This is a genomic window from Aquisalinus flavus, assembly GCF_014640095.1.
Lineage (GTDB): Bacteria > Pseudomonadota > Alphaproteobacteria > Caulobacterales > Parvularculaceae > Aquisalinus > Aquisalinus flavus.
The window spans coordinates 450,923-508,024 of record NZ_BMGH01000001.1 but is presented as its reverse complement, the minus strand read 5'-3'; the positions used below and the strand labels follow the sequence as shown (position 1 = coordinate 508,024).

Sequence of the window (57,102 nt, the reverse complement as noted above, 5' to 3'; positions counted from 1 at the left end):
AGCTTTCCGTTGGGGTGAACACGCCCGCCAAGATGCCGACGACGATAATGACCGCTGTCATCAGGCCGGGGATCGCGACGATCAGCCCGATGATGAGACTGCGCCAGCCCGGGAACGTGCCGCGCGGATAGCCGCGCTTTTTCGCGACCAGCCAGGCGGCAACCATCAGCATGGCACCGGCGATGATGCCGGGCACGATACCGGCGAGGAACAGATCGCCGATGGAGATGCCGGAGCCGGCGGCCGCGGCATAGATGATCATATTGTGCGACGGCGGAATGAGGATGCCAAGCACCGCGGCGCAGACAGTGACATTGACCGCATAGTCGCCATCATAGCCGCGCTCGCGCATCATCGGCATCAGCGCCGAGCCGATGGCGGAGACGCTGGCGACCGACGAGCCTGAGACCGCGCCGAACATCATCGACGCGCCGATGGTAACCTGGCCGAGACCGCCCTGGGCGCGGCCGAACATGGCTTCGGCGACTTTCACCAGCCGCTGGGCGATCCCGGCCCGGTACATCAATTCCCCGGCAAAGACGAAGAAGGGGATCGCCATGAGGGCGAAGGTGTTGATGCCCGCCGCCATGCGCTGCAGGCCGACGATGGGGGGGATGTCCATGAAGATGAAGGTCAGCAGGCTCGCTCCGGCAAGGGCGAACGCGACCGGCACGCCCATCAGCAACAGGATGAGGAGCGCCCCGAGCAGGAGTGTCAGTTCCATATCGGTTCAACCTCCTGCCCCCTGGCAGCCGCCAGGATATGTTCGAGCGCGAAGAACGCGATCATCGCGCCGCTGACGATCACCGGCATATAGGCAAAGCCGCGCGACATGCCCAGCGTCGGGATATTGTGCGGCCAGGTATAGCCGGTGAGCTGGATACCCCACAGGATCATGCCGATACCGATCAGTCCGACGATGATATGGGTGATGATTTCCATCGCCCTGCGCGCCGCGCTGCCGAGCGGATCGACCATGGCGGTGATGCGGATATGGAAATTCTCGCGGATGCCGACGGCGGTCGCGAGGAAGATGAACCAGATCATCAGGAGGAGCGACGCCTGCTCGGTCCAGGACGGGCTGGCATTCAGCACATAGCGGGCAAAGACCTGCCACGAGATGATCAGGGTCATGGCGCACAGCCCGGCAGCCGCAAGGGTGAGCGAGACCCTGCTGAGCAGTTTGGAGAATTGTGTGAGGAAATCAGGCACCGGCTTCCTCCATCGACAGGATGTCATCGACAATGCTCTGCATTTTCGGCGTGCTGATGAAGCGGTCCCAGACCGGCGCCATCCGCGCGGCAAAGAGCGATTTGTCAACATCCTCGACAACCTCGACGCCGCTGGCGACGACGGTCTCTCGCGCCTCATCGACCAGCGCATCCCAGAGGGAGCGCATAAAGGGCACGGATTCGCGGGCGGCCTGGCGCACGGCCTGCTTGTCGTCATCGTTCAGCCGGTTCCAGCGATGGGCCGACATGACCAGCACTTCCGGCGCGAGGACATGCTGGTTGAGCGTGTAATAGCGCGCGACCTCGAAATGGCGCGAGGTGAAATAGGACGGCCAGTTGTTCTCAGCCCCGTCGATGACGCCCTGCGTGATGCCGGTATAGATCTCGCCATACGGCATCGGGGTGGCGTTCGCCCCCAGCGCCTCGACCAGCGAGACATAGAGGTCGGAGTTCTGGACCCTTATCTTCAGCCCCTTCATATCGTCAGGCTCATGGATCGGGCGGCGGGCGTTGTAGAAGCTGCGCGCGCCGGAATCGTAATAGCACAGCCCGATCAGGCCGTGCGGCTCCAGCGCATCGAGGATCGCCTGCCCCGGCGCGCCATCCATGGCGGCGCGGGCATGGGGAATAGACTTGAACAGGAACGGCAGCGCGGGGATGAACGTCTCGCGCGCGATGGAATTGAGCGGCGCGATATTGACCCGGTTGAGATCGAGCCCGCCGAAGATGGTGATCTCCAGCGTGTCTTTCTCGGCACCGAGCTGGGCACCCGGATAGATGTTCATCTTCAGCCGCCCGCCGGTCAGCTCTTCGAGGCGCGCGGCCATGAAGCGGACGGCCTCGACGGTCGGATAGCCATCGATCTGGGCATCGGCGGCATAGAGAATCTCCCGCCCCTGCCCGCACCCGGTGATGCCAAGAGCGCCCGCCCCGGCGCAGGCGGCCAGCGCCCCGCGCCGCGTGAGACTGGATTTCTGGTTCAGCAAAAGCTGTTTCCTTCCCTGATATCAGCGCCGTTGCAGCGTCTTTTTATCCTGTTTTGCCACCGGTAACATTTTTGGCCGGGCACGACAATAGCGACGTCTGCCCGGCCTGCGCCGGCTACCCGTTGCCCGGTGCCGACGGGAAATACAGCGATTTGTAATGGTCCACATCATGGGGCGGGGCTTCGTAGCCGTCCGGCAGGTCGCGGCCCGAGACCTCCATGAAATAGGCAAGACAGGCGTTACGCCACCAGCGGGCTTCCTTCTCCTGGATGGCGAGGAAATCGGCGATCTGGGCGTGGCGTTCGGCGTCGACATAGGGGGCCATCCCGTCCCACGTCTCCCGCATGGCCTCGACCTCGTCGACGCCGCGCTGATAGTGGTGGACGATCTCTTCCCACAGGGTGCGGCCCGAGCGCATTTCGTAGTCCCAGCTGAGATGGTGGAACCAGAGCAGCAGTTCGTCGGGCGTCGTTTCCGGATCGTCCCATTCTTCGCGCAGGAAACCGGCATATTGCGAGACCGCGTCGGAGCCGCTGGACGAGCGGTCGAAGCCGATGCCGTCCTCGTCGGCCTTGTGGTAATAGGCCGGGTTCCAGTCCGGACGGTCGAGATCATCGACCCACGGGCCGGGGCCATAGTGATGACCGGTGTCCATCAGATGATGCAGGCCAAGCGGCGTCATGTAATCGACAACCGCCTCGCGCGAGCCCATCATCATGGCGACGACCGGATCGAGGAAGGCCCGATCCGGCGTGAAGGTCATGGCCGCCCATTCGCGGGCGACCGTTTCGGCATCCAGCGCAGGGTCCCAGGCAAGGCGTCCGAAAGCATACCAGTTGGCCTGGTCGAAGATGGAGCCGGACCAGTTGCGGTCGGTGCCTATGTTAGCGACGCCGGCCATGCCGCTGACAGTGTAGGCGTCATTGCCGGACACCATCATGTCGGTGACGGTCAGGGTCTCACCCTCCTCCGTCCTTTGTGCCGGCGCATCCAGCGTCTCCTCCCACATCGTGCCGAGATAGGCGAGATGGGTGGCAAAGCCGAGATATTCCTTGGTGATCTGGAATTCCATCATCAGCTTCGTGTCCTCGACCCCGGCAAAGAGCGGGCTGAACGGCTCGCGCGGCTGGAAGTCGATGGGGCCGTTCTTGACCTGGATCAGAACGTTGTCGCGGAACTGGCCATCGAAGGGCACGAACTCCTCCCAGGCCTGCTTCGCCCGGTCCTGGGTCTCGTCGGCGGCGTAGACGAAGGCGCGCCACATGACGATGCCGCCATGGGGCGCGACGGCATCGGCGAGCATGTTGGCGCCGTCGGCATGGTTGCGGTCATAATCCTGCGGGCCCGGCTGGCCTTCGGAATTGGCCTTGACCAGGAAGCCGCCGAAATCGGGGATGTAATTGTAGATTTCCTCGGCTTTGGCTTCCCACCAGGCTTGCACCTCTTCGTTCGACGGATCGGCGGTGTCGAGCCCGCCGATCTCGATCGGGGCCGAGAAACGCGCGGTGAGGTACACCTTGATACCGTAGGGCCGGAAGACATCGGCGAGCGGCGCAGCCTTTTCCAGATATTGCGGCGTCAGCACCTCTGCATTGGCGTTGACGTTTGTCAGCGACGTGCCGTTGACGCCGATCGCGGCATTGGCGCGGGCATAATCCGTGTAGCGAGGATCGCGATAATCCGGCAGCTTGTGCCAGTCCCACAGGGATTGCCCGGCATAGCCGCGCTCGACATAGCGGTCGAGATTGTCCCAGTGATTGAGCAGGCGGTGCTGCGTTGCCGGACGCGAGACCAGGTCGATGCCAGCGATGGGTTCACCCTGCAGCATGTGCTGGAGCAAGCCGAACGTGCCATAGAGCACGCCGATATCGCTGTCGGCGGCGATAATTGTCAGGATACGGCCATCGCGGCGCATCTGGGTGATGGCATAGCCTTCCGGCCCGACATCCGCGCGGTCGAGATCGAGATCGGACAGCGCGTCATAGGTGCCAGCGACCAGCGTATTGCCGCGCGGGACCGATGTGCCGACGGTGACGGTCTTGTCGAGGATCCCGGCAAGGCCCGTCGCCATTTCCTGGCGCGCGGCGGCGATGGTCGGACTGTCGCCCAGAATGGCGATGGCGGAAATCTGCTTGCGGTAGTCCGGCCGAAGATCTTCGGATGCCTGCTCGTAACGCAGCCAGAGATCGTAGCCGTCCTCTGCCTGCGCATTCGGACCGGCAAGCGCGAGCGAGATAAGAGCTGTCAGGGCAGCCAGAAGCGCCTTGGGGTGTTTCATCGTTTCCTCCGCGGCCCTGTCGGCCTGTCATGATTTCCGGGCCAGCGCCTTTTTGGTTTCTTATCGGCTGGCAGTCAGAATGTTAGCAGTAACAGGGCGCATGGCAACAGCCAAGACGTGGGGGAGGAGCAGGGTATGTCCCGCCGGGCTGGGCAGGCTGCGTCGGTATGGATGCAGGCTAGAGCAGCCTGCGTCCGCATGGACGCAGAGGAGCTGCTCTAACACTTTGGAAGCGATCAACTTTTCTGCCTTCAAATGATTCCATTTGAAGGCAGGTTGATCTAGCGCAGCATCAGGCCGAGGCGGGTGCGCAGGAAACGGCCGGTCTTTGCGACTGCAACCGGACGGCTGCCCGGCTCCAGCTTCCACATGACCAGCTTGCGGGCGACAGCTTTCGGGCCATGGCCAAGGAGGACGAACCACAGCCGCTGGCCGAGTTTGGTGCGCAATGGCGCGGCGTCGGGAATGGCTCTGAGGGCGTGGCGGGCGACGCGCTGGCGTGTATCCTCTGCGAAGGGATGGCTTTCCGGGGCGAGCAGCAGCGAGACGAGACGGCTTTCCAGATGCGCCTTGTCGCGGCGCGGGAGGTCATCTTCCACCGGCAGACCGAGCGCGCGGGCGTGACGGATAATCTCGCGGTGGCGCTCGGCGTCATGGTTGAGATACCAGCGCGTGCGCTTGAGCAAATTGCTCTGAAAGCTCGAATGATTGGCGCCATGCCGGCGATAGCCTGACAGCGGCGTATCGAAACTGCGGCTTTCGCCATAGAGCGGCACGACGGCGGACAGGTATCCGTCCCCGCCCTGGCGGAACGCTTCCTGCTCCATCGGCATGACCTGTTCCAGCGCAGCCCGGGAAAAGACGAGGCCCGAGGTGATCGTGCCGTCATAGCGGCCATGAGTGAGCAGCCTGGCCGCAATGTCGCCGCGCGCGAGCGATTGCTGCTCGGGCGGAAACAGGTCGCCGAGGGCACCGGTCTCATCGGCAATCAGCATACGGTAGTGATAGATCGCAACGCCCTTCTCGGCATTGGCGCGGATCGTGTCGATCGCGCCCGGCAACAGGAAGTCGTCGGCATCGAGGAACATGACGAGGTCGCCGCGCGAGGCGGCAAAGCCTGAATTGAACGCCCCGCCATGACCCCTGTTGGCATCGTGCAGGACGGGCGTAATGCGCTCGCCATAGCCCTCGATGATTGCGCGGGAATTGTCCGAGGAGACGTCGTCGACCACGATCAGCTCGACAGTGTCATCGGCCTGGGACAGCACGCTGTCGATGGCGACCGGGAGGAAGTGGGCGTAATTGTAATTGGTGATGATGATCGACAGCATGGTCATGCCTGCCCGCCGGTGGCGCTGGCTTTTGGCGCCCTGCCGCGATCAATACGCCGGCGCAGGCGGTCGATCATGCCTTTCAGAGAATGCTCCGTATCCGGCTTTTTCAGGAAGGCGATGATCGCGGGGAAGAACATGCCGGCAAGGAGGCAGACATAGACAATGACCCCCAGCGCGATCGCGGAAACCAGGACAAGGATCTCGTTCACAGCGGCGCCCTCGCCCCAGCCGACATAGAGGCTGACGGCGACGAACATGACGGCGCCGCAGGCCGCGATCTTGCCGAAGGGAACAAGCACATCGCGCCAGGAGAAGGCGACAATCGAGTGAACGGCGAGCCAGGTGAGCAATAGTCCGGGCAGGCTCGACGCGGCCATGCCGATAGCGGCGCCATCAAGACCGCCAAGCGCCATGCCGATGATCACCCCGGCGATGATGAAAAGCGCGCGCGCGGCGAGCAGCCAGAACAGCGTGCCGGACCTGTTGACCGCACGCATGAAAGCATAGAGCCCGACGCACGGCGCGGTGATCGCCTTGGAGATGGCGAGGCCGGCGAGGATGCCCGCGGCAGGCGCGAATTCCCAGCCGAGCAGGACGCGGGTCAGCGGCACCGAGACGGCGGCGATGCCGAGCAGGATCGGCAGCAGGAGGAAGGTGTTCGCCGTGCCGCTCCAGACGACAGCGCGGGCGCGTTCCCCGTCGCTTTTCAGTTCGGCAAAGGCCGGAAACAGCACGCGGGCAAGCGAATGCAGGATGATGTCGCCGGGCAAGGAGGATAGCCGGTTGGCAACGCCGTAAAGACCGGCACTCGCCGCGCCGAGCCCGCGGGAAACCAGCAGCACCGGCGCCTGGATGGCGAAGAAGTTGACCAGCTCACCGCCGGTCGATTTCGCCGCATAGGGCAGCATCGGCCGGATCAGCGAAAGATCCGGTCGCAGCGCCGGATAGAGGCGCGTTGCCCGGGTGAAGACGATGAAGCGGATGCCCTGCGCGAGGAAATGCTGGAGCACCAGCGCCCAGGCCCCGGCCCCGAGAAAGGCCGCGATGATGGCGAGCACCGCCGCGGTCGTTTCTGCGACAAGACCGGCCTGGGACTCGGTGCGGTACTTGTTCCGGGACACGAGCAGGATCGACATGAACTCGGCCGACAGCATGATCGGGGTGAGCAAGGCGATGGCGCGCAGGTAAGGGACCGCCTGGGGCAGGCCGATCAGGCTCGAAATCGCCGGCGCGAGGACGATCATTACCAGCGCGCAGAAACCCGCGATGGCAAGGGTCACGCTATAGGCGGTGCGCCAGGCCTGACTGTTGTCGCGATGGAAAACGACGACGGCAGCCGACAGGCCGCCGCGCCCGCCAAGGATGGCGATGAACATGATCAGCGCCATGGAGGCGGCGACGATGCCGAACTCCTCGGGCGCCAGCAATCTCGTCAGTACCGGGATCAGGGCGAGCTTGATCAGGAAGGAGGCGCCATGAGCGGCGGCAAGCCAGCCTGCCCCCCTCGCCACGCTATGCGGCCTGAAGACGGCTTCCTGTCTGTAATCTTCCTGATCGCTCACGGTCAACTCGCCAGGAGAAGGTCATCGGCGGCCATCGGTTCATCGGCCAGCGAGACGAGATCGCCGAAATACGGCGCAAGGGACGCGTCGTAAATCGCCCTGATCTTGAAATAATTGCCGGTGATCAGCCGCACCTGGCGGCCGACGATGCAGGCGCCGATGGCGACATGAAGCCGGTCGGTGACGACCGTCTCATAGGCGGCGATGCGGGCGAGGAAGTCATCGCCATTGGACATGTGATCGCCCTCGAGACTGAGATCGACATTCCCGCCGGGCAGGGTATCCGCCGGGAGCCGCGATTCACGGTCGGTGCGCAGGAACAGGCCGGTGCCCCTGGTCGGTGCGGGCCAGCTCTTTTGCTCGCCTTTCGTGCGGCAGGCAGCATAGAGCGCCATGTCGTGGCAAAATTCCGAGTGCGGCGCGAAGCCGGCGCTCTGGGCTTCATCGCGGCGGAACATCACCGCGCGCTTCGGCAGTCCGTCAAGCGCATAGGTCGATGGCAGCACCATCAGCCGGCCGGTGACCCGGTCGATGAAGCGGCAATAGTCGCGGGCAAAGCCGTAATGCTCCGACCACGCCCCGCCGCCGCCATAAAGGAAGCAGGCATTGCCCTTGGCCAGCCACGGCGCAAGCTGATAGCGCGCGCGGGTATAGCCGATATTGAGTTCATGGTGTTCGAAGCCGAAATCGGCGAGAAACTGCTTGGTCGCATAACGGATCAGCCCGTCGCCATAATTGCCCGGGTTGGGAATATAGACGAGACGACGCCCGTCACTGAGGGTTCTCAGCCGCTCGGCGAGATATTCGAAACGTTCCAGCATCATCATCAAGCAATAGCACCGAAACCTAAACAGATGGTTCCGAAATGCCGGTCCTGGCTGGTTCGCCTCGCCGCGGGGCAGAAAAAAGCCGTGTTCCGCATGAGGCAAGGCCAGGACGGAACACGGCAGTATTAGTCAGCTTCAGAAGGCAGTCAGGCCAGCTTCCCGGTGCAAAGACGGGCCTGCTTTACAAATTGCAATCTGCGTCGCCTCCATTGCTGACAATCTCTGCGGACTGGATCTGCACGGTGAGCGGACCCTCCGATGAAATACCGAACGGCACGGTCACCTTGCTGACATCGAGGCCCGCTTCGGCAAAGCAGCTGAGCTTGACTTGCGATGTCTGCCAGCCGGCGCCGGCGAGGTCCGCGACCTGACCGGAGACGTCGAGGGTCGCGCCGCAATCGGTGCCGCATTCGGTGAACAGCGAGGTGCTGCCTGTCGCATCGCCGGTCACCTGATAGGTGAACTCGACAACCATGTCGCCATTGGTCTGCCGGGTCAGGTCGACCGGCTGACCGGAGATGTAGAAGCGCGCCGGTGCCGTCCAGGTCACGATGCTGGTGTCTTCCTGCGCTTCATAATCGGCGGGGACGACAGAGAGCGAGCCGCTCGGGGTTTCCCCGGTCGAGCCGCTGATCTGGTTTTCACCCTCGCCGTCGGTGATGACCATCCGCCATGGCGAATTGGCGTTGCCGGCAACGATCAGGGTGTTGAGACTGACCAGGGCGGCATCGCCAAGACCGGAGTCTTCGGACAAGTCCCCAATTGTTTCCTCATCGCCATAGGTCAGGCCATAGCCATAGGCAAAGAGCGGATCGTAATCGGCATCGCCGACATTCAACACGTCGTCCACCGCCGTCTTCGGCCAGGAGAAGGAGAGCGTGCCGGTGAAGTCATGGTTCACGCTGCCATCAACTTTGGCCATGAGGACATCGGCAACGCCGACACCTTCCGACCCGGGCAGCCAGGCGGCAACAAAGGCATCGGACGCGTTGATCTCGGGCGAGGTGAACATCGGGCGGCCGGACAGGAAGACCGACACGACCGGAATACCCTCTGCCTGCAGCGCGCGCATGGTTTCGAGCGGACCGTCATCGGTGAAGTCCAGATTGGCACGGTCGCCCTGGAATTCGGCATAGGGGTCTTCGCCAAACACAACGATGGCGACATCGGGTTTGTCGTCAAAACTGCCGTCTTCGGACAGGGTGACACTGCCACCGGCAGCTTCGGCGGCCGCAGCAATGCCGTCATAGATCGACGTTCCGCCCGGGAAGTCGCTGTTCTCATTATCCGTACCCTGCCAGTTGATGGTCCAGCCACCGGACTGCTTGCCGATATTGTCGGCACCGTCACCGGCCATCAGGATGTTCAGGGACGGGTCAAGCGGCAGCGTGCCGTCATTGTTCTTGAGCAGCACGAGCGACTGGCGCACGGCGCGGCGGGCGACCTCGCGGTGCTCGGCACTGCCAAGCAGTTCCCACTGACCCGCATAGGGGCGCTCGGACGGCAGGCCAGCCTCGAACACGCCGGCACGCAGCTTGACGCGCAGGATGCGGGACACGGCCTCGTCGAGACGCTCCATGGAGATGGTTCCGTCCTCGACCTGCGCCAGCGTGTTCTCGTAGAGACCCTTCCAGCTGTCAGGCGCCATGAACATGTCGAGACCGGCGTTGAAGGCCGTGGCACAGGAGATGTTGGTGCAGCCGGCGACCTGGCCGTGACCGTTCCAGTCACCGACGGTGAAGCCATCAAAGCCCATGCGGTCGACGAGAACGTCGGTCAGCAATTCCTTGTAGCCATGCATCTTGCGGCCATGCCAGTCGTTGAACGAGGGCATGACGGTCTGGATGCCCGCCTCTGCGATCGCTGCGGGATAGCCGGCAGCGTGGATATCGCGCAGATCTTCTTCCGAGGCCAGGTTGGAGCCCTGGTCAACGCCGTCTTCCGTTCCGCCGTCGCCGAGGAAATGCTTGGTAGTCGAGATCATGTGCTCGTCGGAAAGGAAGTCATCCGTACCCGGCTGACCCTGGATGCCGATGACGATGCGCGGGGCATATTCGGCAACGATGGCTGGGTCCTCGGAATAGCTTTCATAGGTCCGGCCCCAGCGGTCGTTGCGCACGACCGCGACAGTCGGCGCGAAGGTCCAGTCGAGACCGGTGACCAGCATTTCCCTGGCCGTGATCTCGCCGATCTCTTCCATGATGGCCGGATCGCGCATGGCGCCGAGGCCGATATTGTGCGGGAACAGGGTCGCGCCGACAATGTTGGAATGGCCGTGGACGGCGTCCGTGCCCCAGATCGCCGGAATGCCGACACCGCCATCGGCGGTATCGGTCGAGGCGAGCCAGAACTCGTCGGCCAGCGCCAGCCAGTCTTCAGGAGGCGAGTAATTGTCATTATTGGGGGCGGAACTGCCGCCATTGAGGACCGAGCCGAGATTGTATTCCCGCACCTCTTCCGGGGTGACGGAGGCGATATCGGCCTGGATGACCTGGCCAACTTTTTCCTCGACCGTCATCTGGCTGAGGATGTCCGCGATCCGCGCCTCGATGGCCTCATCGCGGCCAATGGCGGATTGCTGGTCCGGCCAGATTTCCGGATTGACCATCTGATCTGCATCAGATGTCTGCGTTTGCGCCTCGGTGTCGGCGGCAGGCTGTTCGCTGCCGATATTGCTGTCGGCAGGCTGGCTGCAGGCTGCGAGCGTCAACGCCGTACCGGCGAGGAGAATATTCTTCAATGAAAAAGACACAGGTTCCCTTCCCACGTTGTAACTTCAGGATTTTTCCATCCTGTATGTTATCATTCTTTTGTCCATGATTATCATGGCGGCTGACACCGGTGTCAACACATCATGTCATAGGCCTGTTCGCGGGCTGGAGAAAGAGAAAACCCGGCTGACTCGCCGGGTTTTCGTGTAACCGTCTATAACATCAGCAGGCGCTGACTATTCCCCGTCGGGGATCGGGAAACCGCGATCGCGCATGAGGGCATCGACCCGGGCGTCGCGGCCGCGGAACAGGCGATAGGCCTCCGCCGGGTCCATCGAATTGCGCGGAGCGAACAGATATTCGACCAGCTTCTTGGCCATATCGGCGTCGTAATAGCCGCCCGGCGCGTCGGCGAAGGCTTCTGCCGCATCAGCGGTCAGCACCTCGGCCCACATATAACCGTAATAGCCCGCCGAATAGCCTTCCCCGGAGAAGATGTGCCCGAAATGCGGGGAGCGGTGACGCATCGGCAGTTCGTCCGGCATGCCGAGTTCTTCCAGCGTTTCGCGCTCGAAGGCGTCCGGGTCGATGCCGGTCGGATCGACGGTGTGATACTTCATGTCGACGAGCGCCGAGGCGAGATATTCCGTCGTCGCGAAACCCTGGTTGAAGGTCGCGGCGTTCTTGATCTTGGCAACGAGGTCGTCAGGGATCGGTTCACCCGTCTCATGATGAACGAGATAGGTCTCGATCACCGGCTCGGTCAGCAGCCAGCGCTCCAGCAATTGCGACTGGAACTCGGTATAGTCGCGCACGCCGCCATTGAGCGTCGGATAGGCGACATTCGAGGACAGATAATGGAGGGCATGGCCGAACTCGTGGAAGAAGGTCTCCGCATCATCCCACGAAATAAGGACAGGTTCGCCTTCCGCGCCTTCGATGAAGTTGGAATTGTTCGAGGCGAGGACATTGGTCTCGCCATCATAGGTGGTGTAGCTGCGATAGCTCGTCGCCCAGGCGCCCGAGCGCTTTCCCTGGCGGGCGAAAGGATCGAGATACCACAGGCCGACATTCTCGCCGGTCTCGCGGTTCGTGACCTCCCAGACTTTCACATCAGGATGGAAGACAGGGACAGAGCCCTCCTCCACCGGTGTGAAGTCGAAGCCGAACAGCTCGCCTGCGACGAAGAACATCGCCTCGCGCAGCTTGTCGAGCTGGAGATATTGCTTCACTTCGTCCGAGTCGAGATCGTATTTCGCCTTGCGGACTTTTTCCGAATAGAAACGATAGTCCCACGGCTCGATCGTGATGTCAGCGCCTTCCTCGTCGGCAATCGCCTGCATGTCGGCGACCTCTTCCTCGACCCGGGCAATGGCAGCCGGCCAGACGGCAAGCATCAGGTCATAGGCCTGTTCCGGCGTCTTCGCCATGCGGTCTTCCAGGCGCCACTGGGCGTAATTGTCATAGCCGAGAAGGCCGACACGCTCGTTGCGCAGCTGCAGGATCTTCGCGATGATGTCGTTATTGTCGTATTCATCGTCGTTGTCGCCGCGATTGTAGTAGGTCCGCCAGACCGTCTCGCGCAGGTCGCGCTCGGTCGAGAAAGTCAGGAACGGGTCCATCGAGGAGCGGGTGTTGGTGACGGCGTAGTCGCCGGGGCGGCCGCGCTCTTCGGCAGCGGCGGCCATCGACCTGACGAAGCTGTCGGGCAAGCCGCCGAGCTGGTCCCCGGTCAGATAGGTGACGTAATATTCCTCGTCATGCAGAACATTGTTGGAGAAATCCGTGTGCAGAACGGAAAGCTGCTTATTGATCTCCGCATAGCGCGCCTTGCCCTCGGCATCAAGCTCGGCGCCATTGCGCACGAAGCCGTCATAGGTCAGGTCAACGACGCGCTTCTGGTCGTCGCGCAGATCGGCATAACCGTCGCCTTCCCTGACCGCCTTGATGCGCTCGAACAGCGCCTCGTTCTGGGAGATCCTGGTCGAGAATTCAGACAGCTTCGGTGCCATCTCCTGCTGGATCTCGCGGAATTCCGGCGAGGACATGTTGGACGACCAGATACCATAATAGGTGAAAACGCGGTCGAGTTCGCGGCCCGCCCGTTCCAGCGGCACGATCGTATTCTCGAAGGTCGCAGGCTCCGTGCTGGCAGCGATCTCGTCGATTTCGGCAAGCTGCATCGCCATGCCGGCTTCGAGCGCCGGTTTCAGCGCGTCGAGCTGCATCTCGTCAAAGGCCGGAACGCCCTCATAGGGGCCGGTCCATTCTGCGAGCAGCGGATTGGTGTCGGCTTGCGCCATGGGTGTCATCTCTTCCTGTGCACTTGCCGTCATGGGCAGGCCGCCTGCGATCAGCGCGACTGCGAGGGCGGACGCGCCGGTGATCAATCTGGTTTTGAACTTTTTCATGCGAATTCCTTCAGTTATCCCCCCGGAGAATAGTCAAGTGCCATAATATGGCGCGGGCAACGAGACTGCCCAACCCCCTGGAGCGGTGCAACTGCCTTTCGTCGTAACACCAGGACCATTTGTCGTGCCCGCAGACTATTTCGGCGGCGCTGTGGTGCCCCCGACGATCATTCGGGACGACAGGGTCTGGGCACCGCCACCCTCGCCCGCGCCGCGCTGGATACGGGTGATCAGCCGTTCGCCCGCGGCCCGCCCAAGGGCGTCGAGCGGCTGGTTGACGGTGGTCAAGGGCGGCCAGACCATTTTGGCAATCTGCGCCCCGTCAAACCCGGCTACGGAAATGTCGCCAGGCACTTTCAGGCCGTGCTGGTAGAGGCTTGCCATCACCCCGGCGGCCATGTGGTCGTTGCCGGCGAAAATCGCCGTCGGGCGGTCCGGTGAAGCGAGCAGCCGTTCGGTCGCGGCCATGCCGGAGTCGAAGGTAAAATCGCCATCGGCGATCCGGCCGGCCGGCACGTCGAGACCATGGGCCTCCATCTCCGCGAGGAAGCCCTTGTGGCGGCGCAGGGCGGCTCCGTGATGCTTGCGCCCGACGATGAAAGCGATCCTGCGATGGCCGAGCTCGATCAGATGCCGGGTCATCTCGCGCGCCGCGCGCATCTCGTCAATGCGCACATGCAGGACATTGTCGCGCTCCAGCCCGGAAGAGATCAGCACCACCGGCTGACCACTGGCGACGAGGGCATCGACGAGTTGCTCATTGTCCGACAGGGGCGGCATCAGGATGACACCGTCGAGATGGCGCATGCCGAACAGGCCTCCGCCCCGTTCCGCCTCCTGGTCCTGGCCATCGGCGGCTGACACGAGGTCGGCCTTGTCGAGCGGCTCGAGCATCAGGTGGTAGCCATACAGACGGCAGATTTCGAGCACCCCGCCCTGGATGCCGGCCATGTATTCGGAACTCGGATCATCATAGGCGAGCGCGATATTGTAGGAGCGTGACCCGGCAAGGCTGCGCGCGGCAATGTTCGGCTTGAAGCCAAGCGCCCTGACCGCGTCCATTACCTTTTCCTCGGTCAGCGGATTGACGCCTTTTTCGCGGTTGAGCACCCGGGAAACGGTTTTCTTGGATACACCGGCCTGATCTGCGACGGTCTGGATAGTCACCCTTCGGCCGGTCATCGGCATATGCGTTCCTTTTTTAATGCTCCGATGACATTAGTCGGGCATTTTGGCGGGCGAGGCAATGCGTCCGGTCAGCGACAGGCAGCCGGACACAGCATCATCAGCGCTAGCGGCTGGCGGTGATGTCGACGGTGACCGTCACCGGCAGACCGACCCATTTGCCGTCTTCATAGGCACCGGTGCCGACATTGTAGTCGGTGCGGGTCAGTTCCAGCGTGCCGGTGGCCATCGCCGTGTCGCCCTCGATCGTCAGGGTGAAGGGCAGCGTCGCCGGCTGGCTGGTGCCCTTGATCGTCAGGGTGCCGGCCGCTTCATACTGTCCGCCGCCAAGGCTGGTGATCTCGCTCGATTGGAATGTCGCCTCGGGGAATTTCTTCACGGCGAACCAGTCATTGGTCGGCAGGGCGTCATTGCGGTCGGTCGACCCGGCGTCGACCGAGGCCATGTCGATCCGCGCCTCGATCATCGCGCCGGAAAGGTTCTCCGGGTCGAGACGGATATCGGCGCTGAAGCTGTCAAACCGGCCCGTGAATTCCTCGCCCTGCTGCGTCGCGGTGAAGGTGACGGAGGACGCGGCCGGGTCGAGGGTCCAGACGTCAGCGCCCTCGGGAGCTGTGTCTGCTGCCCCGGTCTGCGCCGTGGCTTGCCCGGCTTCCTCCGTCGGGGCGGCTGTTTCCGCATCGCGGATGTCTTCGCTGGCATTGCCGCAGCCGACGACGGCGAGCATGGCAAGGGCGGCAGCGGCATTGGCGAACAAGGATGTCATGGGTCTTATCCTCTTTTGCTCAGTATCGGGATCATGCGGGTCAACACCCCGTCCCGGTTGATGAAATGGTGTTTCAGGGCCGCGCCGACATGCAGCACAAGAAGGCCGATGATGGCGAAAGCCATGATTTCGTGCAGTTCCTTGAAGATGCCTTCCAGCGCCGCATCCTGCGGAATGCCGGGCAGATGCGGCCATGGGACCAGCTTGAAAAGAACCGTCGGCAGGTCATAGGGCGACGCAGAGACCATGAGCCAGCCAGCGAGCGGCACGGCGATGATCAGGAAATAAAATGCGATGTGGGTGAAACGCGCGGCAAGCTTCTCCCAGCCCTTCATCCCGTCCGGCAAGGCTGGGGTCTTGTGTGTCAGACGCCAGCCGAGGCGCGCCAATGACAAGAGCAGCACCATGATGCCGAAGGATTTGTGCCACTGGTAAATCTCGAATTTCCAGGTCGTCGCCGGAAGATTGTGCATGTAAATGCCGCCGGCGAGCTGGCCGATGATCAGGATGGCGATCAGCCAGTGCAGGATGACGGCAACCTTGGTATATCTGTCCGATGGGTCGATCGCTTTGGTCGCCATAACCGTCTCCCTGAAATGGGAAGGTCAGGTGATGACCTTCCCGCTAAAGCCTTTCGTCCTTACTCTGATTTTTCGAGCTCGATCTCGATGATAAGGTCGACTTCGTCACCGACGTAAGGAACATAGGCGTCGACATCGAAATCGGAGCGCAGGACCGTGCCCTTGGCGGAGAAGCCCATTTTCGGGGTATCGCCCTGCATCGTGGTACCGATCTTGTTGAGCGTGACATCGAGGGTCACCGCCTTGGTGATGCCCTTGATCGTCAGGTCCCCGGTCAGCTTGCCGGTCGTCTCCGTTTCCTGGGTCAGGCCGGTGCTGACGAAAGTGATCTCCGGATATGTTTCCGTCTCGAAGAAGTCGGCGGAGTTCAGGTGCTCGTCGAAGCGATCGACGCCGCTGTCGATGCTGGCAGCATCGATGGTGACGTTGACGGTGCTGGCCGTGACATTTTCAGGGTCGTAGCTTACCTCGACGGCAAAATCGTTGAACCGCAGATAGGGGGAGGAATAGCCCTGATGGTCATAGGTGAAGTTGATATAGGCGTGGGCATCATCCTCGACATAGGTGCCCGCCGGCGCCGTATCCTGGGCAAAGGCGGGGGCGAAGGCGAGCGCGCCGGCGACGATGGCGGCGCTGAGGCTGAGGTTTTTCTTCATGGTCGGTCTCCAGTTTTCTCTGGTGAAAGGGATTGATTGTCCGGAAGGGCAGCGTTCCCGCCCTCGCCATTTCATCTAACAATTCGCAAGTCGTAAATTAATTGCCGATTTGGAACCTCATTATTCCATTATTCGGGATAATCAGGCCGGTTTCTCGAATTCGGCCTCAACGATGATGTCGACTTCGTCGCTGACATTCGGGACATAGGCGTCGAGCCCGAAATCCGAGCGCAGCACGGTCGTCCGGCCCGAGAAGCCGAGCTTGTGGACATTGCCGCGTTCCTCGAACCCCGCCTTGTTGATCGTCACGTCCATGGTGACCGGCATGGTCGTGTCCCTGATCGTCAGGTCGCCGGTAAGGATGCCGCTTTCAGGCCCGGTCACTTCCAGCGCGGTGCTGGTAAAGCTGATCTGCGGGTATTCGGCGGTGTTGAAGAAGTCGGATGAATTCAGGTGGGTGTTGAAGTCATCGACGCCGGTATCGACGCTGGTCGCATCGATCGTCACATCGAGGGTCGAATTCTCGGGATTGTCGGCATCCCAGTTCAGATTGGCGTCCCAGTCGCCCCAGCGGACCATCGGGTTGGAAAAGCCGAGATGATTATAGCTGAAGACGATATAGGCATGGCCGTCGTCAGGGGTGTAGGTGCCGCTTTCGGCGACGGCGTAGTCAACGCCAGCCGGCGCCGGAGCCGGGGTCGCCTCCGCATCGGCGTCGGCGACGGCTTCGAGGGAGTCGCCGGTCGCCTCTTCGGTGGCTGCGGCGGAATCGTCAGCGGTTTCAGTGGTTTCGGGCTCGTTGCCGCAGGCTGCGAGCAGCAAGCCCAGCGCCAGGAGAGAGCAAGTCGATCTGTTGATAAGAGGCATGGGATTTTCCTTCGTTCCGGTCAGGTAAAGGACTTAGCGCGAGTCCGGCGGTCTTCCAGAGCAAACGGCGATCTTCACAATAATATCATCGAAGAAGGAGCCCAGTATTGATCGGATCGCAGAAAAGAGGCTATGGCGATTCCATGTTCGAAAAGCTGACCCATTATCGCGACGACGTCATCGAGAGCATTTTCCGGCGCTGCGCGGCGGACACCCGGCCCGGGGCGATGAACCTGTCGATCGGCGTTTTCCGCGACCGCCACGGCACTGCGCCGTTGATGAGCGCCGTGCGCAAGGCCGAAACGGACATCGTCGCCCGGCAGGACACGAAAGCCTATGTCGGCCCGCTGGGTAACGCTGGCTATGCAAGGGCGATCGAGGAACTGGTGCTTGGCACGGATCATCCGGTGCTGGACAGCGGGCGCCTGAAAACGGCGCAGACCCCGGGCGCCGGGGCGGCACTGCGCGTGGCCGCAGAGATGATCCGCGACCTGGCGCCCGGCACGACGATCTGGTTCAGCGATCCGGTGTGGCTGCATCAGGTCGATTTCTTCACCCGCGCCGGGCTCAAAGTCGCCTATCACCCCTATTATGACTGGCAGACCGGCACGCTCGATTTCGAGGCGATGCTGGCCGGCCTCAGAGAGGCTGCGCCCGGTGACGTCCTCGTCATCCACGCCGCCTGCCACAATCCCACGGGCGCGGATCTGTCACCCGGGCAGTGGCGTGTACTGACCGACTTCTGCCTCGAGCAACGGCTCCTCCCCCTCGTCGACAGCGCCTATCAGGGCTATGGCGACGGGCTCGATGCGGACGCAGCGGGCCTGCGCCACATGGCGGCGCATATGCCGGAGATGATGATCGCGGTTTCGTCCTCGAAATCGTTCGCCGTCTATCGCGACCGCGTCGGGGCGCTGCTGCTGCTGCACCCTGAGGGCGGGCGGGCGGCAGAGGAAGCATGGCTGCATATGGGCGATCTGATCCGCGGGCTTTATTTCATGCCGCCCGACCTCGGCGCCGCCGTCATTACCCGCATCCTGACGGATGCCGCGCTCAAGGCCGAGTGGCAGGGCGAGCTCGAAACGGCAAGAACCCGCGTCAAGCGGCTGAGGCAGCTGACAGTGGACCATTTCGCCGAGACCCTGCCCGGTTTCGACAGCCGCTATATGCTGCACCAGAGGGGCATGTTCTCCTGTCTGCCGGTCAGCGACCAGCAGCGCCTGCGTCTGGAACGGGACGAGGCGGTCTATCTGATGCCGTCGGGCCGGCTGAACTTCGCGGCGCTGAGCGAAGACAGGATACCGCGGCTTGCCGAGGCTCTCAAAGCGATCTGGTAATCGCGTCAGCCGCCCTGCCAGTGGGTGGTAATATCGGCCGCCTCGACGCGCGGACGCTCCAGCGGGTCTTCCTTCGCCGTCCCAAGATAGATGAAGCCGGCGATGCGCTCTTCCTGCGCCAGGCCAAAGGCTGCCAGAACCTCGCGATCATAGGCGTACCACTCGGTCAGCCATTGCCCCGCAAAGCCGGACGCGCTCGCGCCCAACAGCATGTTGTGGCAGACAGCGCCGCAGCACAGGACCTGCTCCCATTCCGGCGTCTTGTGGGCAGGATCCGTTTTCGCGACCACGGCCACGACGACAGGCGCCCGCAGGAAGCGCTGCTGCTCCAGCGCCAGCGACGCCGCGTCCGCACCGGGATTCTGGTTGCCGTACATAGTCGACAGGATGCTGCCTGCCCGGCCCCGGGCCTCGCCCGCGAAAACGATGAAACGATAGGGCACGACCCGGCGGTGATCGGGCACCCGCGAGGCGATCTCCAAAATGTCATCAAGCTGCGCCGGGGACGGGCCGGGTTCCGTCATCATCGCGACAGTCGTCGAGCGGCGCTTTCCAAGCATGGAGAGGATAGCATTATCCGGATGGCTCGCTGGCAAAGGATCGCCCAGAACGGGTTTTTCTTTCATAAAGATGGCCACTTTCTTAACTTAAATTAGTGTCGTCAGAACGTTTTTACAGTTTAACGGACGTCTTTAATCTATCTTAATGGCAAAATTCGCCAATTGTTCGATACCTGACCGCTGACATCCCCAATCACCTTCATAGGAATAAACGGTGCGAACAAAAAGAGGCGAAAGCCCCCTAGCCACGCTGGCCGGGAAATACCTGACACTGGACGAGGATGAACGGGAGCTCCTTGGATCACTAACGCACGAACCGCGCCGCATAGCCCGCAATAGCGAGGTGGTGCGCGAGGGCAAGGCGGCGGACAATCTGTTCGTCGTGCGGTCCGGCTGGTTGCTGTCCTATACGATCATGCCCGACGGACGCCGTCAGGTGCTTCAGGTTCACCTGCCCGGCGATATCATCGGCTTTTGCGACATGCCGTTGCCGAGCTTTACCTACGAGCTGAAATCGCTGACCGATTGCAGTCTGGGCCTGCTGACGCGCGACCGCGTCAACCATATCTTCCATACAACACCGAGGCTGACAGGTTTCCTGTTCAGCCTGATGATGGTCGACCAGAAAACCCATACCGACCGGTTGCGCGTATTGGGCAGGATGAATGCGCGCGATCGCGTCATCCATTTCCTGCTCTCCGTTCTCGTCAGGCTGCGGCTGACGGACGAGGCAGAGGGCGACGTGTTCGATTTCCCGCTCACCCAGTTCGATCTGGCCGATGCGGTGGGTCTGACCAATGTTTCGGTCAGCAATGCGCTGAGCAGCCTTCAGGAACAGGGCATCGTGAAGCGCTCCTCGGGCAGGATGCAGATCCTCGATGAAGCGTATATGCGCGAGGCTGTCAGCTTTACCAACCGGTTCGAGAGCATCGACATCAGCTGGTTTCCCTACCTCCAGGCATCCAGAGCCTGATCACTGCCCGCCTGGTAGAGCATTGCCCGACCGGGCGCGATCAAGAAGCGAGCGGCATGGCACATCCTTGCCATCGCCGGTCTCGAAAAACGGTAATGCCGCCAGCGGTCCGGCCACCGCGCCCAGCAGACCGGCGAACAGTACCTGCGCCGCGCCTCCGCCGGCATCGACAGTGATGGACGGGTCGCGCCAGCTGCCACCGACGGTGATATCACCCATGAGCGTTCCCCACGAGAAATCCTTGGCATCCGCTTTCACGGCGAGATCGAGCGTCTCATTGCGCAGGTTAACAGTGCCATCGACAATGATGACCGAGTCCTCCGTGTCCGCAACAATTGGATCCGCCGTGCCGATCCCGTCGCTGATGTCGAGGCTGGCGACGAGGCATGGCGCCTCGACATAGACGGGGTCGTCCCGGTCCTGCCCCGCGAGGGTGACCAGCGCCTCGCCGATATCCAGCCCTGCCGCCTCGATCGGGACCGCGGCCAGGCGCGCGCCTTCGGCCCAGAAGCTAACCGACCCGTCGGCATTGCCGAAGGCCGTGCGGAAGTCGCTGCCGGCCAGCGCGAGATCGAGACGGCCCTGTAACTTGCCGCGGGCCATACGGTCAGGCACGATGCTCTCGAGGTCGAGATCGTCGAACCTGCCACTGAGGTCGCTCTCGGCCGGTTGCTCGCGCCCATTGACCGTGCCGGACAGGGACATCTGCCCGTCGACCATGCTCGCGGTGAATTCCTCGATCGTCAGCAGGCTGTTCTCGATCGCCAGGTCGAGATTGAAGGCCGAGATCGTGAACGGGGCATCGACCACGCTGGCGGCGGTGTAACGCACATCGGCATCGACGATCGAAAGTCGGCTGAAATCGATACTCGCATCGGGAATGAAGCGGGTGCTCTGCTGGTACCGGGCATTGGCGGTTTCCTGGGCCTCGTTCAGCGCCGCGCCATCCTCATTGACACTCGGCAGACCAATGATGACGCCGAGATCATCGAAATCGAGCGTTTCCGACGACAGGTCGGCCTCGATCAGCGGTCGTGGCTCCCGGAAATGGACTGTCAGTGCACCGCCAATATCGCTGTCACCGATCTCGCCGGAAATACCGGTCAGGTCCCAATTGTCGGCATTGACCGAGAGGCGGCCATTCAGGGTGAAGGGCGGCACGTCCGGCGCGGCGATACCGAGAGCTTCCGCCACGGTTGCGAGGTTCGGGCCTTCGACGGTGGCGTCGCCTGCGATCGTCTCGACCCGGGCGAGCTTTCCGTCGCCGCGGAAATAGACCCGGCCATCGCCGGCCACGGCATCGAGCGAAAGAGTGCCCCCGCGCAGGGAGCCGCTGCCCTCGACAATCCGGAAACGGCTTGTCGCATAAGCACGGCGGATGATGACGTCGATGCCCGAGAGCGAGACCTCGTCGATATAGCTTTCGTAATCGGTACTCATCGATCCGCCCCCGGTGCGGTCGATGATGACGGTTCCGCTGGCCGCGGTAGCAGACCCCACCATGGCGATGCCCGGGAGAAAACCAAACCAGTTCGGACGCAAGTCGATGGAGCCGGCCTGCAGCCGGTCAGCGACATCAATCTCGCGGATGGCATAGACGGGCCCGTCTTCCCAGGTCAGCCAGGCCGCGCCGATGCTGGTTTCATGACCCGTGACCCAGCCGACCAGCCGCTCCGTGACAGGGGTCATGATCCCGGGCCGCGTTGTCGCACCGATGAGGACCGCGATCACGAGGATCACTGTCGCGGTAACCGCCAGCACTGTGTAACGGGTAGACTGCATATAGCCGATCAAACACCCGGTTACCCCCGTCGTTCCCGCGCTTCATGCGGGCGAAAGCCCGAGACTGCGGATGCCCCGGCAGGTCAGGCCGGCCGACACTGCAGCGCCGCCCTCAGGTCAACCGCCGCAGGATCGACCGGACCTGGCCGAGATAGCCGCCGCCGAACAGGCGCACATGGACGAGCAGCGGGTAGAGATTATAGAGATCGCGGCGGATTTCGACGAAGCCTGGCCGGATCGCATGGTGTTCGCCATAGCGGCGGAAGAACCGGTCCCCCACCGTGCCGAACAGGGTCATGAAGGCAAGCTCGATCTCCGGGTCGGCGTAATAGATCGCCGGGTCGATGAAGCCGGAGAGGCCTTCCGTCCCACACAGCACATTGCCGCCCCACAGATCGCCATGGATCAGCGTTGGCGGTGCCGGATCGGGGATCAGATCGTCGAGCCGGTCACAGACCCGCTCCAGACGGGACAGGACGCCCTCATCCATGCGCCCCTCCTCCAGCGCCTTGCGGCCCATATGCAGCAGCCGGTGTTCGGCAAAAAAGCCGCGCCAGTCGTCGCTCTGCGTGTTGGGCTGGGGCAGCGGCCCGATCACCGTGTCGCGCTCGAGCCCGTAGCGCGCGGCCTTGACCCGGTGCAGCGATGCGACGGCGTCGGCGACCTCCTCCTCGCAGGCCGGGCTCATCAGCCCGCCGGAGGGCAGATGGTCCATGATCAGGAGGCGATCGCCGGCGTGATAAACAACGGGAACCGGAAAGTCGGCATGTTCCGCCAGATAGCGAAGCATCCAGCCTTCCAGGTCGAGGCCGGAGAATTTGCCCTGCGCTTCCTTCGCAACGAGATCGCCGCCGCCTTCCAGCCGCAACCGCGTCAGCGTCGTGCCGCTGCCGGAGGTGCCGGCGCCGAGGCTCTCTGTACTGATGATCCTGTCGTCGACAAAGGGCTGATAGTCCATGATGGCTGCTCCCCTGGTTTCGGTGTGTCAGCTTTCTTTCGCCGCGGCAATCGCCGTCCCTGCGGCCCAGCCGGACGACCAGGCCCACTGGAAATTATAACCGCCAAGCCAGCCGGTCACATCAACGACCTCGCCGATGAAATAAAGGCCCGGCACATCGCGCGCCATCATTGTCTGCGAACTCAGCGCCTCTGTCGAGACGCCGCCGACGGTCACCTCCGCCGTGCGATAGCCCTCGGTCCCGGCGGGCTTCAGCGTCCAGGCGGAAAGCAGATCGGCGATTGCCTGCAGCTTCCTGTCCGAGTAATCGGCGATATTGCCGGAAACGCCGGCAAGGCCGGCCATGTATTGCCCCAGGCGCCGCGGCAGGATGTCTGCAATGACCGCGGCGATGTCACGCCTGCCGTTGCTCATGCGGATTGCGCGGAGCTTGCCAAGGAAATCAGTGCCCGGCATCAGGGTAACGCGGATCGTCTCCCCGTCTCGCCAGTAGGATGATGCCTGAAGAACTGCCGGACCGGACAGGCCGCGATGGGTGAACAGCATCGCCTCCTCGAAGGCCGTCCTGTCGGTCGTCACCCGTGCATCGCAGGCGACTCCGGCCATCGGCTTGAAATCCTGCATCGCCGTCTCGTCGAAGGTGAAGGGTACGAGCCCGGCGCGGGTCGGCGTGACGGCGATGCCGAACTGGCGCGCGACATCGTAGCCGAAGCGGGTCGCGCCCATTTTCGGGATCGACAATCCGCCGGTGGCAATGACGAGGTTGCGGCAGGTCACCTCGCCCTGCCGATCACCGGAAAGGGTCAGGCGGAACCCGCTCTCGGTTTTCTCGATGCTGTCGACAGCCGTGCGCAGCGCCAGCCTTGCCCCCGCCCTCTCCATCTCGGTGATCAGCAGGGAGACGATCTGTTTGGAGGAATCATCGCAGAAAAGCTGGCCCAGCGTCTTTTCGTGCCAGGCAATGCCATGGCTGGCGACGAGGCCGATGAAGTCCCATTGTGTATAGCGTTTCAGCGCCGACTTGGCGAAATGCGGATTGCCGGAGATGAAATTGTCCGGCCCGGCATGGATGTTGGTGAAATTGCAGCGTCCGCCGCCGGAGATGCGAATCTTCTCGCCAGGTGCCCTGGCATGGTCGATCACCAGCGTGTCGCCGCCCGCATGGGCAGCGCACATCATGCCGGCGGCACCGGCGCCGATGATAATCGTCGAAAAATGCGATGTCATACGAACGACCTAGCCCGAACCATGCCTCGTGTCAGCCAGTGAATGCATGACAGTCCCGCCGGGAACCGGATTTGTGAACCTCCGGTGACGCTTTGCTACTTTCTCGCGTCCGCACGGCCAAACCGGAGATCAAACGCCATCCAAAAGAGGTAACCGGCACAGTTATGCCAGACCAATACTCGTGACCGGAAATAAAACCCATCAGTGTCAAGACCGGCGTATGACAAACGGATATACCGTATGCGACATATCCGTGAATTCTTCGTGAAACCCGATAAAACGCGATTGACCTGTTTCGCGGACGCGCCTACCCAGCGCGCCATGGGGCGGGAGTTGATCCGTACCCTGTAACCGATTTCCTGATACGCATATTACTGGAGAGACCCATGCGCTTCACCCTGACCCTCGCTGCCCTCGCAGCCACCGCCCTGACCGCAATCGCCCCGGCCAATGCCGGCTCGAGCGCCGAATACAAGATCACCGTAGACAGCTATGACCTGACATCGGCTCGCGGCACCGAGCGTGCCTATGCCAGCATTGAGCGCCAGGTGCGCCGTTTCTGCGAACAGTCCGGCCGCCGCACGCTGACCCAGCTCAATGAAGAGACCCGTTGCAAGACCGAGCTCATGGCAGATGTCATCGCCCGGATCGACCAACAGCCGCTGACAGCCTTCCACCGTGCCGGTAACACGCAGCGCTTCAGCAACAATTGATCGCCGAATTCCCTGCTATTGCGAAAAGGCGCCCTCGACCGGGGGCGCCTTTTTCGTTGTCCAGACGGGGCGATTGCCGCCATGGTCCGGCATGTCCCATACCGTTCTCAGGATTGCCGGTCTCAGGATTGCCGGTCTCACCATCGTCGCGATGATTGCCTTTGCCGCCAATTCGGTGCTTGCGCGTCTCGCCTTAGGCGACAATGCGATCGGCCCGTGGAGCTATACGCTGCTGCGGCTTCTGAGCGGCGCGGCCGTTCTCGCGGTGATCGCAGGCTTGCGCCTCGGCCCGGCGGCCCTGCGCAAGGGGAACTGGGCGGGCGGTGTCGCGCTGCTGGCCTATGCCGGGCTGTTCTCGCTTGCCTATCGGGCGCTGGGCGCCGCGGCGGGCGCGCTGATCCTGTTCGCCTTCGTGCAACTGACCATGCTCGGGTGGGGGCTGAAACAGGGCGAGCGGCTGAGCGCGGTGCAGGCCTGCGGGCTGGTGCTGGCGGTCGGTGCCCTGACCTGGTTGCTGGTCCCCGGCGTCATCGCGGCGGACTATGGCGGTCCGGTGTCGCCGCCAGCCTGGGCCAGTGTAGCCATGGCCGTGTCCGGCATCGCCTGGGGCGCTTATTCGCTGATCGGACGCGGGGCGGTGACGCCGACCGCAGTGACAGCGGGAAATTTCTGGCGCGCATCCCTTATCGCCCTGCCCCTCAGCCTGCCTGTTTTCCTGCTCTTGCCGGAAACGGGGCCAGGCGCTCTCGGCATCGTTTGCGCCATTGCCTCCGGCGCGATCGCCTCGGGCCTTGGCTATGCGGTCTGGTACGCCGCCCTGCCCGGCCTGAAGGCAATGCAGGCCGGTATCGCCCAGCTGAGCGTGCCGGCCATCGCTGCGGCGGGTGGCATCGCCTTCCTCGCCGAGCCGCTGACCTGGCGCTTTGCGATCGCCACGGCGCTGGTCCTGACCGGGGTCGCCCTTGCCACGCTGGCGAAACGGCGAGGCTGACCAACCGCCAACGCTGACGCCGCAGGTCCGCCGTACACGGTTACAATTCTTTCACCTCTGCAGTTTGGCGATTTTTGCCGGAACGGTATCGGCCACAGCCTGTTGTCCCGTCATAAGCCCGGCGCGGGAAGAATGATCCGATTCCGCGACGGCATTGATACGCCAGCAGAGCAATGAAAGCAGGTTCAGCAATGACACGGTTCACCAGATCCCATATCGCCATCGCCGCAGCATCGACCGCGGCCCTCGCCGCAGCCGGGTGTCAGAACATGACGCCGGCCCAGCGCAATGCCGCCATCGGTACCGGTGTCGGCGCCGCAGCAGGCGCAGCCGTTGCCGATGACGACGCAACCGGCGCGCTTGTCGGCGGGGCGCTCGGTGCCGCCGTCGGCGCCTATACCGGCTGCCGCCAGCAAGGCGGTTGCTATGTCGGCGGCGACCGCGTCGCCAGCAATGACGACCGCTATTACGACCAGAGCGCGGGGCGCTATTACTATGTCGACGAGCGCACCGGCAACACCTATTGGGCCAATGGCGAAGTGCGTACGCGCTAGGTCCCCCTTACCCCCGATGCTTATGTATTTCCCTCCCGCATAAGCACCACCTGACCCGGGCGCCAGGACGGTGCCCCGGGTCTTTTTGTGTGCCCTCAACCGCCCAGGGCGAAGCCGGTCAGGCACAGGGCACCGCCCTGGCCGCGCTTGTGCTCCGGCGTGATCTTGAGGTCGTGGGCGCGCGCCATGACGAGGATCTGCACCTGCTCTGCCGACAGGTCGCGGCCCGGACAGGTCGACCCGCCCCATGTATAGTCCAGCGTACCGGTGCCGACGAAATCGAGCGTCACCGTGCCGCGATATTTGGCGAAATTGTCGGAGCCCTGGCCGCTGAGATAGATCGAGGTGATCGTGCCGCGCTGATAGGGGCTCTGCGCCGGTTCGCCGGCCTGCACGCTCAGCCGGGCGCTGGACGGAGTGAGCTGGTCAGTCTGGGCATGGGCTTGAAGGGTCGCCGGTAGCGTTGTGGCGAGCATGGCGGCAAGGGTCGTCAGGATAATACGTTTCATCGGTCTCTCTCCTTCTGAATGCGCGAGAGTATGCGCGCAAAAGGGTTTTGCGGCAATCTGGCGGCGCGGCGGCGCGCTGCGCTGCAGCAACTCCCCGGAACGGGTGATTGACGCAGCGCGTGTGATGGCGGAACTCTGTGTGCCGATAATGCACGCAAGAGAGAGAAATCCATGACCGCAACCCACAGAGCGACGACCCTGTCCATGATAGCCGCCCTGATGATGGCGGGCACAGTGCTGGTCGCCCATGCCGCCCAGGAGCGCCTGACGGCGCCCCAGATCAAGGCGGGCAAGTGGGAGATGAGCATCGTCGTCTCACAGTCCTCGACGAGCGGCGATGTGACGACCCAGATGCCGGAACAGACCAATACCTCCAGCCAGTGCATCTCGAAGGACAACGCCGTTCTGTACCCGGAGTTCTTCCTCGGTGCCGGCTGCAGCTTTACCGATGTCAGCTATACCGAGACCGGTATGAGCGCCGGCGCCGCCTGCACCAGTGCCGGCGCGACCCTGACCGGCTTCCTGTCGGCGACGATCCGCGACAAGGGCGACACGATCACCAGCTACGCCTATCTCGGCGGCGCGATCACCGAAACCGTCGCGGTGTCGACGGGGATCGATACGACGGCGACCTATAAGGGCGGGTGCTGAGACCTGCCTGCCTGCCCGCTCGCCTTACGGGCCGCAGGTCCAGTCGCCGGACCAGCTGCGTTGCGCGCCATCGCCGCGCATGGCGGTGAGCGTCGCGTCCTGATCGGTGCCCTCATGCGCTGCCCGGTCCGGCGAGGTCGGGTCGATGGTGACGGTAAGGCCGCGCCCGGCAAAGGTGGTGCCGCGGCGCATGCCGTCGAAACCGTCGGCCGTGCTGGCGGTCAGCCTTTCGACAACATCGCCGATCTTGACCATGCCCTGGCTGCGCTCGTCCACCCCGGCAAAGCCCATGCCGATGAACAGCGGTGCCGCGCCGCCTGCTTGCGTGAAGGCACAGCCAAGCTCGCCCTGCAGCGTCAGCGAGTGCATATCGGCGCGGGTCAGCGGCGACAGGACCAGGTCGGAGCCGTCGCCGCCTTGCGTGTTTGAGGACGCGGTACCCGGGGATGGGTCATCGGGACCGGTCGAATCGTCAGCGGCGCGCTCCTGCATTTGTACGGGATCGGCCTGGGTGGCGCGCGGATCGGCATCGGCCTCGTCGCGGTCGCCGGAACAGGCGGCAACAAGGGCGATGGCAGCGGCGCCGGCGAGCAATAAGCGGGTCATGGGAAATCCTCCTGGTGGGTCAGGAGGAAACAGCTGCACGGGGGGATGGTTCGTCACCGTCTTCGCTGCCGGACATGCGAATATCACCGCCAGGCATTGCCTGCGGTGTTGAAAACCGTCCGTCTTCGCCCTGCGGGCTATGACGAGACATGGAGGGGGCCCGTGTGCAGCGGCCATCGCCTCAAAATAATAAAAATGACTGGCATAGCTCTCGCTACACACGGCGGCGATCGATGCGGGGCCAAAGTGCATGGCTCCCCCGTCCCGGGGCCACCCGGGATCGCCGTCCGGACGGACGATGCAAAGCTGTACACACCCTCCAGTGCCATCCGGAACCTGATACGTCCCGCCCTCGCCCGCAGGTTACGGGAGACGGAACGCCCCGGCCGGATCCTCACCCGGCCTGGAAATCGTTATAAGGGCAATCGCGGGCACGGGGATAAGTCTGACCCCTCCCCGTCAGACCGGCTGGCCCGTCAGATCAGCCGGCCGGAGGAATTCGACACCAGCGGCGGGGCGTCGGGCAGCGAGGCAAAGCCGCCCATGGGCATGGCGGCGGCCGCGCCCGCGCCGATCTGCTCGGTCCAGACCCGGAACAGGGTGAGCTGATAATCGCCGAAGGAGGTGATCATCGCCACATTCGAGGCGTCATTGCCGCGCACCATGACGATGCGCCCGGTGCGCGGCGTGTTGTAGCGGGCATCGAATGTATACCAGCGCCCGCCGAGATAGGCCTCGAACCAGGCACAGAAATCGCCCGGCGCCCCCGCCGGCGCTATGCCGGTGTCGCCGATATAGCCGCTGGCATAGCGCGCGGGAATGTTCATCGCCCGGCACAGGGAGATCGCCAGATGGGCGAAGTCGCGGCACACGCCGGTCTTTTCGACGAAGCATTCGGACGCCGTCTTGGTCGAGCGGCCGAACTGATAGCCGAAGGTCAGATGATTGTGCACGAAATCGCAGATCGCCTGCACCCGGCCCCAGCCCTCGGGCCCGGCACCGAAGCGCGACCAGGCCTCGTCATAGAGCTTGTCGGAATCGCAATAGCGGCTCGGCAACAGGAATTGCAGGGTCTCGAACGGCAGATCCCCGACCGCGGCCTGCCACGCATCGGGCACGACCGGGTCCGGCAGGCCGTCGACCTCGGCGACGCAGTCGAGCCAGAGCCGGGTCTCGCCGGTCGGCACGATGATCTTGGTGATCCTGTTGCCGAACTGGTCGACGAAATAGTGAGACGGCACGAACGGCTCGACCTGGACCCAGTTCTGGCCGGTGATCGGCGGCTCGCCCTCCGGGTGGGTCGACAGGGCGAGGAACATGACCACGGGATTGGGGCAGCCGATGACGATCTCGTAGCCAAAGCGAATATGCAAGCGTGTGTCCTATCATGGAAAGGGCGGTGGAAGGGCGGGTGGAACGGAGAGTATGCGACACGACAACACCGATCCGCAAACGGGGTTCCGGCGGGCGGGGACGGGTTTTGTTGGCTAGCGTGGTGGGGCAATGTGGCGGTGAATGCAAGGGGGCGCGGGGTTAAGGCGGCGGATGGGGTGAGAATCGGCCCCGCCGGTCGGGTGGAGAGTTCGAGCGGATTAGTCAGCCGAGGCCTGAAAGGCATGGAATGCCTTTTCAGGCACGGCGGCCAATTGTTTTACCGGGCCGGGTTAGTCAAGGATGCGCCTCCGGCGCACCGGCGAAGCCGGGCTCCGCTCCTTGACAAACCCGCCCCGGTGAAACACCGCTCATCTCGTTTCAGGAACGCGTGAGGTGCCCCCGCTCGCGCGGACCGACGAAGCTGCGCCGTGGATGGCCGGAGAAGCGGCGGGTCAGATAGAGCGACTTGGCCGGTTCCAGCGCCTGCGGGCCGACAAGGGCGAGTTCCATCTTGTCCTTGATGTCATGGATCTCGAAGAAATAGGAATAGCCCGCCTTGACCGTAAAGCTGGTGACCGGGGTGCGGAAATCATTGTTCACCGTGCTGGCGAATTCGACATAGACCTTCTTGCGGCCCGGCATTGTCGACATCGGATAATTCGTCCGGTAATGGGAGTCGATATCGAATTTCAGCTCCCTTACCCAGTTCTTGGTGTCGATCAGGGTAACGACGATATCACTCCCCTTGAACCAGGCCCCCGGTGCGCCAATGCGCTGGAAATAGATGATTGCCGCTGAATTCTTCGCCTTGTCCACCATGCCCCTCCCCACAGAAATGACCGCGCCACTATCGACCGGAAATCCGGGGAAGGCAAGCCGGGCGGCGGGCGCCTTTTCGGCGTCCGCGACGAGCCCGGGCCGGCGGAATACCGGTCAGGTCGGATTGGGGAATTGTAGGGTGCATGGAGCCAAAGGCGTAATGCACCAAGCGATGTCGGATCGGAATGGTGCATTGCGCTGTCGCTCCATGCACCCTACGCGCGAAGCGCGATTGCCGACAAACCCAGCGCCGGCGAAATACCGGTCAGGTCGGATTGGGAAATCGTAGGGCGGGTGGAGCGAAGCGATACCCGCCGATCACACATAGCCACAGGCATCGAATGGCGGGTATCGCCTGACGGCTCCACCCGCCCTACGGCGCGACAGCGCCATTGCTGAGGGAAAATCACGATCCCGAAATGATGATGTTCGAGCGTATGCTTTCGCACGTAGCAAAGGAAACTGTGAAGCGTGCGAGGAGCCCGCGCCATTTATCACCCAAAACGACCAACCGTATCTAGAAATACATCACTTGCAAAGAGTCAGTTCTGGCGGGATGGATTCACCAAAGAACGTGGCCGCGATCTGCCCTAACTGCCATCGACGTACTGAGTACGGCGCGGACGCTGACGAATTTAATGCTTCTATAGTCAAAAAAATCGCAAATAAAGAAATGAGTCTTAAATGTGAACCGGGCACAAACGCCCAGTGAACCACCGCTCATGTCGTTTCAGGAAATTGTAGGGCGGGTGGAGCGACGCGATACCCGCCGTCCCGATTCATGCTGCCAACATCGCATGGCGGGTATCGCCTGACGGCTCCACCCGCCCTACGGGCTACCGGCGCGAAGCACCACGTTTCAGGTTTAAAGCAACATTCTTAATTCGGTGAGTAAGTCAGGGGCGGCTACAACTCCATCGGAAATCTTTCCCAATTTACTTATATCATGACCTTCACCCTCTGCCCATTTTCGAAATTCGGTCAAAAGGCTTTTGCCATTCACTTTAGACAACAATCCCCATTTGCTCCACAGATCTTCCGAACTTGGTGAACCACCAGTTTTCTCATACTTCCTATTTATTTCCCGCCTTTTATTTTTGAATGTTTCGAAAAATGCATCTTCATTTTTTTCAAATATTTCTGAAACGGCTTTTTCATATGCCGCAACATCTAATTGCAGGGCGTTACATACTATTTCCTCAGTCAAAAAGCACGATTCAATATCGGTGTATTGTGGTGCCCACGTCTTGAAACCGTACTTCTCGTAGTCAGTACTCCACTCCGTAATTTCCTCGTCAGTAAGGCAATCGCGATCTCGATGTACCATTATTTTATGGTTTGCCCCTAGATTTTTTTGCAAATCGCGAACAATACCACCGGCCCCCATTCTATCAACACCTGACAAAGGAACTATTGCAACTTTGTCAGCAAGGCCTTCATCTTGATTAACTATGCGCTGCAAATGCCCGACTTTGGCATCTTCCGTACACAGCAGTATTTGGCGATCAAGCGCGCCCCATCCAAGTGCGTTTCTGATATCATTGCTTTGAGAAGCCGCGCGAACTTTTCCCTTAGCTAGCCAAACAGTTTTTGAATCCGATGACAACCCACGCGCCACGAACGGCGAATGAGTTGTTATCAATGCTCGCGAATCGAATTCACTCACACGCTTTTCTAGAAACCGAACCAAGCGAGTCTGCAACGTGGGGTGCAAATGAGATTCTGGCTCATCAATAAGAATAACCTGTGGGCGAAATAGAACCAAATAAGAGAGAACCTGCATAACTTGAAGAAACCCTGTACCAGAAGATTCTAACGGATACTTGGCCTGAGTTCCTACCCCTCTAATCGAAGCCTCAATATGAAAATTTTTCTCTTCATCAAAACTCACGTCATATTCAATATCGGGATAAATAGTTTGGATTGCAGAACGGAGATCTTCAGTTTTGCCAAATTTGTCAATTAGAAGAAGAACGTTTCTTAGAACGACATTGCTATCTCCAGACGCAACCTTTTTGTATACGTTCCTTTTGGAAATGAAATCTTCACTCAGCGGAATACCTGCGATTCCTGGAATATAAGCCGAAAACACCTTATCTTGGCCTCTAAAAAACGGCTGGAGCTCAGGCGGAATTTTAGGTGCGATCGATATTCCCTCATTTCTTGCAGATTTTATTACAGCCTCAGCCTCGAAGAACTGAACATCTCCTTCCTGCTCTCGGCTAAATTGGAAAACAATCTTACTTTCTGGTGTATTCTTTTGATTCCCCCATTGCTCTCCATGTCCCAAACTTTTGTATTGATTGGTGGGTATGTACTCGATTTCGCTCAGCGAAATTGTCCCCGGCTTGTTGGCTTCGGGCGCTAACCTCAAGCATTGGGCGGCAAAATGAACCGATTGAAGTACAGTGGATTTCCCTGCATTGTTCGCCCCCACCAATAGAGTTGTATCTGTTAATTCTATCTCTGCAGATTCTATGTTTTTAAATTTATAAATAGAAACCTTATTTAAGCGCACACTGCCCTCCAATCGTTTACCCGCCTGCTGCCCACTTTTCTCTCAGTCCCCTCACAAACTCCTGTTCGCCTTTTTCACCGCATCCTCTTCCAGATACAGCTCACCGCCCATTTCGCGATATTTCTCTGACATCTCTTCCATGCCCTTCTCCGCCTCGTCCTTCGTGACGACGCTGCGCGCCTCCTCAGGATGAGGCTGGTTCTTGTCGGTGGGGTAGAGCATGGCTTTCTCATTGTCGCTCAGCCCGTCGGCATAGTCGCGGACGTCCTGGGTGATCTTCATGGAGCAGAATTTCGGGCCGCACATGGAACAGAAATGGGCGAGTTTGTGGGCTTCCTTGGGCAGGGTCTGGTCGTGGAAGTCTCGCGCGGTTTCCGGGTCCAGCGCCAGGTTGAACTGGTCCTCCCAGCGGAACTCGAACCGTGCGCGGGACAGGGCGTCGTCGCGCAAATGCGCCGCCGGGTGGCCCTTGGCCAGGTCCGCCGCGTGGGCGGCGAGCTTGTAGGTGATGACGCCGACCTTGACGTCGTCGCGATTGGGCAGGCCGAGATGTTCCTTGGGCGTGACATAGCACAGCATCGCCGTGCCGAACCAGCCGATCATCGCCGCGCCGATGCCGCTGGTGATGTGGTCATAGCCGGGCGCGATATCGGTCGTCAGCGGGCCGAGCGTGTAGAACGGCGCCTCGCCGCATTCGCGCAGCTGCTTGTCCATGTTGATCTTGATCTTGTGCATCGGCACATGGCCCGGCCCCTCGATCATCACCTGGCAGCCATGGTCCCACGCGACTTTGGTCAGCTCACCGAGGGTTTCCAGCTCGGCGAACTGGGCGCGGTCGTTGGCGTCCGCCGTCGAGCCGGGGCGCAGGCCGTCGCCGAGGGAGAAGGTGACGTCATAGGCGCGCATGATCTCGCAGATTTCGGGGAATTTGGTATAGAGGAAGCTCTCGCGGTGATGGGCGAGGCACCATTTGGCCATGATCGAGCCGCCGCGCGAGACGATGCCGGTGACACGATCCGCCGTCAGATGAATATAGGGCAGGCGCACGCCGGCATGGATGGTGAAATAGTCGACCCCCTGCTCGGCCTGCTCGATCAGCGTGTCGCGATAGACCTCCCAGGTCAGATCCTCGGCGACGCCGCCGACCTTCTCCAGCGCCTGATAGATCGGCACGGTGCCGATGGGCACGGGGGAGTTGCGGATGATCCATTCGCGGGTGTTGTGGATGTTGCGGCCCGTCGACAAATCCATGACATTGTCCGCGCCCCAGCGGGTCGCCCAGACCATCTTGTCGACCTCTTCCTCGACCGAGGAGGTGACGGCGGAATTGCCGATATTGGCGTTGATCTTGACCAGGAAGTTGCGGCCGATGATCTGCGGCTCCAGCTCCGGATGGTTGATGTTGGACGGGATGACGGCGCGGCCGCGGGCGACCTCGTCACGCACGAATTCCGCCGTGATGAAGGGCGGGATGGCGGCGCCGAAGGACTCGCCCTGGGCGATGGTTTTCTCGGCGTCTTCGAGCTGTTGCTTGCGGCCGAGATTTTCGCGGATGGCGATATATTCCATCTCCTTGGTGATGATGCCGGCGCGGGCAAATTCCAGCTGGGTGACGGGGCCTGTTCCCGTGCCGCGCAGGGGGCGGTTGCGGACGGGGAATTCGCGGGCGAGATATTTGCCCTGTGCCCCGCCATTGTCCTCCGGCTTGACCTCGCGGCCTTCATATTCCTCGACATGTCCGCGCTCGAGCACCCAGGCGGTGCGGGGGCGGGCGAGGCCTTTTTCGACATCGATGGTGACATCCGGGTCCGTATACGGACCGGTCGTGTCATAGACCGGCAGGGGCGGCTCGTTCGCCGACGGGTGCAGATCGATCTCGCGGATCGGCACGCGCAGATCGGCAAAGCGGTCTGACCGGACATAAACCTTGCGCGAGGCCGGCAGCGGCCCGGTGGTGACCTGCGGGGTCTGGAATTCGGACTGGTCGATGTGCTTGTTCATGGAAGGTCTCCTTTCAAGGAAAGTGAGTTACAGCCCCGCCCGGCCGATCAGGCCGCCCAGCAGAAGGAAGGCGCCGATCAGGATCGAGACGACAGCGAAGACTTTGGAGATGCCAGGGCGGGCGAGCGAGGTGCCGAAGCGCACCAGCGGGTCGGGAAAGGCGATCAGCACCAGCCCCTCGATCAGCGCGGCCCAGCCGACCAGCGTCACCATGACGGCGAGCGGCGAGGACCAGATAGTGTGGGCGATGATGATGGCGGTGCCGATGGCGAAGGCGACGACGCCGGTGACATAGGTCAGCGCGCTCTCCGGGCCGAAATCGGCCATCCAGCGCTGCCAGCGGCCATGGCTGACGAGGCCGGACAGGCCGGCGGCGACCATGTAGAGGCCAAGCGCCTTGGCAAGATGCAGGGTGAGGACGGTGGTGGTCTCGAACATTTCTGGCTCCTTCCCTACGCCGGCCTCTCGCGCGTTGCCGCACTGAGTTACCCGGATCAGGTTCAAAGGGTACGATCTCAGCCCCGGCCGCCTTATTACGGCGGGGCGCCCCTAGGCACTACCGTGAGTCATAGAGGATGTGCCCCCTTTCGTCAAAGGGCTGGTCAAAGAGCGATTTTGCCGCGCGGCTGGGAGGGCGCGCAGCCATTCTTCCCTGTTCGCCGTGCCTGATCGCCGGGACTGGAAAGCGCTCCGAAATCAGGGCATTACTGGTGGCAAAGGGCTGGCACAGAGATGAACCCACAGACAGACAAGACAGCGCTGATCCTGACCGGCGGCGGCGCGCGCGGGGCGTATCAGGTCGGCGTTTTGTGCGCGCTGGGCGAGGCGCTGGGCGCGAAGGAGCGCCCGTTCGACGTGATCACCGGGGTCTCGGTCGGGGCGATCAACGCCGCCTGCCTGACCGCCGGGGCGGACGATATCGGCACGGCGATCCGCAAGATGGGCGATCTGTGGGCCGGGCTGCACACGCAGAATATCTATCGCGCCGATGTCGCGACGATGGCGCGGACCATCCTTGCCTATGGCGGCTCGGCGCTGTTCGGCTGGGCCGGGATCAGGCCGCCCAAGTCGATCCTCGACAACGAGCCGCTGGGCGAATTGCTGGCGCGCGAGGTCGATTTCACCCGGCTGGCGCGGATGGTCGAGGGGCCGACGCTGGACGCGCTGGCAATCACCGCGTCATCCTATGAGGATGGCACGTCGGTCTCGTTCTATCACGGCTCCACGCCGGCACGGCCCTGGCAGCGCTCGCGCAGGGTCGGCATTACCGGGAAGATCACGGCGGAGCACATCATGGCGTCGGCCGCCCTGCCCTTCGTGTTTCCATCGGTGAAGATCGGCGGCGAGTATTACGGCGACGGCGCCCTGCGCCAGATCGCGCCGCTGTCGCCCGCGATCCATCTCGGCTGCAACAAGCTGTTCCTGATCGGCGCGCGCGATGCCGAGATCGGCGGCGAGCCGGAGAATGCGCCGGCCTATCCCTCGCCCGGTGTCATTGCCGGCCAGCTGCTCGATATCGTGTTCAACGACAATCTGGAAGCTGACGTCGAGCGGCTGAAGCGGATCAATTCGACGCTCGATTCGATGATGCCGGAACGCCGTGCCCTGACGGATCTGCGCCATGTCGAGGTGATGATGCTGCAGCCCTCCGAAGACGTACGCAAGATCGCGGCGCGGCATGTCGCGGAATTGCCCTGGTCGGTCAAGGCGCTGCTCAGGGCGCTGGGGGCGTGGAAGGCGCCATGGGTGCTGCCCTCCTATCTGATGTTCGAGCCCGGCTATGTCTGCGCCCTGATGGATCTTGGCCGCAAGGACGCGACGGCGCGGATGGATGAAATCAGGGACTTCCTGCGCTGTTGATACCGCCCTGGCGCCCAGGCAGGCAGCGCGCCGATCGCGTCGAGATCGCCTGACTTTCCTTGCCTGCCCGGGCCTGCCCGGCCATCTTGCGCCGCCCGGCAATATGCCGGAACATGCATCCAGAGGGATTGAACGGAAAGTCAGGGGAGAATGATCATGGCAACGGCAGACGCACCGGTCCGCGAGGGCGAACGGCTCGACTATCTGGATGTGCTGCGGGGCTTTGCCGTGCTCGCCATCTTCGCGGTGAACATCAAGGCCATGGCGGCACCCTTCGCCTATTACCTGAACGCGACGCTGTGGCCGGGCGAATACGACCTGCTGGTCGCGGAGGTCCAGGCTTTCCTGATCGACAACAAGTGGCGCACGAACTTCACCGCCCTGTTCGGCGCCGGGCTGGTGCTGATCAGCATGAAAGCCGACGCCGCCGGGGCAAAGGGTACGGGACGCATCCTGTTGCGCAACAGCTGGCTGTTGCTGTTCGGGGTGGCCCACCTGTTGCTGATCTGGTCGGGAGACATCCTGACGGTCTATGCCCTGACCGGTTTCATCGCGATCTGGTTCCGCAACCTGTCCGGACGGACGCTGGGCTGGTGCACGCTCGGGATCATGACCGCCGCACTGGCCTGGACCAGCCTGTTCGGGGTCGGTCCGGCCTTCGTCCCGGAACTGGGCGCCGAGGTTTCCGCCATCATGTGGGGGTCCGACCCGGCCGTCCTCGACGCAGAGACCGCAGCCTATCTGGGCGGTGTCGGCGGGCATATCCAGTCGCGGCTGCAATCGGCATTCGATTACCTGGTCATGTATGGCCTCGTGGGCGGCCAGTTCCTGCTGACGCTGTCGATCATGCTGGCGGGTATGTGGCTGTTCAAGATCGGCTTCTATCGGGGCGCGTGGTCCGGCGGGAATTACCTGCTGCTGGCAATCATCGGCCTCGCCCTCGCCTGGGGGCTGGAAGCGCTCCATGCCAATGCCATGGCCACTTCCGGCTGGTCGTTCGAGGCCTTCAGCCTGTATACGCCCGTCGCCACGATCGCCGGTCTCGTCGGCGCCTTCGGCTATGCCGCACTGGTCGGATTCATGCTGAAGATCGGGCTGAAACTGCGCCCTGTCGCGGCGACCGGCCGGATGGCGTTCAGCAATTACATCGCCTGCTCGCTGATCGGCACGACGATTTTCTATGGCCATGCCGGCGGGCTGTATGGGCAGGTGACGAACCTGCAGCTGATGGGCATCGTCGCCGCGGTGTGGCTGGCAATCCTGATCTGGTCGCCGATCTGGCTGAAATACTTCTATTTCGGGCCGCTGGAATGGCTGTGGCGGTCCCTGACCTATTGGCAAGTGCAGCCGTTCCGCCGCAAGGACCGCCCGGCACCGGCGACGGAGAGCCCGGAGCCGGCCTGATCCGGGCTGACTGCTGACAGGGCCGGCCTCCTGACGCTGACCTCAAGGCCTGCTCACGCCGATGTCAGGGAACAACAACCGGCATGTGGCCGTTTCCTTCATGCATCCGCAACTTGCAAGGAGGAAAGACCATGAAATTCATTGCAGCAGCCAGCGCCGCCGCCATTGCCCTGTCGGGCGCCACCGCCTTTGCCGACGATCACGGCGGCGACAAGGACATGAGCGTCGAGGACAAATTTGCCAAGATGGACACGGATTCCAATGGCATTGTCACGGAGGCGGAATTCCTGACATCGTTCGAGGAAAAAGTCGCCATGAAGCAGGAAGAAGGCAAGTGGACCGACTGGACCGATGAGGACATCACCGAGAAGTCTACCGACTATTTCAACAAGATGGGCGGCGAAGACGGTGCCCTGACTCTTGAAGAGGCGAAGGAGTATTACGCCATGAAGGAAGAGAAGAAGGACGACAAGGCCATGAAAGATGGGGATTGGGGTGACAAGAAGGAAAAAGAGGACAGGGACTGGTAAGTCCGTTCCCGCCACATGACTCTCCGACACGGCCACCCGCGACAAGCGGGTGGCTTTTTTTGTGGCTACAGCAGTGCCTGTTTCGAGGTCGGGGTCCAGCCGACGAAGACTTCGTCGCCGGTCTCGACCACGGGGCGCTTGATCAGAGTCGGATGCTCTGCGAGCAGGCTGGCGGCGTCACCCTTAGCGCCATTGCCCATGGCCTGTTGCTTCTGTTCTTCGGTCAAGCCGCGCCAGGTGGTCGAGCGGCGGTTGACCAGCGCCTCGGCACCGACAGCTTTCAGCCAGCGCGTGATCCGCGCCTTGCTCACCGCCCCGCCGCGCATGTCGATGATTTCCAGCTCGCGCCCGGAGGCGGCGAGATCCTTCATCGCCTTGCGGCAGGTGTCGCAGTTCTTCAGGCCATATACTTTCATGAGAGGGTACTCCTCCTATTCGTCCTTGTAGGGATCACGCATCAGGATGACGTCCTCGCGCTCCGGCGAGGTGGAGACGAGGGCGACCGGCGTGTCGATCAGCTCCTCGATGCGGCGGACATATTTGACCGCCTCGGCCGGCAGGTCGGCCCAGGACCGCGCCCCGGCGGTCGAGCCGTGCCAGCCTTCCATGTCCTCATAGATCGGCGTGACGGTGCGCTGGGCATCCATGCCCGCTGGTAAGTAATCGACGCGCTTGCCGTCGACCTCGTAGCCGATGCAGACCTTCAGCGTGTCGAAGCCGTCGAGGACATCCAGCTTGGTCAGGGCGATGCCGTGGACGCCGGAGAGCTTGAGCGTCTGCTTGACTAGGGCCGCGTCGAACCAGCCGCACCGTCTTTTTCGCCCGGTATTGGTGCCGAATTCACGGCCGCGCTCGCCGAGGCGCTGGCCGACAGGACCGGTATCTTCCGTCGGGAACGGGCCCTCGCCGACGCGGGTGGTATAGGCCTTGACGATGCCGAGTACATAGCCGACGGCGGACGGGCCGATGCCGGACCCCGCAGCGGCCTGGCCGGCGACGGTATTGGAGGAGGTGACGAAAGGATAGGTGCCGTGGTCGACATCGAGCAGGATGCCCTGGGCACCCTCGAACAGGACGCGTTTGCCGGCTTCGCGCTGCTCATGCAGGATCTTCCAGGCAGGCCCGGCGAAAGGCAGGATCTTCGGCGCGATCTCCTGCAGCTGCGCGACGAGGTCGTCAGCGTCAATCTCGGTCTCGCCGAGGCCGCGGCGGATGGCGTTGTGATGGGTCAACAGGCGCGCGACCTTGTCGGCCAGCGTGTCCGGATAGGCGAGATCGACGAGGCGAATGGCGCGGCGGCCGACCTTATCCTCGTAGGCCGGGCCGATGCCGCGCTTGGTCGTGCCGATCTTGCCGTCGCCGGCGGCGTTCTCGCGCAGGGCATCGAGCTCGCCATGGAGCGGCAGGATGAGGCAGGCATTCTCGGCGATGACGAGGTTTTCCGGGCTGATGGCGACGCCCTGCCCGCGCAGGCGGTCCATCTCGTCGGCCAGCGCCCACGGATCGACAACGACGCCATTGCCGATCATCGACAGCTTGCCCGGGCGCACGATGCCGGACGGCAGCAGCGCCAGCTTGTAGACCTTGCCGTCGATGACGAGGGTGTGCCCGGCATTGTGCCCGCCCTGGAAACGCACCACCACGTCGGCGCGGGCCGACAGCCAGTCCACCAGCTTGCCCTTGCCCTCATCGCCCCACTGGGCACCGATTACCGCAACATCTGCCATGTCATTTTTCCTGTCACAGGCTTGTCAAAAATCGCGCGGACAATGGACGCTAACGGGGCGAAGGGCAAGCGCAACAGGCCGCTTTGCCGGGGTATTTTCACCCCTTATTTCCTTGCCGGGAATTAAATCTGGCCGGGGCCGGTGCGGCCATGAATCCGGCACAATCGGGCAGCACCAAGGGCAGGCAGCATTACCGGAGACTGACATGGGAAACCGTTCGATTCGCCCCCTCACCCTTGCCGCTATCGCCATGGGCGCCCTCGGGCTCGCCGGTCTTGGCGGCTGCAAGATGGGCGGCGGTAATAGCGGGCCACGGGTGAGCGTTGCGGCGAGCCAAGCGCAGACGGTGTCGAGCTATTTCTCGATCTATGCCCATGGCCCGACCAGGGTGATGGTTCCGGTCGAGGGGCAAAAGGCGGCGCTGCTGCTGGACTTTCCCAATGAGAGCAAGACGATCTCGGGCACCGGCAGGCTTCATGTGTTTGCCGAGACCGCCAGCGAGGACATGATCGAGGCGTGGTGGAACAACCAGTATTCCGATGCCCTCTTCCCCGATGCAGCCGAGCCGGTGGAAACGATCTCACTCGGCGGGAAGCTGGAAATCGTCTCCGCCGAGATGACCGGCACGGAGCGCCCGCGTGAGGACCAGTCATACGACGTGATGGCGGTGACCTATCGCATCGCCGATGTGCCCGCCGACCGGTTCACGCTGGAAGGCTTCGAGGGCGAGACCACCGTATACGTCATGATGGAAGGCAAACGGCCGTAGTGTCCTAAACAAAAAAGGGCCACTCACCGGAGCGGCCCTTTGGATTGAAGAGTAAGTCGTCCTAGAAGCTGAGCGCCTTGGCCTGTTTGACGTGCTTGATGGCGCGGACGGCCTCCAGCACGTCCGGCGTGACCTCGGAGTCCACGGCGAGCAGCGCGATGGCGTCGCCGCCTGCCGTGCCGCGGCCGAGATTGAAGGTCGCGATGTTGATGCCGTGCTCGCCAAGGGTCGAACCGAGAGCGCCGATAAAGCCCGGCTTGTCTTCATTGGTCACATAGAGCATGTGCTCGGAGAAGGTCGCCTCCATCTCGACGCCCTTGATCTCGACGACGCGGGGGATGCCGCCGAAGATCGTGCCGGTGACGGTGCGGGTGAAGCGCTCGGTCGTCACCTTCAACTGGATCGTCGCATTGAAGTTGCGGGCCTTCTCGGTCACCGTCTCGGTGATCTCGATGCCGCGCTCCGACGCGATGGTCGGTGCGTTGACGATGTTCACCCCCTGCAGCATCGGCTTGAGGATCGCGGCGATGGCGGCCTGGGTCAGCGGCTTGCGGTTGAGCTTCGACACGGAGCCGGCATAGATGATCTCGATCGCCTTCACGCCGGTCTCGGTCAGCTGGCCGGCGAAGGAGCCGAGATCTTCGGCCAGCGCCAGATAGGGGCGCAGCTTCGGCGCTTCCTCGGCGGTGACGGAGGGCATGTTCAGCGCATTGGTGATGGCGCCGGTCAAGAGGTAGTCAGCCATCTGCTCGGCAACCTGGAGGGCGACATTTTCCTGTGCCTCGGTCGTCGCCGCGCCCAGATGGGGTGTACAGACGACATTCTTGTGGCCGAAGAGCGGGTGCTCGGTCGCGGGTTCAGTGGCGAACACGTCGAGGGCTGCCGCCGCGACATGACCTGAATCGAGCGCCTCCTTCAGGGCGTCCTCGTCGACAAGACCGCCGCGGGCGCAATTGATGATGCGCACGCCCTTTTTGGTCTTGCCCAGGCTTTCCTTCGACAGGATGTTTTTCGTCTGCTCCGTCAGCGGCGTGTGGATGGTGATGAAATCGGCGCGGGCGAGCAGCTCGTCGAGATCGACTTTTTCAACGCCCAGCTCCACCGCACGGTCCGGCGTGAGATAGGGGTCGAAAGCGGCGACCTTCATCTTCAGGCCGAGCGCGCGGGAGGCGACGATAGACCCGATATTGCCGCAGCCGATGAGGCCGAGGGTCTTGCCGTATACTTCGGTTCCCATGAAGGCGGATTTCTCCCACTTGCCCTGATGGGTCGAGGCGTTGGCCTGCGGGATCTGGCGGGCGATGGCGAACATCATGGCGATGGCATGTTCGGCTGTGGTGATGGCATTGCCGAACGGCGTGTTCATGACGACGACACCGGCATTGGTGGCGGCGTCGAGGTCGATATTGTCGACGCCGATACCGGCGCGGCCGATGACTTTCAGCCTGGGCGCGGCGGCGATGACATCGGCGGTCGCCTTCGTGGCGGAACGCACCGCAAGGCCATCGGCATCGGCGATGGCTTCGAGCAGCGCCGCCTTGTCCTTGCCGAGATCGGGTTCATAGACGACGTCGAGGCCGCGATCCCTGAAGATCTGGACGGCGGTCGGCGACAGCTTGTCGGAGATGAGAATCTTGGGCATGGGGTATTACTCCTTGTCAGGATGAGTTCAGTTAAATCGTATGGGGATGGTCGGGCGCAAGCACGCCCCTGCCTCGTCCTTCGTGGGCCGGCAAGCCGGCCTCCTCAGGATGAGGCACTTTCTGAGTTACAGACACGTCCTCATCCTGAGGTGCCCGCGCAGCGGGCCTCGAAGGATCAGGTCGCAATGCGAAAAGGCAAAAACCTAGTCGAACTTGTAGCCGAACTTGATGCCGATATTCTCGACACCCTCGTTCTTGTCGGAATCGCCGAAGATCTGGCCATGCGACAGGTGTTCGAAGAACAGCTGCACATCCCATTCCTCGGTCACTGCCATGCCGAGACCGGAGACGAAGTGGAACTGGGTTTCCGAGCCAAAGGTGATCTCCGTATCGAGCACGCGCTGACGCTCGACCGGCTGGTCCGGCGGCGGCAGGTCGGTGCGGCCGTCCTGATAGACGATGCCGGTGTCGATTTCCCAGAAATAGGCGGTATCCCAGAAATTCTTCTTCCACAGCACGCCGCCGCCGACGAAGTTCGTCTCCTGATCGGAGTTGATCGACGCGATCACGTAAGGACGCGGGCTGGCGAGGATGCGCAGGAAGTCCGGCGAGTTCCAGACATATTGCGGCTGGAAGTTGACCCCGCTCTCGCGCCGGTCGTCCATATTGACCTCGAAATCGTGCATGGCCATGCCGAGACGCAGCTCGCCCGCCGAGGCTGTGCCGCCCAGAGCGATCGCCGCCGCTGCGCCAGCCAGTGAAAGTGTCAGTTTCTTCATGGAATACCCCTCTGGTGTGTCCCTCGTCTCTTTTGTTAACCATTTTCGGGCGGGGCGGCAACGCGATTCGCGCAGCCACTAGGCCACCTCTGCGAGAGCCTGGGAAAAAGCCCAGTCCAGCCAGGGGGTCAGCGCCTCTATATCAGCCGTATCAACGGTCGAGCCGCACCAGATGCGAAGGCCCGCCGGGGCGTCGCGATAGCCGTTGATGTCGTAGGCGGCACCTTCGGCATCGAGCAGCTGATCCATTTTCTTGGTGAAGGCGCGCTGGGCGTCATCATCGAGGGCGGTGACCGCCGGATCGACGATCTTCAGCGTGACGGAGGTGTTGGAGCGGGTCGCTTCGTCGGCGCACAGGAACGCGACCCAATCGGTCCTCGCGACCCAATTCGCCAGGGCAGCGAGGTTTGCGTCGGCGCGGGCCTTCAGCGCCTGCAGGCCGCCGAGCCCCCCGGCCCAGTCGAGCGCGTCGATGTAATCCTCGACGCAGAGCATGGACGGGGTGTTGATCGTCTCTCCTGCAAAGATGCCGTCGATCAGCTTGCCGCCCTTGGTCAGGCGGAAGATTTTCGGCATCGGCCAGGCAGGCGTATGGCTTTCCAGCCGTTCCACGGCGCGGGGCGAGAGAATCAGCATGCCATGAGCCGCCTCGCCGCCCATCACTTTCTGCCAGGAGTACGTGACGACATCGAGCTTATCCCAGTCGAGATCCTGCGCGAATACGGCGGAGGTGGCATCGCAGATGGTGAGCCCGTCCCGCGCGGCGCTGATCCAGTCGCCATTGGGGACGCGCACGCCGGAAGTGGTGCCGTTCCAGGTGAAGACGATGTCGTGGGTCTGGTCGACCTCGGAAAGATCGGGAATGTCGCCGTAATCGGCGGTCATCACGACCGGCTCGATCTTGAGCTGCTTGACCGCGTCGGTGACCCAGCCCTGGCCGAAACTTTCCCAGGCGAGGACGGTGACCGGTTTCGGCCCGAGCAGCGACCACATCGCCATCTCGACCGCGCCGGTGTCCGATGCCGGGACGATGCCGATGCGGTAATCGTCGGGCACGCCGAGCAGCGCCCGAGTCTTGTCGATCGCCGCCTTCAGCCGGGCCTTGCCGGGCTTTGAGCGGTGCGAGCGGCCGAGCAGCGCGCTTTGCAAATTTTCAAGGGAATAGCCCGGGCGCTTGGCGCAGGGGCCGGAAGAAAAATAAGGGCGCGACGGTTTGGCAGTCGGCATCCCTTGGGGCATTTGGTCTGTCATGTTGTACTCCTATCCTCACAGACAGGACGCGCCGCGTTGGGGCGGCGTGGCCCGCGCGGAACATGGCAGGTGTCACGACAGAGTCAAATGAAGTTTCTGCCCGCGGGGCGAATATTTCCTGACAGATTGTTTCAACCCGCCCTGCCTGCGCCAACCGCAGTAAAATTACGATGATTTCAAATTCCTTAAAGGTTTTGCGGCAAGGTGCGGCCAGCTTCGGGATAAATCATCGTGCCCTTCAAGAGTACCCAGAACCATTTTGCACAGGCCAAGAGAACGACTGGCCCCCTATGGGCTGGCGATACCTTGCCCGGTACGGCAGCGCACCGGGCCTTCTTTGTTCTTTCCGGCCTGTTTGCGATCATGATCGCCTTATACGCCATGGCGGCGCTGGCGCTGTTTCCCACCGTCCGTGTCGGCGTTTTCGTGGCCCTCGCGATCAGCGTGATCTTCGGGCTTCTCGCCGTGACCTCGCGTCGCGCCGCATCCCTGAAACCGCACGCGCTTGCCTTCATCATCACGGCGATCATTGGCGCTACTTTCGGCGCCTATATAAATGGCGGCATCGACGGCTATCTCGCGCCGCTGCTGATCGTTGCGCCGATCGCCGCGGGCTATTTCGTCGGCCTGAGGGCCACGGTCGTGTGCGGACTGGTGGCAATCGCGCTTGCCGTCGGGCTTGTTGTCCTCGATCTGAACGGGCTGATCATCGAGTCTCCGCATAATGAACGAATGCTGACGATTGCATCGGGCGTGGTCGTGATCAGCACGATCATGCTGGGCATGGCCTGCATTGTCTCCTTTGCGATCCATATTCGCGAGGACGCCGCTTGCCTGCGCGAGAGCAGCGCCAGGCTGACAGCCTTCGCGCGCAGCGCGCCGATCGCGATCGCCATGTTCGATCGCGACCTGCGCTATCTGGAAGTCAGCGACCGTTGGCTCAATGACTATGGCCTTCAGCGCGACGCCATTATCGGCGAGAGCCATTACGACGTCTTCCCCGAAATCCCGCAAAGCTGGAAGGACGTCCACGCCCGCTGCCTCGCCGGGGCGACGGAACGGTCCGATGCCGACCGCTTCGAACGCGCGGACGGGACGGTCCGCTGGATGATGTGGGAGGTCAAGCCGTGGCACGACCTGGACGGGGATGTCGCCGGGCTGGTCATGATCACGCGGGACATCTCCGCGCGCATGGAAGAACAGGCCGAGCTGGAAGCGGCGCGCGAAACTGCCCACCGGGTCTCGGCGCTGAAATCAGCCTTCATCGCCAACCTGTCCCACGAGATCCGTACACCGCTCAATGGCATGATGGGCATCGCGCAGTCCATGGCCGATGACACGCTGACAGACGAGCAAAGAAACAAGGCCGAAATCATCCACGATACCGGCAAGATGATGCTGACCCTGCTCAACGACGTTCTGGACATGTCGAAACTCGAAGCCGACAAGATGGAACTGAACCCGACCAGCAACGATCTCAAAGCGGTCATCGGCCATTCGCTCGATCTCTTCCGTCCTGCCGCGGCGCAGAAGGGCCTGGGGCTGAACGCTTTGCATGACGAGGCGGTGCCGGCAAGCCTGGTATTCGACCAGATTCGCGTGGGCCAGTGCCTCAACAACCTCTTGTCCAACGCCGTGAAATTCACCGACAGCGGACAAGTAGAAGTAAGGGCACGCTATGAGCCGCTGGATGAGACCGGGGCCGGCATGATCGTGATCGATGTCAGCGATACAGGCATCGGGATCGAAGCACAGGCCGGGGATATCCTCTTCGCCGACTACACGCAGGCGGACTCCAGTATCGCGTCCGCCTATGGCGGCACCGGGCTCGGCCTGTCGCTCAGCCGAAAGCTCGCGCACCTGATGGGCGGCGACCTGACGCTGCACAGTTCCTCGCCGGAAGGCTCGACGTTCAGGTTGCAGTTTGAGGCGCATATCGCCGATGCCACATCGATATCGCAGAGCCGGGTTTTCGATAATGCCGCCCTTCGCCGCCTCAAGGGGGCGACCATTCTGATAGCGGATGACGTCCAGTCGAACAGGATGGTGGCAGACCTGTTCCTGCAGCCGCATGGGGTGAGCGTGCTTCATGCCGCGAACGGTCAGGACGTTCTCGACATTCTGGAGACCAATGACGTCGACCTCGTCCTGCTCGACCTGCAAATGCCGGTTCTCGACGGTACCGAGACGATCAACCGGATCAGGGCCAATACGCGCCGGTGGGCGAGCCTGCCGGTCATCGCGCTGACGGGTGAAACGGCGGTGCAGGATCGCGCGACCTATCTGCGCATGGGGCTGACCGATGTGATCCTGAAACCGCTCGACAAGACCCAGTTCCTGAAAACGGTCAGCACACATCTCCAGCAAGTCAACACGATACGCAAGCTGCCAACGGTGCAAACACGCTAGATCAGCCTGCGGTCAAATGGAATCATTTGAACACTAAAGGCTGATCTACTCCAATGATGGAGAGCATCTTCATGCGCCCGGCCGGGCGTACGATACTCTAGCTGCGCGTTTGCCCTCCGGGCCGCAGAAGCAGATGGGCCAGACCAGCCATGACGATCGCGGTGATGGCAAGCTCGATGAAATGCAGCACACGCACCACCTCGGGCATGAAGCCGTTCGGCACGGCCAGCGGCATGGCGTGATAGGCAAAGTAGAGGGCGACGATGGTCAGGCTCAAGCGCAGCCGGGGGCCACGGCCATGGCGATAGACCAGAACGGCGACAGCGGCCCAGAACAGACCGCGCACCAGCTGCACGGGGAATATCCAGGCACTGGTTGCGGCGACATCGGCCATATGCGTGAAGAATGGCAGCAGCTCTCCGCCCTCGTAATAGGCGCGGGCCTCGTCATTCACCCAGACGACGACATAGCCGACGCCGTAATAGACGGCGATATGGAGGATGGCGATGAGCAGGACCGGGAGAAGGACCGTGCCGATCGAGGCGAGCCCCGCCTCGCCCTGCCCCTTGCGCGGGAACAGGAGGCTCGCCCACAGCGCCCCGGCGATACCGGTGAGGGCTGTCACGGCAACGATGCGCCAGCCGAGTTCGGAGCGGAACCAGTCGAAATAGACAAAAGAGTCGATCTGCGTCAGGACGGTTCCGGTCGTCACCGCGATCGCGGCGGCGAGGAGGAAGGCCTGCAGGCGGCCCAGCGACAGGTGATGCATCAGCGCCATCAGCGCGATGCCCTGTGCGGCGACCATCAACAGCATGCCGGCAAGCTGGGTGCCGGGGTCCGCAGGCTCGCCCGTCGCCGGCAGGTCACCGGCGACACCGGCCATCAAGACGCCGCCCAGGACCATGAGCGTTGCAGCCTGCGCCAGAACAAAGCCGAGAAGACGCAGGCCGGTAAAGATGAAAGTCCGCAGCATGATCATTTTCCTTTCGAGAGGGTTTGCCTGGCAAGCGCGCACCAGTCCGCCGCCGCGCGGTATTGCAACAGCCCTGCTTCCACCGCGAGAAGGTCGTGGCTGGTGAGCGTGTCGCGCATCCGCTCGCGGCTTGCCGCCAGCGCGTCGATGGCCCGAGTGATGGCTTTTTCCAGCCGGTTGAGAAACGCCATCTGCTGGCGTCTGGTCAGGAGATCGCCGGTGAAGGTGAATTTCAGCATCTGTCCGGACAAGTCGATGCCGCCGGCTTTGACGAGCAAAGGCGCCAGCAGCCAGGCCTTCAAGGCCGCCTTGCCGTCGGGGGTTATCGCAAGCGCGTCGCCACGCCCGCTGGTGCCGTCGCCCGAAACGGCGACAAGGCCGCTCTGCCGCAGCTTTTTCAACGCCGGATAGATCGCGCCGGGACTCGACGAATAGCCGCCAAGGGGCGTGGTCTCGAACACTTGCATCATTTCATATCCGGTTAGCGGCGTGCGATTGAGCAGTCCAAGCAGGGCGTAATTCAACGGCGTAAGCGTCTTCATATTACGCATCGTAATATATAGTAGGATGCGTAGCAATAGGCCCGGATCACAGCGCACAGGGGGCGATCCTCCGGCGGACAGGCCGGCTCTATTGCCAAGAAACGCGGAAAGGCCTAGGGGCGGGCCATGAGCGATATCGCCGAGCCCACCGACCAGCACACACCGGCGGCACCCGCCCGACCGGCGGACCCGTCCTTGCGCGACTGGCTGCTGCTCGGCGTGCTGACGCTGATCGGCGGGGCATCCTTTGCCGGGATCAAGCTGGCGGTTGCCACCGCCTTGCCCGGCACGGTCTCCGCCGGCCGGCTGTGGGCGGCGGCGCTGTTCCTGCTCGCCTATGCCTATGCCACCGGGCGGCGCCTGCCCGCCTTCATCCGGCGGCAGGAGGGCAGCGGAAAAGGCTGGACCGTCTCGACCGAGTGGCGATTCATGATGGCGGGCGGCGTGATCGGCTACGCCATCCCCTTTACCCTGTTCCCGTTCGCCCAGCAGACCGTCTCGTCCATGCTTGCCGGTATCTACATGGCGTTCATGCCGCTGGTCACGATCATCCTTGCCCGGATATTCGCTGACGAGGAACTGACAGTGCGCAAGGTAACCGGCTTTGTCCTCGGGACAACGGGCGTGATCTTCCTGATCGGTCCGGCCGCCATTGCCAATATCTTGTCCGCTGACGTGATCGCGCAAGGGGCCATGATCCTCGCTGTTGTCTGCTATGCGATCTATGCCGTGCTGACCCGGCGGGCGCCGGAGATGCAGGCACGCAGCTTCGCCGCAGGGGTGATGCTCTCTTCTGCCGTTGCCGCAACGCCCTTCGCCCTTGTCTCGGGCCAGGACTGGAGCGCGGTCAGCGCCCTGTCATGGCTGGCGATCCTGTTCCTCGGCCTGTTCCCGTCGGCGATCGCGGCGATCCTGATCATCACGCTGATCCGCAAGGCGGGCGCGGGTTTCATGGCGCTGACAAATTATGCAACGCCGGTCGTCGCCATCATCATCGGCATGAGCGCTTTCGGCGAGCCGCTGAAGCCGACATTCATCGCCGGACTGGTCGCGATCCTGATCGGGCTCGCCATCGCGCGGACGAAACAGATTACGTTCGGCGCGCGCGGCCTTCAGAGGCTGATCCGGCCACGCAGATAGGTCACCGCATCGCCGGAGAGGATGACGCGGTCGCCCTCGACACGGCACTTGACGATGCCGCCGCGCGGCGATGCCTGAAAGGCTTGCAGGTCATCGCGCCCCAGCCTGCCCGCCCAATATGGCGCGGTCAGACAATGGGCAGACCCGGTGACCGGGTCTTCGTTGATGCCGACGCCGGGCGCAAAGAAGCGCGAGATGAAGTCGTACCCCCCGCCGCCCTCCTTCCTGTCGCCGGGCGCGGTGACGCAGACGCAATTCTCCGCCGCCCCGCGCCCGCGTTCGGTGCGCACCTTGTCGAGCAGCAGCATGTTGGGGTTCAGCCCGCGCACGGTCTCGGCGTCTTCATAGACAACGAGAATATACTGCCCGGCGAGGATTTCCGCCGGATCGTCGCCGAGCGCCTCGATCAGAAAGCTCGGGACATTCTTCAGCGGACGGGCCTCGTCGGCCGGGAAATCCATCGCATAGCCATTGCCCTGGCGGCTGACCATGAGCGGCCCGCTCATCGTATCGAAGGTGATCGTCTCTGCCGCCTCACCCAATTCCGTATAAAGAATATGGGCTGTCGCCAGCGTCGCATGGCCGCACAAAGGCACTTCAGAGCCCGGCGTGAACCAGCGCAGATCGTATTGGCCATTCCCCTTTGAGATCATGTAGGCCGTCTCGGCGAGGTTGTTCTCCATGGCGATGGCCTGCAGTGTCTCGTCCGGCAGCCATTCGGTCAGCGGCATCACCCCCGCCGGATTGCCGGCAAAGATTTTATCCGTAAACGCATCAACCTGATAGAAATCATACTCGGTCATTTCGGCACTCCCGTCACTCTTGCGGGCTTTTACACGGTGATCGCGGCTTTGTGTAGGCCATTGCGAGCCATTTGGCCCGATCACGGCAGCTTTCACGCGAATGCGATTGTCTCGCGCCGTCATGCCCGTGATAGGCCGGGTGTCATCGGGACTCGCCGTACAGGAAAATCGCCCCTATGACTGACATCGACATGACATCGACACCCGACAATGACGCTGGCCAAAGCGGCGCAGCGAAATGGCTCAAAGTGGCCGGCGGCCTTCTCGTCGTCGCTGCGCTCGCTGCTGCATGGGCGCTGCTGCCGCTGGGCGCGTGGCTGGAAGCGCTGCGCGCCTGGGTCGATGGTCTCGGCCTCTGGGGCTATGTCGCCTTCGCGCTGATCTATGCCATCGCCACGATCCTGCTGGCGCCCGGCTCGCCGCTGACGATTGCCGCCGGGATTGCCTTCGGGCTGACCGGTTTCTTCCCGGTGATGGTCGGCGCCACGCTCGGTGCTTGTGGCGGGTTCCTTGTCTCGCGCTACATCGCCCGCGGCTGGGTCGAGAAACGCACCGCCAATAGCCGGCTTTTCGCGGCGATCGACCGGGCGATCAAGGCTGAGGGCTGGAAGATCGTCGGGCTGATGCGCCTGTCGCCGCTGGTGCCGTTCAATTTGCAGAACTATTTCTTCGGCGTGACGCAGGTGAAATTCTCCGCCTATGCCCTCGCGACCTTTTTCGGGATCATGCCGGGCGCGCTTCTTTACGTGTGGATCGCCTCGGTCGGTGCTGCTGCCGGCAGTGGCGAGGAAACCGGTCCGGCGAAATGGGCGCTTCTGGGGGTGGGGCTGGTCGCCACGCTGGCGGTGACGATCATCGTCTCGCGCAAGGCCCAGAAGGAACTGAGGCGCACCGGGCTGGAGTCTGAAGAACTCTAGGGACTTAGGGAAAAATACTCACAGCGACCCCGTGTTTCCCAAGCGTCCCGTCACCAACAACAAACTCAGCCGGTTGATCAGTCATGTCTGATCCCATGATTATGGGGTCGGTTAAGTCCGGTGACTTGAATAATCGATACTTGATGGCCTCCCCTGCTGGCAGCCTTGCCTCATAACGATAGCCGCCATTTTCAGGCTCCAGCGCGACGGTGAAATCCTTCCCCTCGAAAAAGCTCGCCCAGAAATAGAGCGGGGGCATATCGCCATGCTGATAGTCAGTCGGTGGCGCAAAGACAAATGTCACCTGTACCGGCTGCTCATACTCATGGGTGAAGAAATCAAAGCCCGAATGGGCATTGGTCCCCCCGTACTCGAAGAAGGCGTTGTTCTCCCAGTGGGAACCGTCGCCCCAGCGGGTCGAGCACCCATTGGCGACCCAGGCCGGCTCCCAGTAGACGACGCCGGATCCATCATTCGAGATGACGGTCTGGGTCAGCTCGGTCAAGAAGGCCCTTTGCCCGTCCAGCGTCGCCGGATAGGCCGGGATGAGCGAGTCCTCGTTGAGGATATTCGGCGCGGCATCGTCCGCCTCCAGGGTCCATGGATAGGCTGTCTCGACGACGATGACCTCCTTGCCATATTTGTGGCGCAGGCGGCGCAGGGTCTGGCCCATCTCCTCCATGCCGAGGCTCGACCATTTCGGGTAATAGCTCATGCCGATATAGTCGAAATCGAGAATGCCCGCGGCGAACGCATCGTCGAACCAGGTCTCGAGATGTTCCGGCTGGGCGACATGCAGCATGATTGCGGGCATGTGGCCGGTAAGCTTGCCGGCTTCGCGCACGCCCCTGATGCCGGCATTCAGCAGCATCACGTTCCGCGTCCAGTTGACGGGGGTGTCTTCCGGCACGTTGGCGGGCAGCAGAATTTCAGTATTCGTTTCATTGCCGACCTGCACCATGTCGGGCGAAAGGCCCTCCTCGCGCAGCTCGATCAATGTATCGCGGGTATAGGCGAAAAGCGCTTCGGCCAGCGCCTCATCGGTCTCGATATCGGCCCAGGCGGCGGGGATGATCTGGTCACCCGGATCGGCCCAGTCATCGGAATAATGGAAGTCGAGCAGCACCTGCATGCCGGACGCCTTCGCCCGGGCGATAGAGCGCTTGACGTCATCGAGGGTTGAATAGTCCGTCCACTGCGGGTCATGCCACAGACGCAGGCGGACGAGATTGTTGCCTTCATCGGCGAAAATCTCGTAGACGTCCCTCACCTCTGCGTCCTGCCGGAAGACAGCGCCGCAATCATCCATCTCGTTGGCATAGGACAGGTCAGAGCCGAGATAGAAAGTCCGCGCGGCGGGCGTATCGTTCTGTTCAGCAACGGCAGACACGCTCACCAGGCCCGTCACTATCGCCGGCATGAGAAATTGCAAAAATGTCATGTCTGATGTCTCCAGCTCTCCTCTAGGATATAGAGAAAACGGGAAAGAGGGACAGCATATGGTCGGCATATCATCGGCGCAGAAGAGATCGCGGGCAGTTGCTACTGCCATCGCAGGTTTTGCGGGGTTGCTTGCAACGACCCCTTCCATGGCACAGACAACCGGCGGTGTATTCGGGCCTGTCGTCAATGAGGGGCACAGATCAGCGCAGTACCGGTTCGGGCTGGTGCCCGATTCGAACGGCAGCGATGATTCCATCGCCCACCGCCTTCACTATCAGAAGGCTATCAATCGCTCGACGATAGGGCGCATCGTGGCGCAGGCCAATGACCGGCCGGGCGGCGGCCTCGATTTCGATTACCTGCAGGGCCAGCTTTTCTGGCAGGTAACGCCCGATGAACGCACTTGGCAGAGCGGGTTCCGGTTCGATGCGCGCTGGCGCGACGACAACCGGCCCGGTCAGCTCGGTGCGAACTGGACCAACCAGATCAAGCTGTCGGATGGCTGGTCGACCCGCTTTCTGGTGATGAGCGCCGTCGATGTCGGCGAGGACGCGAAAGACGGTATATATCTCCAGACCCGCGCCAATATCGCCCGCAAATTCGCCGGCGGCGCACAAGCGGGCGTGGAAATTTTCAACAATTATGGGACTACGGAGGGTTTAGGCTCCTTCGAGGACCAGAGCCACCAGATCGGCCCTTTCGCATCCTTGCCCGTCAACAAGGAATGGTCGGTGGTTGGCAGCGTGTTATTGGGTATGTCGGATGCCGCGAGCGATACGGATCTGCGCCTGTGGGTAGGCCGGGAGTTTTAGGCTCTCAAAAGACCAGCTCGGCTCCTGCCGGAGCATCATTTGACTTCAAAAACGTCACTGGCGTTTTTGATCTGCCTTCGGCAGACCGTCAAATGATGGTGCCCCTGGCCCGACTCGAACGGGCACTTCCGAAGAAACGAGATTTTGAGTCACGCGCGTCTACCAATTCCGCCACAGGGGCAAGCCAATAGCGAACAGGTTTTCTGGCGGGTTCAGGGGCAAACGTCAAGCAGCCGCTTTGCAGCACAAACGGATTGCTTTATGAGAAGTCCCTCACCAGCCACAAGGACCGGCCGCAAGGCCCACGCCGCCCATGACCGACCTTCACGCCAGCCCCGTTGGTGCCACGCAGCGCCTAAAGGCGATTCTCGACATGCTCGCCAGCGAGGCGATGGCAGCGGCCCCTGCCCCGCCCTCGGCGACGGAGGATATTTCCGGCGCCAGTGCCCAGACCGGTGAGAGCGACACGACCAAGGGCCCGAAGGCGACGCTGGGCCAGTTGATCGATGCGCTGGACGAGCGCGCCTATGGCCTGATGCTGCTGTTGCTGGCGATCCCGTGCTGCCTGCCCTTCGTCTATATCCTGCCGCAGATCGTCGCCCTGCCGATGCTGGCGCTGTCGGCGCAGCTGGCGCTGGGCCGCGAGGCACCATGGCTGCCGCGCCGGCTCGCCAACCGGCAATTCGAGATCGTCAGCATGCGGGGCACGGTGGAACGGGCCGAGCGCTATCTCGGCTGGATCGAGCGGCTGTCCCATGCCCGGCTCCGGGCGATCTCCGACGGGATCGGCGGGCGCATCGTCGGCGCGCTTTTGCTGATCCCCTGCGCCTCGATCCTCGTGCCGTTGCCGCTGACCAATACCACGCCCGGCATCGGTGTTGCCGTGGCCGCGCTCGGCCTGATCGAGCGCGACGGGCTGCTGATCATCCTCGGCCTTGCCATCGGGATCATCTGGGTGTTCCTGCTGGTCTTTCTGGGGGCCGAAGCGATCAGCTTTGCCAAGGACTGGCTGCTGAACCTGTTCTAGGGGCCTTTCCGAACCATCGCCGGAGTCTCGCACTTACCTGTGACGAAAGGCTCCTAGGCAGGGCCGGAAATTTGGCTAGACTGACCCCATGGACAAGCGTTTGACGAAGCTCTTGACGCCCTATGGCGCTGCCGGCGTTGCCGCGACGGGCAGTCTGTTGCTGCTGGCTGGCGCCCATGCGTTCGAGCGCTTCGGCAAGCTGGCCCCGTGCATGCTCTGCCTCGACCAGCGCGAGGCCCACTGGACGGCGCTCGCCGCCGCGCTGATCACGCTGGCTATCTGGCGCTTCTTCAAGGCGAGCCGCGCGGTTGCCGCCAGTCTTGGCGTCACCGCCCTCATCTATGCTTTCAGCGCCGTTCTCGCCGCCTATCACGCCGGGGTGGAGTGGAAATTCTGGCCGGGCCCGGCGACCTGTTCCGGCGGGGCAATGATCAATTCGCCGGAGGAATTGTTCGCCCAGCTGGAAAGCGGCGCGCCGATGGTTTCCTGCTCCGACGCGGCGTGGCGGTTCCTCGGCATATCCATGGCCGGGTACAATGCGCTGTTCTCCCTGGCGCTGGCGGGGCTGACGGCCTGGGCGACGGTGCGCATGGTCCGCGCCCTGCGCGACGAACGCTTTGCGCTGACGCCATCTGCGACTAGATAGATATCATGACCGATGACACCCCTACCGGCGAAACGCTTATTGACGAGACGCCGCCCGCCAACAGCCCGCATCTGAACCGGCCCGGCCCGCGCGCCGCGCGCATCCGCGAGATGCTGCGCGTCGACCATGCGGGGGAATATGGCGCGGTGCAGATCTACAAGGGCCAGCGCGCGGTATTCGACAAGCTGCCGCACAAGGCGCGCATCGCCGGGCTGCTGAAGGAGATGGAAGAAGGCGAATATGAGCATCTGCACGCCTTTGACAGGCTGCTGATGGAGCACAGATCGCGCCCGACGATCTTTGCGCCGGTGTGGGATGTTGCCGGGTTTGCGCTCGGCGCGGGCACGGCCCTGATGGGCGAGAAGGCCGCCATGGCCTGTACCAGCGCCGTGGAAGAAGTGATCGAGCAACATTATAAGGCGCAGGCGGAAGAAGTCGGCGATACCGACCCGGAAATGCGCGACCGCTTTCTGAAATTCCGCGCCGACGAGATCGGCCACAAGGATACCGCCCTCGCCGAAGGGGCCGAGGAGACACCCGGCTATGGCCTGCTCAAAGGCGTGATCCAGGCCGGATGTCATCTCGCGATCCGGGTCTCGGAAAAGCTATAGATCAGCCGAGGCCGGCGCCATTGGCGGTTATCGAGCCATCTTTACACTGACGGTACCGTCGAGCTGTTTCTCGCTGTAAGCGAGGCCGAGCCTGACGGCAAGTTCGCTGCCGCGCTTGCGGTAGCGCGCAGGCAACAGGAAGGCCGCCGGCCCGGTGCCGGAAAAGCCGAGCCTCAGGGATGGCATCAAGATGCCTTCGACCAGCGTCAGGACCGCCTTGTCGTCGATTCTGACCGCCCGGCGTGGCAGAATGAAGAATGGCGAGTAGCTGAATACAAGCGCACCGGACTGGGCATCGGCAACCAGCCGCCCGGCCGTGCGCCGCGGCAGTTCCCGCAGCCCCTGGCCGGAAAATGCCCGGTCCCAGCGGCGCGCGCCATTGCCGGCCCCCAGACGGAAAGGCAGGAAATCGGCGGCATTCATGACACCGAAGGACATGAGGCGAAATGCCCACGGGAAAAGCCACAGCGCAAAGGCAAAAACCACAAGCCCGGCGATCAACGCAATGACAGGCGCGAGAACGGCCAGGGCCATCAGGCCGATGATCAGGCCACCGCGCACGCTTCGTAGCAGACTGTCAAACAGGGGGATCGGCGCCAGCATGACCAGACCACCGATGAACCCGGCCGAGACCCACATGACAAGCGTGGCGAACAACCCGCCGGCAGCCAGCAGGAAGTTGAGCCAGAAGCGCCCTCCGGCCCCCGGCTCTGCCAGCCGGGTGATGTCAGGTGATTGTGCCTGTGGCATCTTTTGCGGCGACGCCTTGACCACGGAATAGCCGCCGCCGGCGCGGGCGCCCACCAGCGACAGGGACTGCCCGGCCGGGCCCGCCTCCAGTGACGCC

Annotated in this window: 53 protein-coding genes, 1 tRNA gene and 1 riboswitch (2 of these 55 only partly in view); of the genes, 18 read left to right on the top strand and 36 right to left on the bottom strand. The window is 62.5% G+C overall.

Translation table 11 applies throughout. The features are described 5' to 3' along the window. The 14 genes from IEV88_RS02360 to IEV88_RS02295 form a co-directional block, all read right to left on the bottom strand. On the bottom strand, positions 1–724 hold the 5' portion of the coding sequence (locus IEV88_RS02360; RefSeq protein WP_188159685.1) for a TRAP transporter large permease. The gene continues 563 nt to the left of window position 1, outside the view; the window shows 724 of its 1,287 coding nt (coding positions 1–724); the start codon lies at positions 722–724; the stop codon falls past the left edge of the window. After that, on the bottom strand, positions 715–1,212 hold the full coding sequence (locus tag IEV88_RS02355) for a TRAP transporter small permease (protein ID WP_206711321.1): 498 nt from the start codon (positions 1,210–1,212) through the stop codon (positions 715–717). The genes IEV88_RS02360 and IEV88_RS02355 overlap by 10 nt, the downstream gene beginning before the upstream one ends. Next, entirely contained in the window at positions 1,205–2,218 is a 1,014-nt protein-coding gene (locus IEV88_RS02350; RefSeq protein ID WP_206711320.1) for a TRAP transporter substrate-binding protein, read from the bottom strand. The genes IEV88_RS02355 and IEV88_RS02350 overlap by 8 nt, the downstream gene beginning before the upstream one ends. 115 nt (positions 2,219–2,333) lie before the next feature. Further along, positions 2,334–4,496: an alpha-glucuronidase family glycosyl hydrolase gene (locus IEV88_RS02345; RefSeq protein ID WP_188159683.1), complete on the bottom strand. Its 2,163-nt coding sequence runs from the start codon at positions 4,494–4,496 to the stop codon at positions 2,334–2,336. A 281-nt stretch (positions 4,497–4,777) separates the two neighbouring features. Continuing rightward, complete coding sequence (locus tag IEV88_RS02340) at positions 4,778–5,833, bottom strand: glycosyltransferase family 2 protein (RefSeq protein ID WP_188159682.1); 1,056 nt, start codon at positions 5,831–5,833, stop codon at positions 4,778–4,780. After that, positions 5,830–7,392, bottom strand: a complete 1,563-nt coding sequence (locus tag IEV88_RS02335) for an oligosaccharide flippase family protein (protein WP_188159681.1) — start codon at positions 7,390–7,392, stop codon at positions 5,830–5,832. The genes IEV88_RS02340 and IEV88_RS02335 overlap by 4 nt, the downstream gene beginning before the upstream one ends. Before the next feature lie 2 nt (positions 7,393–7,394). Then, the gene (locus IEV88_RS02330; RefSeq protein WP_188159680.1) at positions 7,395–8,219 is read right to left on the bottom strand and encodes a hypothetical protein; all 825 of its coding nucleotides are present in this window, start codon (positions 8,217–8,219) and stop codon (positions 7,395–7,397) included. A 181-nt stretch (positions 8,220–8,400) separates the two neighbouring features. Next, positions 8,401–10,959: a glycoside hydrolase family 3 protein gene (locus IEV88_RS02325; RefSeq protein WP_206711319.1), complete on the bottom strand. Its 2,559-nt coding sequence runs from the start codon at positions 10,957–10,959 to the stop codon at positions 8,401–8,403. Positions 10,960–11,166: 207 nt separating this feature from the next. After that, positions 11,167–13,266 carry a M3 family metallopeptidase gene (locus IEV88_RS02320; RefSeq protein WP_373291171.1) on the bottom strand — a complete coding sequence of 700 codons (2,100 nt, stop codon included), beginning with the start codon at positions 13,264–13,266 and terminating at the stop codon, positions 11,167–11,169. 210 nt (positions 13,267–13,476) lie between these two features. After that, positions 13,477–14,523, bottom strand: coding sequence for a LacI family DNA-binding transcriptional regulator (locus IEV88_RS02315; RefSeq protein ID WP_188159678.1), 1,047 nt, complete (start codon positions 14,521–14,523; stop codon positions 13,477–13,479). Positions 14,524–14,632: 109 nt separating this feature from the next. Further along, positions 14,633–15,292: a YceI family protein gene (locus tag IEV88_RS02310; protein WP_188159677.1), complete on the bottom strand. Its 660-nt coding sequence runs from the start codon at positions 15,290–15,292 to the stop codon at positions 14,633–14,635. Between the two features lie 5 nt (positions 15,293–15,297). Then, positions 15,298–15,873 (bottom strand): cytochrome b, encoded by a 576-nt coding sequence (locus IEV88_RS02305; protein WP_188159676.1) that lies wholly within the window; start codon positions 15,871–15,873, stop codon positions 15,298–15,300. Positions 15,874–15,932: 59 nt separating this feature from the next. After that, complete coding sequence (locus IEV88_RS02300) at positions 15,933–16,529, bottom strand: YceI family protein (protein ID WP_188159675.1); 597 nt, start codon at positions 16,527–16,529, stop codon at positions 15,933–15,935. Positions 16,530–16,670: 141 nt separating this feature from the next. Further along, positions 16,671–17,396, bottom strand: a complete 726-nt coding sequence (locus tag IEV88_RS02295) for a YceI family protein (RefSeq protein WP_188159674.1) — start codon at positions 17,394–17,396, stop codon at positions 16,671–16,673. A 107-nt stretch (positions 17,397–17,503) separates the two neighbouring features. On the opposite strand from IEV88_RS02295, the gene IEV88_RS02290 reads away from it, so the two are divergent. Further along, positions 17,504–18,733 carry an amino acid aminotransferase gene (locus IEV88_RS02290; RefSeq protein WP_188159673.1) on the top strand — a complete coding sequence of 410 codons (1,230 nt, stop codon included), beginning with the start codon at positions 17,504–17,506 and terminating at the stop codon, positions 18,731–18,733. A gap of 5 nt (positions 18,734–18,738) precedes the next feature. Here IEV88_RS02290 and IEV88_RS02285 read toward each other — a convergent pair whose 3' ends face one another. After that, positions 18,739–19,359 carry a nitroreductase family protein gene (locus IEV88_RS02285; protein ID WP_188159672.1) on the bottom strand — a complete coding sequence of 207 codons (621 nt, stop codon included), beginning with the start codon at positions 19,357–19,359 and terminating at the stop codon, positions 18,739–18,741. Between the two features lie 148 nt (positions 19,360–19,507). Between IEV88_RS02285 and IEV88_RS02280 the strand changes: the two genes are divergently transcribed. Continuing rightward, positions 19,508–20,266 (top strand): Crp/Fnr family transcriptional regulator, encoded by a 759-nt coding sequence (locus IEV88_RS02280; RefSeq protein ID WP_188159671.1) that lies wholly within the window; start codon positions 19,508–19,510, stop codon positions 20,264–20,266. Here the strand turns inward: IEV88_RS02280 and IEV88_RS02275 are convergent, their stop codons facing one another. The 3 genes from IEV88_RS02275 to IEV88_RS02265 form a co-directional block, all read right to left on the bottom strand. Then, complete coding sequence (locus tag IEV88_RS02275) at positions 20,267–22,048, bottom strand: AsmA family protein (protein WP_188159670.1); 1,782 nt, start codon at positions 22,046–22,048, stop codon at positions 20,267–20,269. Between the two features lie 112 nt (positions 22,049–22,160). After that, on the bottom strand, positions 22,161–23,006 hold the full coding sequence (locus IEV88_RS02270; RefSeq protein WP_188159669.1) for a fructosamine kinase family protein: 846 nt from the start codon (positions 23,004–23,006) through the stop codon (positions 22,161–22,163). 27 nt (positions 23,007–23,033) lie between these two features. After that, the gene (locus tag IEV88_RS02265) at positions 23,034–24,233 is read right to left on the bottom strand and encodes a BaiN/RdsA family NAD(P)/FAD-dependent oxidoreductase (protein ID WP_188159668.1); all 1,200 of its coding nucleotides are present in this window, start codon (positions 24,231–24,233) and stop codon (positions 23,034–23,036) included. A gap of 386 nt (positions 24,234–24,619) precedes the next feature. Between IEV88_RS02265 and IEV88_RS02260 the strand changes: the two genes are divergently transcribed. From IEV88_RS02260 to IEV88_RS02250, 3 genes are all read left to right on the top strand, one after another. Next, entirely contained in the window at positions 24,620–24,946 is a 327-nt protein-coding gene (locus tag IEV88_RS02260) for a UrcA family protein (RefSeq protein ID WP_188159667.1), read from the top strand. A 91-nt stretch (positions 24,947–25,037) separates the two neighbouring features. Next, positions 25,038–25,937, top strand: coding sequence for a DMT family transporter (locus IEV88_RS02255; RefSeq protein ID WP_188159666.1), 900 nt, complete (start codon positions 25,038–25,040; stop codon positions 25,935–25,937). A gap of 191 nt (positions 25,938–26,128) precedes the next feature. Beyond that, entirely contained in the window at positions 26,129–26,491 is a 363-nt protein-coding gene (locus IEV88_RS02250) for a YMGG-like glycine zipper-containing protein (RefSeq protein ID WP_188159665.1), read from the top strand. A gap of 95 nt (positions 26,492–26,586) precedes the next feature. On the opposite strand, the gene IEV88_RS02245 is transcribed toward IEV88_RS02250, so the two are convergent. Then, positions 26,587–27,000, bottom strand: a complete 414-nt coding sequence (locus tag IEV88_RS02245) for a hypothetical protein (protein ID WP_188159664.1) — start codon at positions 26,998–27,000, stop codon at positions 26,587–26,589. Between the two features lie 171 nt (positions 27,001–27,171). On the opposite strand from IEV88_RS02245, the gene IEV88_RS02240 reads away from it, so the two are divergent. Next, positions 27,172–27,651: a DUF3617 domain-containing protein gene (locus IEV88_RS02240; RefSeq protein ID WP_188159663.1), complete on the top strand. Its 480-nt coding sequence runs from the start codon at positions 27,172–27,174 to the stop codon at positions 27,649–27,651. A gap of 24 nt (positions 27,652–27,675) precedes the next feature. Here IEV88_RS02240 and IEV88_RS02235 read toward each other — a convergent pair whose 3' ends face one another. The 3 genes from IEV88_RS02235 to IEV88_RS02225 all read right to left on the bottom strand — a co-directional run bounded on the left by IEV88_RS02235 (position 27,676) and on the right by IEV88_RS02225 (position 30,450). Further along, the gene (locus IEV88_RS02235) at positions 27,676–28,257 is read right to left on the bottom strand and encodes a hypothetical protein (RefSeq protein WP_188159662.1); all 582 of its coding nucleotides are present in this window, start codon (positions 28,255–28,257) and stop codon (positions 27,676–27,678) included. Positions 28,258–28,733: 476 nt separating this feature from the next. Beyond that, on the bottom strand, positions 28,734–29,630 hold the full coding sequence (locus IEV88_RS02230) for a transglutaminase-like domain-containing protein (protein ID WP_188159661.1): 897 nt from the start codon (positions 29,628–29,630) through the stop codon (positions 28,734–28,736). A gap of 379 nt (positions 29,631–30,009) precedes the next feature. Continuing rightward, positions 30,010–30,450, bottom strand: coding sequence for a hypothetical protein (locus tag IEV88_RS02225; RefSeq protein WP_188159660.1), 441 nt, complete (start codon positions 30,448–30,450; stop codon positions 30,010–30,012). Between the two features lie 355 nt (positions 30,451–30,805). Between IEV88_RS02225 and IEV88_RS15380 the strand changes: the two genes are divergently transcribed. After that, positions 30,806–31,162 (top strand): HNH endonuclease, encoded by a 357-nt coding sequence (locus tag IEV88_RS15380; protein WP_188160514.1) that lies wholly within the window; start codon positions 30,806–30,808, stop codon positions 31,160–31,162. A 153-nt stretch (positions 31,163–31,315) separates the two neighbouring features. Here the strand turns inward: IEV88_RS15380 and IEV88_RS02215 are convergent, their stop codons facing one another. From IEV88_RS02215 to IEV88_RS02205, 3 genes are all read right to left on the bottom strand, one after another. Continuing rightward, complete coding sequence (locus tag IEV88_RS02215) at positions 31,316–32,968, bottom strand: ATP-dependent nuclease (protein ID WP_188159659.1); 1,653 nt, start codon at positions 32,966–32,968, stop codon at positions 31,316–31,318. A gap of 51 nt (positions 32,969–33,019) precedes the next feature. After that, positions 33,020–34,969, bottom strand: a complete 1,950-nt coding sequence (gene thiC, locus IEV88_RS02210; RefSeq protein ID WP_188159658.1) for a phosphomethylpyrimidine synthase ThiC — start codon at positions 34,967–34,969, stop codon at positions 33,020–33,022. Between the two features lie 27 nt (positions 34,970–34,996). Next, positions 34,997–35,407, bottom strand: coding sequence for a DUF2065 domain-containing protein (locus IEV88_RS02205; protein WP_188159657.1), 411 nt, complete (start codon positions 35,405–35,407; stop codon positions 34,997–34,999). Further along, positions 35,402–35,530: riboswitch (TPP riboswitch) on the bottom strand. (Overlaps the previous gene by 6 nt.) A gap of 171 nt (positions 35,531–35,701) precedes the next feature. Between IEV88_RS02205 and IEV88_RS02200 the strand changes: the two genes are divergently transcribed. The 3 genes from IEV88_RS02200 (at position 35,702) to IEV88_RS02190 (ending at position 38,763) form a co-directional block, all read left to right on the top strand. Then, on the top strand, positions 35,702–36,829 hold the full coding sequence (locus IEV88_RS02200) for a patatin-like phospholipase family protein (protein WP_188159656.1): 1,128 nt from the start codon (positions 35,702–35,704) through the stop codon (positions 36,827–36,829). A gap of 156 nt (positions 36,830–36,985) precedes the next feature. Then, positions 36,986–38,233, top strand: a complete 1,248-nt coding sequence (locus IEV88_RS02195; protein WP_188159655.1) for a DUF418 domain-containing protein — start codon at positions 36,986–36,988, stop codon at positions 38,231–38,233. Between the two features lie 131 nt (positions 38,234–38,364). Continuing rightward, entirely contained in the window at positions 38,365–38,763 is a 399-nt protein-coding gene (locus IEV88_RS02190) for a hypothetical protein (RefSeq protein ID WP_188159654.1), read from the top strand. A 65-nt stretch (positions 38,764–38,828) separates the two neighbouring features. Here the strand turns inward: IEV88_RS02190 and IEV88_RS02185 are convergent, their stop codons facing one another. Next, positions 38,829–39,179, bottom strand: coding sequence for an ArsC/Spx/MgsR family protein (locus IEV88_RS02185; protein WP_188159653.1), 351 nt, complete (start codon positions 39,177–39,179; stop codon positions 38,829–38,831). 15 nt (positions 39,180–39,194) lie between these two features. Continuing rightward, complete coding sequence (locus IEV88_RS02180) at positions 39,195–40,490, bottom strand: adenylosuccinate synthase (protein WP_188159652.1); 1,296 nt, start codon at positions 40,488–40,490, stop codon at positions 39,195–39,197. 205 nt (positions 40,491–40,695) lie between these two features. Between IEV88_RS02180 and IEV88_RS02175 the strand changes: the two genes are divergently transcribed. Further along, positions 40,696–41,259: a hypothetical protein gene (locus tag IEV88_RS02175; RefSeq protein WP_188159651.1), complete on the top strand. Its 564-nt coding sequence runs from the start codon at positions 40,696–40,698 to the stop codon at positions 41,257–41,259. 61 nt (positions 41,260–41,320) lie between these two features. Here the strand turns inward: IEV88_RS02175 and serA are convergent, their stop codons facing one another. The 3 genes from serA to IEV88_RS02160 form a co-directional block, all read right to left on the bottom strand. Beyond that, positions 41,321–42,901, bottom strand: coding sequence for a phosphoglycerate dehydrogenase (serA, locus tag IEV88_RS02170; RefSeq protein ID WP_188159650.1), 1,581 nt, complete (start codon positions 42,899–42,901; stop codon positions 41,321–41,323). A gap of 204 nt (positions 42,902–43,105) precedes the next feature. Next, the gene (locus IEV88_RS02165) at positions 43,106–43,681 is read right to left on the bottom strand and encodes an acyloxyacyl hydrolase (RefSeq protein WP_188159649.1); all 576 of its coding nucleotides are present in this window, start codon (positions 43,679–43,681) and stop codon (positions 43,106–43,108) included. Between the two features lie 78 nt (positions 43,682–43,759). Then, on the bottom strand, positions 43,760–44,932 hold the full coding sequence (locus tag IEV88_RS02160) for a phosphoserine transaminase (RefSeq protein WP_188159648.1): 1,173 nt from the start codon (positions 44,930–44,932) through the stop codon (positions 43,760–43,762). A 231-nt stretch (positions 44,933–45,163) separates the two neighbouring features. On the opposite strand from IEV88_RS02160, the gene IEV88_RS02155 reads away from it, so the two are divergent. Continuing rightward, positions 45,164–47,341, top strand: coding sequence for a hybrid sensor histidine kinase/response regulator (locus tag IEV88_RS02155; protein WP_188159647.1), 2,178 nt, complete (start codon positions 45,164–45,166; stop codon positions 47,339–47,341). A 97-nt stretch (positions 47,342–47,438) separates the two neighbouring features. Here IEV88_RS02155 and IEV88_RS02150 read toward each other — a convergent pair whose 3' ends face one another. Together IEV88_RS02150 and IEV88_RS02145 are read right to left on the bottom strand one after the other, a co-directional pair. After that, complete coding sequence (locus tag IEV88_RS02150; protein ID WP_188159646.1) at positions 47,439–48,314, bottom strand: hypothetical protein; 876 nt, start codon at positions 48,312–48,314, stop codon at positions 47,439–47,441. Between the two features lie 2 nt (positions 48,315–48,316). Continuing rightward, on the bottom strand, positions 48,317–48,856 hold the full coding sequence (locus IEV88_RS02145) for a PadR family transcriptional regulator (protein WP_188159645.1): 540 nt from the start codon (positions 48,854–48,856) through the stop codon (positions 48,317–48,319). A gap of 126 nt (positions 48,857–48,982) precedes the next feature. Between IEV88_RS02145 and IEV88_RS02140 the strand changes: the two genes are divergently transcribed. Then, complete coding sequence (locus IEV88_RS02140; RefSeq protein ID WP_188159644.1) at positions 48,983–49,996, top strand: DMT family transporter; 1,014 nt, start codon at positions 48,983–48,985, stop codon at positions 49,994–49,996. On the opposite strand, the gene IEV88_RS02135 is transcribed toward IEV88_RS02140, so the two are convergent. After that, a complete protein-coding gene (locus IEV88_RS02135) occupies positions 49,969–50,799 on the bottom strand; it encodes a PhzF family phenazine biosynthesis protein (protein WP_188159643.1) in 831 nt (276 codons plus the stop codon). The genes IEV88_RS02140 and IEV88_RS02135 overlap by 28 nt on opposite strands. Positions 50,800–50,975: 176 nt before the next feature. Between IEV88_RS02135 and IEV88_RS02130 the strand changes: the two genes are divergently transcribed. Further along, on the top strand, positions 50,976–51,716 hold the full coding sequence (locus IEV88_RS02130; RefSeq protein ID WP_188159642.1) for a TVP38/TMEM64 family protein: 741 nt from the start codon (positions 50,976–50,978) through the stop codon (positions 51,714–51,716). A 4-nt stretch (positions 51,717–51,720) separates the two neighbouring features. On the opposite strand, the gene IEV88_RS02125 is transcribed toward IEV88_RS02130, so the two are convergent. Beyond that, a complete protein-coding gene (locus IEV88_RS02125; protein WP_188159641.1) occupies positions 51,721–53,157 on the bottom strand; it encodes a glycoside hydrolase family 53 protein in 1,437 nt (478 codons plus the stop codon). Positions 53,158–53,305: 148 nt separating this feature from the next. On the opposite strand from IEV88_RS02125, the gene IEV88_RS02120 reads away from it, so the two are divergent. Beyond that, positions 53,306–53,971, top strand: a complete 666-nt coding sequence (locus IEV88_RS02120) for a hypothetical protein (RefSeq protein ID WP_188159640.1) — start codon at positions 53,306–53,308, stop codon at positions 53,969–53,971. 96 nt (positions 53,972–54,067) lie between these two features. On the opposite strand, the gene IEV88_RS02115 is transcribed toward IEV88_RS02120, so the two are convergent. Then, positions 54,068–54,152: transfer RNA gene (locus tag IEV88_RS02115), tRNA-Leu, on the bottom strand. Between the two features lie 132 nt (positions 54,153–54,284). Between IEV88_RS02115 and IEV88_RS02110 the strand changes: the two genes are divergently transcribed. The 3 genes from IEV88_RS02110 to IEV88_RS02100 all read left to right on the top strand — a co-directional run bounded on the left by IEV88_RS02110 (position 54,285) and on the right by IEV88_RS02100 (position 56,255). Continuing rightward, complete coding sequence (locus IEV88_RS02110; protein WP_206711318.1) at positions 54,285–54,998, top strand: exopolysaccharide biosynthesis protein; 714 nt, start codon at positions 54,285–54,287, stop codon at positions 54,996–54,998. Positions 54,999–55,086: 88 nt separating this feature from the next. After that, positions 55,087–55,644, top strand: a complete 558-nt coding sequence (locus IEV88_RS02105; RefSeq protein WP_188159639.1) for a disulfide bond formation protein B — start codon at positions 55,087–55,089, stop codon at positions 55,642–55,644. Between the two features lie 5 nt (positions 55,645–55,649). After that, positions 55,650–56,255: a demethoxyubiquinone hydroxylase family protein gene (locus IEV88_RS02100; RefSeq protein ID WP_188159638.1), complete on the top strand. Its 606-nt coding sequence runs from the start codon at positions 55,650–55,652 to the stop codon at positions 56,253–56,255. Positions 56,256–56,282: 27 nt separating this feature from the next. On the opposite strand, the gene IEV88_RS02095 is transcribed toward IEV88_RS02100, so the two are convergent. Continuing rightward, positions 56,283–57,102, bottom strand: the 3' portion of a protein-coding gene (locus IEV88_RS02095) for a hypothetical protein (protein WP_188159637.1). The gene runs 743 nt beyond the window's last position; 820 of the gene's 1,563 nt are visible here — the last part of the coding sequence; its start codon lies off the right edge, out of view; the stop codon is at positions 56,283–56,285.

Excerpts from the sequence above, each read along its gene's own strand:
- IEV88_RS02345 (WP_188159683.1), bottom strand. The coding sequence starts at position 4,496 with ATGAAACACCCCAAGGCGCTTCTGGCTGCCCTGACAGCTCTTATCTCG.
- IEV88_RS02340 (WP_188159682.1), bottom strand. The coding sequence starts at position 5,833 with ATGACCATGCTGTCGATCATCATCACCAATTACAATTACGCCCACTTC.
- IEV88_RS02330 (WP_188159680.1), bottom strand. The coding sequence starts at position 8,219 with ATGATGATGCTGGAACGTTTCGAATATCTCGCCGAGCGGCTGAGAACC.
- IEV88_RS02320 (WP_373291171.1), bottom strand. The coding sequence starts at position 13,266 with ATGACGGCAAGTGCACAGGAAGAGATGACACCCATGGCGCAAGCCGAC.
- IEV88_RS02315 (WP_188159678.1), bottom strand. The coding sequence starts at position 14,523 with ATGACCGGCCGAAGGGTGACTATCCAGACCGTCGCAGATCAGGCCGGT.
- IEV88_RS02310 (WP_188159677.1), bottom strand. The coding sequence starts at position 15,292 with ATGACATCCTTGTTCGCCAATGCCGCTGCCGCCCTTGCCATGCTCGCC.
- IEV88_RS02305 (WP_188159676.1), bottom strand. The coding sequence starts at position 15,873 with ATGGCGACCAAAGCGATCGACCCATCGGACAGATATACCAAGGTTGCC.
- IEV88_RS02300 (WP_188159675.1), bottom strand. The coding sequence starts at position 16,529 with ATGAAGAAAAACCTCAGCCTCAGCGCCGCCATCGTCGCCGGCGCGCTC.
- IEV88_RS02295 (WP_188159674.1), bottom strand. The coding sequence starts at position 17,396 with ATGCCTCTTATCAACAGATCGACTTGCTCTCTCCTGGCGCTGGGCTTG.
- IEV88_RS02285 (WP_188159672.1), bottom strand. The coding sequence starts at position 19,359 with ATGAAAGAAAAACCCGTTCTGGGCGATCCTTTGCCAGCGAGCCATCCG.
- IEV88_RS02275 (WP_188159670.1), bottom strand. The coding sequence starts at position 22,048 with ATGCAGTCTACCCGTTACACAGTGCTGGCGGTTACCGCGACAGTGATC.
- IEV88_RS02270 (WP_188159669.1), bottom strand. The coding sequence starts at position 23,006 with ATGGACTATCAGCCCTTTGTCGACGACAGGATCATCAGTACAGAGAGC.
- IEV88_RS02265 (WP_188159668.1), bottom strand. The coding sequence starts at position 24,233 with ATGACATCGCATTTTTCGACGATTATCATCGGCGCCGGTGCCGCCGGC.
- IEV88_RS02260 (WP_188159667.1), top strand. The coding sequence starts at position 24,620 with ATGCGCTTCACCCTGACCCTCGCTGCCCTCGCAGCCACCGCCCTGACC.
- IEV88_RS02255 (WP_188159666.1), top strand. The coding sequence starts at position 25,038 with ATGTCCCATACCGTTCTCAGGATTGCCGGTCTCAGGATTGCCGGTCTC.
- IEV88_RS02250 (WP_188159665.1), top strand. The coding sequence starts at position 26,129 with ATGACACGGTTCACCAGATCCCATATCGCCATCGCCGCAGCATCGACC.
- IEV88_RS02245 (WP_188159664.1), bottom strand. The coding sequence starts at position 27,000 with ATGAAACGTATTATCCTGACGACCCTTGCCGCCATGCTCGCCACAACG.
- IEV88_RS02240 (WP_188159663.1), top strand. The coding sequence starts at position 27,172 with ATGACCGCAACCCACAGAGCGACGACCCTGTCCATGATAGCCGCCCTG.
- IEV88_RS02235 (WP_188159662.1), bottom strand. The coding sequence starts at position 28,257 with ATGACCCGCTTATTGCTCGCCGGCGCCGCTGCCATCGCCCTTGTTGCC.
- IEV88_RS02225 (WP_188159660.1), bottom strand. The coding sequence starts at position 30,450 with ATGGTGGACAAGGCGAAGAATTCAGCGGCAATCATCTATTTCCAGCGC.
- thiC (WP_188159658.1), bottom strand. The coding sequence starts at position 34,969 with ATGAACAAGCACATCGACCAGTCCGAATTCCAGACCCCGCAGGTCACC.
- IEV88_RS02205 (WP_188159657.1), bottom strand. The coding sequence starts at position 35,407 with ATGTTCGAGACCACCACCGTCCTCACCCTGCATCTTGCCAAGGCGCTT.
- IEV88_RS02200 (WP_188159656.1), top strand. The coding sequence starts at position 35,702 with ATGAACCCACAGACAGACAAGACAGCGCTGATCCTGACCGGCGGCGGC.
- IEV88_RS02195 (WP_188159655.1), top strand. The coding sequence starts at position 36,986 with ATGGCAACGGCAGACGCACCGGTCCGCGAGGGCGAACGGCTCGACTAT.
- IEV88_RS02190 (WP_188159654.1), top strand. The coding sequence starts at position 38,365 with ATGAAATTCATTGCAGCAGCCAGCGCCGCCGCCATTGCCCTGTCGGGC.
- IEV88_RS02185 (WP_188159653.1), bottom strand. The coding sequence starts at position 39,179 with ATGAAAGTATATGGCCTGAAGAACTGCGACACCTGCCGCAAGGCGATG.
- IEV88_RS02180 (WP_188159652.1), bottom strand. The coding sequence starts at position 40,490 with ATGGCAGATGTTGCGGTAATCGGTGCCCAGTGGGGCGATGAGGGCAAG.
- IEV88_RS02175 (WP_188159651.1), top strand. The coding sequence starts at position 40,696 with ATGGGAAACCGTTCGATTCGCCCCCTCACCCTTGCCGCTATCGCCATG.
- serA (WP_188159650.1), bottom strand. The coding sequence starts at position 42,901 with ATGCCCAAGATTCTCATCTCCGACAAGCTGTCGCCGACCGCCGTCCAG.
- IEV88_RS02165 (WP_188159649.1), bottom strand. The coding sequence starts at position 43,681 with ATGAAGAAACTGACACTTTCACTGGCTGGCGCAGCGGCGGCGATCGCT.
- IEV88_RS02160 (WP_188159648.1), bottom strand. The coding sequence starts at position 44,932 with ATGACAGACCAAATGCCCCAAGGGATGCCGACTGCCAAACCGTCGCGC.
- IEV88_RS02150 (WP_188159646.1), bottom strand. The coding sequence starts at position 48,314 with ATGCTGCGGACTTTCATCTTTACCGGCCTGCGTCTTCTCGGCTTTGTT.
- IEV88_RS02145 (WP_188159645.1), bottom strand. The coding sequence starts at position 48,856 with ATGAAGACGCTTACGCCGTTGAATTACGCCCTGCTTGGACTGCTCAAT.
- IEV88_RS02140 (WP_188159644.1), top strand. The coding sequence starts at position 48,983 with ATGAGCGATATCGCCGAGCCCACCGACCAGCACACACCGGCGGCACCC.
- IEV88_RS02135 (WP_188159643.1), bottom strand. The coding sequence starts at position 50,799 with ATGACCGAGTATGATTTCTATCAGGTTGATGCGTTTACGGATAAAATC.
- IEV88_RS02130 (WP_188159642.1), top strand. The coding sequence starts at position 50,976 with ATGACTGACATCGACATGACATCGACACCCGACAATGACGCTGGCCAA.
- IEV88_RS02125 (WP_188159641.1), bottom strand. The coding sequence starts at position 53,157 with ATGACATTTTTGCAATTTCTCATGCCGGCGATAGTGACGGGCCTGGTG.
- IEV88_RS02120 (WP_188159640.1), top strand. The coding sequence starts at position 53,306 with ATGGCACAGACAACCGGCGGTGTATTCGGGCCTGTCGTCAATGAGGGG.
- IEV88_RS02110 (WP_206711318.1), top strand. The coding sequence starts at position 54,285 with ATGACCGACCTTCACGCCAGCCCCGTTGGTGCCACGCAGCGCCTAAAG.
- IEV88_RS02105 (WP_188159639.1), top strand. The coding sequence starts at position 55,087 with ATGGACAAGCGTTTGACGAAGCTCTTGACGCCCTATGGCGCTGCCGGC.
- IEV88_RS02100 (WP_188159638.1), top strand. The coding sequence starts at position 55,650 with ATGACCGATGACACCCCTACCGGCGAAACGCTTATTGACGAGACGCCG.